We start from the raw sequence: 57,267 nt of genomic DNA on the forward strand, positions 1-57,267 counted from the left end.
CGGAAAATACGGCCGGTTGGGCGAATCCGGCCAGGTCTGCGGCTCCAGGCAAAAGCCCGAAAACTGCTGATAACCCAGGCCATCAAGCCCTTCCACGTCGGGCTTCAGGTGCTGTCCGATATAGAATTGCAGGCCGGGTTCGGTCGACCAGACTTCCATTTCGACGCCGGATGTTGCGCCCTGGACCCATGCCGCCTGCCTGAGCGGACCGCGCGCCGCCGCGAGGCAGAAATTGTGATCGTACTCCAGTTGCTCGCCCTCGCTTTCCATGCGGATCGCTCGCGCCATCCGGAAATCGAACGGCGTCGCATCCACAGGCCGGACCACCCCGGTCGGGATCAAGGAATCGTCGACCGGAAGATAGGCCGAGGCATTCACCGACATCCTATGGTCGAGAATGTCGCCGCTACCGCCGTCGTCGAGATTGAAGTAGGAGTGATGCGCGAGATTGCACAAGGTGGGCGCGTCCGACGTCGCGGTGAGTTCGATCGACAGCACGCCGGGATTCCGGAGCCTGTAGGTGCAGCGGACATCGACCGCGCCGGGAAATCCCATCGCACCGTCGGGATCGTGCAGGGAAAGTGTGACGAAGTCCGCGCCCGCTTCCGCGAACTCCCATACGCGCCTGAAATAGCCGTTCGAACCACCGTGCAACCCGTGCCTTTCGGGATGCTCGGCATCGATCTGGCAGCGCTTGCCGGCAATGGTGAAACGCCCGTCGCGGATGCGGTTGGCATGGCGGCCCACCATCGCCCCGAAATATGGCGAAAGCGCCGGGTAGTCTTCGAACCGCTCGAAGCCGAGCACCAGCGGCGCATCGTGGCCGGCGAGCCGCAGATCCTGCACCACCGCGCCCCAGCCCAGAATCTTGGCCGACAAGCCGCCGCCGGCGATCGAAATCCGCCGCACGGCTTCGCCCTCACCCGTCGTCCCGAAGACTTCGCCGTCCGCCATTGCGCCCACCCGTCGGATTGCGTTGAAGTCCAGCCTCAGAGGCCCAGGCCGCCGATGCACACATATTTGGTGTCGAGATAATCCTCGATGCCTTGGTGCCCGCCTTCCTTGCCGAGGCCGGACTCCTTGACGCCACCGAACGGCGCCTCGACCGTGGTGATGAGGCCCTCGTTGATGCCGACCATGCCATATCTCAGGCCTTCCATGACGCGGAAAGCCCGGCCGAGATCGCCGGTGTAGAAATAGCAGGCGAGGCCGAATTCGGTGTCGTTGGCGAGCCGGACGGCCTCTTCCTCGGTCTCGAACTTGAAGACAGGCGCGACCGGTCCGAAAATTTCTTCCTTCATGAAGCGCATCTTCGGCGTCGCATCGGAGATCACCGTCGGCTCAAAGAACGAGCCGCCCAGCGCATGCCGCTTGCCGCCGGCGACGACCTTGCCGCCATGCGACTTGGCGTCGTCGATGAATTCCTCGACCTTGACGACAGCCCTGTCGTCGATCAGCGGGCCTTGGGTTGTGCCTTCTTCGAGGCCGGGGCCGACTTTCAGCTTGGCCGTCGCTGCGGCGAGCTTCTGCACGAACGCGTCATAAATGCCGGCCTGCACGAAGAAGCGGTTGGTGCAGACGCAGGTCTGGCCCGAATTGCGGTACTTGGCGATGATGGAGCCTTCCACTGCGCGGTCGATATCGGCGTCGTCGAAGACGATGAACGGCGCATTGCCGCCAAGCTCCATCGACACTTTCTTGACGGTCGAGGCCGCCTTCTGAATGAGCACCTTGCCGACCTCTGTCGAGCCGGTGAAGGTGATCTTCTGCACCAGCGGATTGGCGCAGATCTCGTCGCCGATCTCGGCGGCAGAGCCGGTGACGATGTTGACGACGCCCTTGGGAAAGCCGACCTCTTCGGCAAGCGCACCCCAGGCGAGGCCTGAATACGGCGTCTGCGAGGCAGGCTTGACGACAGCGGTGCAGCCGGCGGCCAGCGCCGGGCCGATCTTCCGGGCCAGCATGGATGACGGGAAATTCCACGGCGTGATCGCAGCTATGACGCCGACGGGCTGCTTGATGGTGATGATGCGGCGGTCGGCCCATGGCGACGGAACGACATCGCCATAGGTGCGGCGGCCCTCTTCGGCGAACCAGAGGATGTAAGCGGCCGAGATCGCGACTTCCCCCTTGGCCTCGAACAGGGCTTTGCCCTGCTCCATGGTCAGCAGTTCGGCCAGCAGATCCTGGTTGTCCATGATCGCGTCGTGAAGTTTGCGCAGCAATTTCGAGCGTTCCAGCGCCGAGGTCTTGCTCCAGCCCTGGAAGGCGGCGTCGGCCGCCTCGATGGCGCGGCGGGTTTCGGCGGCGCCGGATTTTGGCACGGTCCCAATCTTCTGGTTGTTGGCCGGATTGATCACATCGATCGTCGCGCCGGAATCGGCCTGAACCCATTGGCCGCCGATGAGGTTGGCCTGGCGCATGTAATGGCTGGTTTTCTGTAGCATTTGTCGCCTCTCGTCAGCGCTGTGGCGCTGTTCTGGAATTCCTGGACGAATGGCGATCTTATCGACCGACCGCCGCTTCGGGGACGACCTTACGCCGCCCGGGCTACCGGGCAATCTCTTACTCCAGCGTGCGCTTCTGGATCAATCGCAATGATCGGCCGCCTTGTGGTCCAGAGCGGAGGGTAACTATCCGAAAACAGCCTGCGCGACGGTCAGCCAGAAAGCCGTGGTTACGACGGCGCAGGCTGTCGCGATCGTCAACTGGTTGGAGGCCAGCCCCTGCCCCGTGCCGAACTGCATCGCGATGAGGTAGGAATTGACGCCGGACGGCAGCGCCGCGGCGGCGACCGCCACCTTGGCCGACAGCGGCGGCAGGCCGAGCAGCAATGCCATCCCCAGCGCAACGGCGGGCATCAGCAAAAGCTTGAGCGCGGTGAGCGCAAGCGCCGGCCTGATATTGCCGGAGAGCCCGAATTTGCGCAGCCCGAAGCCCATGGCGAAAAGCGCGACGGGCCCGGCGATGTCGGCGAGTGCATCGACCAGCCGGGCAGCGAGCCCGGGCAGCGCCAGGCCAGTCATGCGCCACAACAGACCTGCGAGAATTCCGATTACAAGCGGATTGCCGACGATCTTGTGCAGGAACTCCTTGGCGATGTGGACGGGATGGACGCCGCCGCCGCGGCCGAAGGTTTCGAACAGAATGATCGACGCCATCATCATCGCCGGCAGATGGACCGACAGGATGAGCGAAAGGATTTCGAACCCCTGTTGCCCGAAGACGCCGAGCATGAAGGGCGCGCCGAGAAGCAGAAGATTGGAGAACGACGACGCGACGCCCCCGACGACACCGGCCTGCGCTTCGCGCCCGAAAAAGCGGGTGGTTACGAGATGGCCGCAGGTCCAGACCACCGCCACCGATATGAAATAGGTCGCCCACAGCGACCAGGGCGCAGCGCCGTGGAAATCGGCGCCGACCATCGTCCGGAATATGAGCAGCGGCAGCGCGACGCCGACTGCGAACTGTGACAGCGCATCCCCGGCTTCAGCCTTGAGATAGCCGGTCAGCCCGGCGAGATAGCCGAGCGCGACGAGCGCGAAGACGAAGAGCACGGTTTCTGTGAGCGGAGACATGCCGCCTGATATGCGAGCCGGTGGAACTGCGCAACCGCGACGACGGCGACGGCTGCCAGACTTGTCTTTCATTCAGCTTTCGCGTCCCTATATCGGAGCTACCGCAAAGGATTCTGCATGCGTCGAGCCTTCTTCGCCCTTCTATCGCTGCTGGTCTTTGTCCCGGCAGAGGCCACGGAGGCAGGCTGGGCGCTGCTGCGCGAGGGCGAGCAGGTGGTGCTGCTGCGCCATGCAATGGCGCCGGGAGCTGCCGAACCGGCACGCTTCAAGATCGAGGATTGCGGTACGCAAAGAAGGCTGTCGGATCGCGGCCAGCAGCAGGCACGCAAGATCGGCGCGCTGTTCCTGGCGCGTGCGGCGCCGACCGAGCGCGTGCTTTCGAGCCGCTACTGCCGTGCGCTCGAAACCGCCCGTCTGGCATTCAGTGATAACGATCCGGAGCCCATGGAAGCGCTCGACCTTCTGAGCACCGACGAAAAGACGGCCGCAGCGCAGAACAAGGCCGTGATCGACGAGATTCGCGCCTATTCCGGCTCAGGCAATCTCATCCTCATTACCCATCAGGAGAACATCAAGGCGCTGACCGGCGCCTCAGCCCGGGAGGGCGAGGCGATAGTCGTAAGGCCCACCGAGCAGGGCCTGGACGTTATCGGCCGCATCATTTTCAACTGAGACCTGCGGGGCACACGGAGGATAGGGTCTTTTCCTGCCGGAAAAAACCGACTAGAGAGCCGAACCAATATGCGCGGAAGTCTCCCGCCCGCAAATCGAAGGATAAACCGTGTCAACGACATTCGACAAAGTCGCAAACATCATCGCCGAAACGAGCGAGATTGACCGCGACACGATCACGCCCGACAGCCACACCATCGACGACCTCGGCATAGACAGTCTCGACTTCCTCGACATCGTCTTTGCGATCGACAAGGAATTCGGCATCAAGGTGCCGCTCGAGAAGTGGACGCAGGACGTCAATGACGGGAAGGCCTCGACGGACGAGTACTTCCTGATGAAGAACCTTTGCGCCAAGATCGACGGTCTCGTTGCGGCGAAAGCCGCTGCCTGATCTCCGGCGGGACCGAGCGCATCTGCCAGAACGGCCGCACATGAACGCCCACGACGTCGTCATCACCGGCATCGGCCTCGTTTCGTCGCTGGGCGAAGGCTCCGACGCGCATTGGAGCAAATTGACGGCTGAGCGGCCCGAACCCGTTGTCGACGACGGACGCTATTCGCCCTACGTCGTCCACCCCCTCCCCGAGATCGACTGGGGTCTTCAGATCGCCAAACGCGGCGATCAGCGCCAGATGGAAACCTGGCAGCGCCTCGGAACCTACACTGCCGGGCTGGCTCTCGATGACGCAGGCATCAAGGGCGACGACGCGCTCTGCGCGACCATGGACATGGTTGTGGCCGCCGGCGGCGGCGAGCGCGACGAGGCGGTGGATGCCGGCATTCTGGCTGCCTCCGAAAGCCGCTCCGACCGCGACGTGCTGCTCAACGAGAAACTGACGACCGAGCTTCGCCCGACGCTTTTCCTCGCGCAACTTTCCAACCTGCTCGCCGGCAATATCTCGATCGTGCACAAGGTCACCGGCTCCTCGCGCACCTTCATGGGCGAGGAAGGCGCCGGCGTTTCGGCCGTGGAAACCGCCGCAGCCCGCATCCGTTCGGGCCAGGCGACACATATACTCGTTGGCGGGGCTTTCCAGACCGAACACCCGGATATGCTTCTGGGCTATGAACTTGGCGCCTACCTGCACCGCGGGCCGTGGAAGCCGGTCTGGCAGAGACAGGGCGCGGAAGGCGGCGGCGTGATAACCGGCTCCGGCGCGGCCTTCCTGGTGCTGGAGTCACGCGAGCATGCGGTCGCGCGAGGCCGGCATATCTACGCGCAACTGGAAGCGGTCGTCTCGGGCCGCTCGCGGCGCGGAAACGGGGATTTCGAGAACTCGGTGGCCAGATTGATCGACAAGGCCGCTGCTCGCGCCGACCGCCCGCTGCTCGCAATGTCCGGCGCATCAGGCGCGCATGCCGCCACGAAGGCCGAGAAGACGGCGCTCGACAACGACAACTCGATCGCCGCGCGCGGCTTCAGCGCGTTGACCGGCCACATGAAGGAAGCGCAGTTTCCCTTCGCCGTGGCGCTCGCCGCGCTGGCGGTGGACCGTAAGGCCGGCTATCCGCCCTTCGACGCGGCTTCCGAAAAGCCGTTCGAGGGACTTCCGCAATCCGTACTGGCGACCGCGGTAGGCTATCACTATTTCGAAGGCATCGCGCTCGTCGCCGCCGACTAAAATTGCCGGAGAACCAGAATGGCTAAATACACGGACCATCTCGGCAGGCCGGTCGTGGCCGTAACCGGCATCGGCGTGGTGACGTCGCTCGGCGTCGGCAAGGCCGACAATTGGGCCGCGCTGACGGCTGGCCAATCGGGTATTCATCCGATCGTGCGCTTTCCCGTCGACCATCTGAACACCCGAATTGCCGGCACCGTGGATTATTTGGCGTCGAGTAAAAAAGGTTCCAGCGCGCTGACCTACGAACTCGCGGAAACGGCCGCACAGGAGGCGGTTGGCGAGGCGGGCGTCGACACCAGCGATTTCGACGGCCCGCTGTTTCTTGCCTCGCCGCCGGTCGAACTCGACTGGAGCGAGCGGTTCTCGCTCTACAATGCCGGCAGGGAAGGCAGCGCCGCCGACAAGCTTCTGACCGTCGCTCGCGGCCTCAATTCGCTCGACATTTTTGAGACTTCGCAATTCGGCTCGATCGCCGACCGCCTGGCCGACCGCTTCGGTACGCGCGGCCTGCCGATCACGCTCTCGACCGCCTGCGCCTCGGGCGCTACCGCAATCCAGCTCGGCGTCGAGGCGATCCGGCGCGGCGAATGCGAACGAGCCTTGTCGATCGGCGCCGACGGTTCGGCGACCGCCGAGGCGCTGATTCGCTTTTCGCTGCTTTCCGCCCTTTCGACACACAACGACATCCCCGAAAGGGCGTCGAAGCCTTTCTCCAAGGATCGCGACGGCTTCGTGCTCGCCGAAGGCTCGGCAGCGTTGGTGCTGGAATCGCTGGAAAGCGCGCTAGCACGCGGCGCGAAGGTGCTCGGCATATTGCGCGGCTGTGGCGAAAAGGCCGACGATTTCCACCGCACGCGTTCCAAGCCGGACGGGTCACCAGCCATCGCGGCGGTGAAAGCCGCGCTCGACGATGCCGGTCTGGGCGTCGACGGCATCGCCTATGTCAACGCCCACGGCACCTCGACGCCCGAAAACGACAAGATGGAGCACATGTCGCTCTCGACGGTATTCGGCGAGCGCATTCGCTCGATGCCGGTATCGTCGAACAAGTCGATGATCGGCCACACGCTCTCGGCGGCCGGCGCGATCGAAGCCGCCTTCTCGCTGATGACAATGTCCGAAAGCGTCATTCCGCCGACGATCAACTACGATAACCCCGATCCGGCGATCGATCTCGACGTGGTGCCAAACACCAAGCGCAGTGCCGAGGTGGCGACGGTGCTTTCCAATTCCTTCGGCTTCGGCGGACAGAACACCTGCCTTGTCATGGCCCGGGAACCCGTCTAGTAGCGGCCATCTAATCACAGGCACCTATGCGCGCACTGCAACTCATCGAAGACCGCAAGCTCGAAACAGTCGAGATCGCGCCGCCGCCGCCGCCAGCGCTCGGCGAAGTAACGCTGCGCATCAAGGCCGTCGCGCTCAACCACATCGACGTCTGGGGCTGGCGCGGCATGGCATTCGCCAAGCGCAAGCTGCCGCTGGTCGTCGGCGCAGAGGCCTCCGGCGAGGTCGAGGCTGTAGGGCCGGGCGTCGCCGGCCTCCTGCCGGGACAACTCGTTTCGATCTACGGCGCACGCACCTGCGGGCTCTGCCGCGCCTGCCGCGAAGGCCGCGACAACCTTTGCGACCATGTTTCGGGCGTGCACGGCTTCCATCTCGACGGCTTCGCGCAAGAGAAGATCAACCTGCCGGCGCGGCTTCTGGTCCCCGCCCCTCCCGGCGTGACCGACATCGGCGCGGCGGTTGCGCCCGTGACGTTCGGCACCGTCGAGCACATGCTGTTCGACAATGCCAGGCTTGAGCCCGGCGAGACGATCCTCGTCCAGGCCGGAGGTTCCGGCATCGGCTCGGCCGCGATCCAACTCGCCAAGAAGATAGGCTGCACCGTCATCACGACGGTCGGCTCCAACGACAAGATCGACAAGGCCAAGGCGCTCGGGGCCGACCACGTCATCAACTACCGCGAGGACCGCTTCGAAGGCGTCGTGCGCAAGCTGACCAGGAAGAAGGGTGTCGACGTGGTCTTCGAGCATGTCGGCGCCGACACCTGGGCCGGCTCGATGCTGTCGATGAAGCGCGGCGGGCGTCTGGTCACCTGCGGTTCGACCTCCGGGTCTCGACCCAGATGAACCTGATGCAACTGTTCCAGCAGCAGCTGAAAATCCTCGGTTCCTTCGGCTGCCGGATGGAGAACATGGCCAACGCCATGCAGAAGATGGCTGCCGGCATCGTCGCGCCGGTGATCGATACCGAGGTCGATTTCAGCTCGATAGACGCCGCGCTGAAGCGCATGGAAAGCCGCGATGTGTTCGGCAAGATCATCCTTCGCGTGAATTAGGTCGCCTCGTTGAACACCGTCATTTACCGTCTGGCCCGATGGCTGAAGCAGGCCAATTACTGGCTGACTGCGCAGGTCGCGCTCTTGGCCTTGCGCCTGCTGCGGCAATTGCCGGCCGACCGTGCGCTCGATTTCGCAGACCGTGCAGCGAGGCGCATCGGGCCATGGTTCGGACGCCATCACGTCGCGCTCGACAATTTGCGCAAGGCCTATCCGGAAAAAACCGAGGATGAAATTCAGACCATCGCCTCAGACATGTGGGGCAATATGGCTCGCCTCGGGGCCGAGTACATCTTTCTCGACACGCTGTTCGACTACGACGACCAGAAACCCGATGCGCCCAGCCGCATCGAGGTTGCCGGCCTCCATCACTTCAAGCGCATTGCACAGGAGGGTCGGCCGAATATCCTGTTTACCGCCCATCTTGGCAACTTCGAGCTTTTGCCGATCGCGGGTGCCGCCTACGGTATGAAGGTGACGGCGCTGTTCCGCCCTCCCAACAACCCCTACATCGCCGACTACATTCTTTCGACGCGCCGCTCCGCCATGGGCGACCTGCTTCCTTCGCGGAAGGGCTCGGCCTTCGCCCTGGCGCGGATATTGGAGGCGAACGGCACGATTGGAATTCTTGTCGACCAGAAGTTCCGCTATGGGATCAGAACGCAGTTTTTCGGCCGCGAGTGCGAAACCAGCCCGCTCCTGCCGAAGCTGGCGCGGCAATATGACTGCGACGTCTATCCGGCGCGTTGCGTGCGGCTGCCCGGCAACCGGTTCCGCCTCGAAATCGAGGAGAAGATCGAATTACCCCGCGACGGCGACGGCAAAGTAGAAGTCGTCGCGACGGCGCAACTCCTCAACGACGTGGTCGAGCGCTGGGTCCGCGAGGATCCGGGCCAGTGGATGTGGTTCCACAAGCGATGGGGGCTGATGAAGAGGGAGCGCCGGCGGCGCAGAAAAACCGCATCCTCCAGCCGGAAATAACTTCCGCCTGCTCGCGAAGATTTTATCGCCATGCCGTAACAAAAACAGATTTCACCCGTTTACTATTCGTGATCACACATATCACGAACCCACGGGGCGAGTGCATGACCGGAAATATCGAAACCAACAACAACAACAACAACAACAACAACAACAACAAACCGAGAGGCGCCAGCGCGCCCCTCTGGACCCCATGGGGCATCCAGCGTCGTTCCGAACGCGACGCACAGAAGATTGCGATCCACAGGCTGGTCAGGCAGGTCGAAGAAATCCACTTCCAGCGGCCGACGGAAGATACCGGCGCCAAGGTCGACCTCCCGAAGCGCTGAACGCGCGGGTCAACCGCCGTAATAATTCATCACCGAGTGACGAGCCTCGGCGAAAAACAGCCAGCGCTCGACCAGCACTCCAGCCGTGTGGCAGCAGGCGGCCAGCAGAGCGACCAATGCGGTGGAGCCGCTGGCTTCGGCTCCCGCCAGGAGTAGGGTCAGAAGAAGAAGCACCGGCACGCCGCCGCCAAGCACGAAGGCGATTGCTGAAAGCTTTACCGCATGCTTGCGGGCGATCTTGAAGCCCATTTCGCGGGTAAGGTAATTTTCATTTACATGCGGCCTTTCGAACAGCCTGACCCGGCCGATCGGGCCAAGCCCGGTGGCGGTTTCGGGCGTTGAAAGCGGCCGCAACGTGCGCATGCGGTGGCGCCAGAAGAGTTTTGCGATCCACGCCACGATTGTGACCGGCACCGCGAGTGCCGGCAGGAGCGCCGTCGATCCCGCACCGGCGAAGGCGAAGAAACTCGCCAGCGCGAGGCCGCCTGCCGCTGAGAACAGCAGATAGCAGAGCGGGGTCAGCGGCGTGTTCCACGCCTGCACCGATCGGAGCGAAGCGTAGATCATCGCCGTGCAATAGACTGTGACGGCGCAGAATGCCGCCCCGACCAAGCCGGGCGCTGCCAAATAGCGGCTTTCGAACAGCGACTCCCATGCCGACCAGGCGAGCGGCACGAAGGCGATCAGCGCCATCACGCCTTCACGCGACAACCAGCTCGAACGCCACTGCGACAACGCCCGCCAGGCGCGCTGCGGGTTGCCGAGATGAAGCGTGGACGACATCAATCCCGTCGCGATGAGCGCCAGCGCCAGCACATGGGCGCCCTTCGTCGCGGCCGCCGCCGGATCGAGCAGGCCGAGCCCGAGCACCGCCGCCAGGCCGTAGCCGAGGCCGGAAAGGGTTGTGAAGATGACGATAGAGAAAGCCGGGTGCATGTATCAGATGCGATCCAGCACGCCGTCGAGCCAGGCGAAGAAGCCTTTTGCTCCGTCGGTATTTTCCGCGAGCGGCAGCCTGTGCGCGCTGTCGGCGAGCGGCTTGCGCGGACGCGGCGGCAGGTATTTGTTGACCGGCCGCGTCCCCTGCTCCGGCATCAGGTCCATGCCACCGCGCTCTGTCACCATGATCGACACCGCCGACGCCGGGTCCGCCAAGTCGCCATAGTGCCGGGCATTGGCGGGACAGGTGCGCACGCAGGAAGGAATACGATCAACCTCCTCCATGGTCTCGTTGTAGATGCGGTCGATGCAGAGCGTGCATTTCTTCATCACCCCGGCCGCCAGGTCCATCTCGCGCGCGCCATACGGGCAGGCCCAGGCACAGAGCCCGCAACCGATGCACATGTCCTCGTCGACCAGGACTATCCCGTCCTCGGCGCGCTTGTAGGATGCGCCGGTCGGGCAAACGGTGACGCAGGGCGCGTCCTCGCAGTGCAGGCAAGATTTCGGGAAATGGACGATCCGCGCTTCGCCGGCCTCGCCGACGATCTCGCCGCCTTCGGGAATCACTTCGAATGTATGGACCCGGTTCAGCCAGGCGCCGGAAACGTCCGCGCCGTAAGGATCCTGATCCGACAGGGCTGAGCCATAGCCTCCGGTGTTCCATTCCTTACATGAGACCACACAGGCGTGGCAGCCGACGCAGACGTCGAGATCGATGACGAGACCGAGCTTCTTCGGCGTCGGCTGAGCGGGAAGAAGCGTCACTTCGCCCACTCCTGCCCGTAGCGTAGTTCGGCCAATATCTCAGGCGACCGCCCGGGCTCCGATACCGGCGCGAAGCGCGGCTCGCTCATTTCGGCCGGTTCAGCCTTTTCGATGCGCACGCGCAAATCGTACCAGGCCGCCTGGCCGGTGATCGGATCGGAGTTCGACCATCGCATGCCGTCGCCCTTCGGCGGTAGAAGTTCGTTGATCAAGTGGTTCATCAGGAAGCCATTTCTGGCTTCCGGCACGTCACGATCAAGTCCCCAGGCTCCTTCCCGCTTGCCGAGCGCGTTCCAGGTCCAGATCGTCGAGGAGTTTACCGCCTCCATCCGCGCGATCTCGACCCTGATGCGGCCGTGATGGGAGATCAGGAAAACCCAGTCGCCATCGACGAGATCAAGTTCGTCGCAGATGGGTCCCGGCACGTAGAGCGGGTTCTTCGTGTGGATCTGGCGCAGCCAGGCGTTCATCGAACCCCAGGAATGGTACATCGCGGCCGGCCGCTGCGTGATCGCGTGATACGGATAGGTTTGGCGGTCGACGATTTCCTCCTCGAATGGCCGGTACCAGAACGGCAACGGATCGAAGGTGTCGAGGATGCGACGGCGATGCGTTTCCGGCGCGAAAGGCTCGCGCAGCCCTTCCGCCGACAGCCGGAATTTCTGCAGTGATTCTTGGTAGAGCTGGAAGGTGACCGGCTGCGGCGTGTCGAAGAAGCCCATGCGGACGGCGAAATCCTGGTACGCCTTGTTGGCATGCTTGAAAAACTGAGCTTCGAGCGGGATATGCGCCGAGAAGAATGAGCCGTTCTCGATATAACGCTTGAGCTGATCGGGATTGCCGGCGCCGCGGCCGACTCGGTCGCCGTTCGGCCCGCGAAAACCAGCCAGCGGTCCGATGCCTGGCCTGCGCTCATGGCGCACGATATAGTCGGCGTAATCGCTGTAGAGCGCGCGGCCACGATGGTCGACGAAGCCCGGCAGCTTCAGACGCGCGCCGAGATCGAGAAGCACGGTCTGGAAGCCGCGCACGTCACGGTCAGGCTCCACCACCGGCCAGCGGATCGCATCCTGTACGGCGTCCGGCTCCGAGATCGGCCGGTCGAGCATGGAGATGCAGTCGTGACGCTCGAGATAGGTCGTGTCCGGCAAGATCAGATCGGCATAGGCCACCATTTCCGATGCATATGCGTCTGAATAGATGATTTTCGGGATGCGGTATTCGCCGGTCGCGAGATCCTTGTCCTCCAGCATCTTTATGACGCCGGCCGTGTTCATGGACGAATTCCACGCCATGTTGGCCATGTAGAGGAACAGAACATCGATCGGATAGGGGTCGCCGGCATGCGCATTGGAGATGACCATGTGCATCAGGCCGTGCACCGAGACCGGCGCATCCCACGAAAAAGCCTTGTCGAGGCGCGTCGGCTTGCCGTCGGCGTCGATGAGCAGGTCTTCAGGCCCGCGCGGAAAACCGAGATGCGGGCCAGACAGCGGCTTGTTGGAACCGAAATGCTCGGCCTTTCCATGCGGCGTCGGGTGCGCTTCGACCGGCTTCGGATAGGGCGGCTCGAAGCGGAATGCGCCTGGGCAATCGACGGCGCCTATCAACACCTGCAGCATGTGCAGCGCACGCGCCGTCTGGAAACCGTTCGAATGGGCCGACAGGCCACGCATTGCGTGGAAGGACACCGGCCGGCCGACGAAGCTGTCGTGGCGCTCGCCATTCATGTCGGTCCAGGGCTGGTCGATGGTAATGGCTTCGTCGAAGGCGACACGGGCGATCTCGGCGGCCAGTCCGCGAATGACTTCGGCAGCGACGCCGGTCTCGCCGGCGACAGCCTCAGGTGCGTATTTCGGATCGAGATATTTTTCCGCGAGAAGCTGGAAGGATGGCACCGCGAAGCGTCCGTTCTCGAGCGTATAGCGCCCCGACAGCGCCGGCCGCGCGCCAGCGGTACCCGGCGCAACGACGCGCTCGGTGACCGTTTCGAACACCAGCGCCTTACCCTCCGCGTCGCGTGCGAAAAGCCCGTGCTCGGCGGTTCCCGGTGCGTCGATGACCAGCCACGGCGCGTTGGAATAACGCATCAGGTAATCGACGTCGATCTTTCGCGCCTTCAGCAATTCATGAACGACGGCCAGGATCAGCAGCCCGTCTGTACCGGGGCGAATGCCGATCCAGTTGTCGGCGACCGCCGAATAGCCGGTCCGCACGGGATTGACCGAGACGAAGCGCGCGCCGTTCTGCTTGACCTTGGCGATGCCCATCTTGAGCGGATTGGAATCATGGTCTTCGGCGACGCCGAACATGACGAACAGCTTCGTCCGGTCCCAGTCCGGTGCTCCGAACTCCCAGAACGCTCCGCCGATGGTCATGATGCCGGCTGCGGCCATGTTGACCGAACAGAAGCCGCCATGGGCGGCGTAGTTGGGCGTGCCGAACTGCTGCGCCCAGAAGCCGGTGAGCGACTGCGACTGGTCGCGACCGGTGAAGAAGGCGAGTTTTTCGGATCGGACTGGCGCACGCCATCGAGCCAGCCCGTTGCGATGCCCAGAGCCTCTTCCCACGAGATTTCAAGGAACTCGCCTGAACCGCGCGGTCCGGTGCGCTTGAGCGGCGCCCTGAGCCGCGCCGGCGCGTAATGCTGCATGATGCCGGCCGAGCCCTTGGCGCAGAGCACGCCGCGATTGACTGGATGGTCGCGGTTGCCTTCGATGTAGCGGATTTTGCCGTCCTTGATGTGCACGTTGATGCCGCAGCGGCATGCGCACATGTAGCAGGTCGTCTTGCGCACTTCGTCGCCGACCGGCTCGGACAGCGCGACACGCGGAGTGGAATTCATCGGCGGAGCTCCTCCGCCAATGTCTACAGACGCCCTACCCCAAATGAAATGCCCGAAAACGCCATTTCAGAGGAAAATTTGTATAGACATAAGCGCCGGGTCGGGAAATTCTGTCCGGCCTACCGGATCGCGCGCCGTTCAGTTGCTGACGACGATGCGGGTGTTGCCCGGTCCGATCTGCTTCACCAGCGCGTAGAATTTGGCGGCGTTGGCGGTCGCCAGCCTGACGCAGCCATGCGACGCCGGTCGGCCGAGTCTCTTGATGTAGCTGGTGCCGTGGATGGCGTAGCCGCCGTGGTAAAATACGGAATAGGGCATGGGCGACATGTCGTATTTGCGCGAATGCCACATTCTGTGCATGCGCTTGGGCCGCCAGGTTCCACGCGGCGTGATGTAGCCCTTGCGCGCGGTCGAAACCTTCCAGGTGTGGATGACGCGGCCGTGCCTCACCACGGTCATCGTCTGCGTGGAAATGTTGACGTTGGCGACGAGGCTTGCCGCCCAACTCTGCGCGGGAACGCCCAACAGCATCGCCGAGAACGCAATGGCGAGAAAAATTCGGTTTCTCATGTAATCGACCCCTCAAAAACTCGAAAAGCCTAGCGTCCCCCTTGGCAATCGGTCTGTGAAGAACGTTACACTCAGTTCCTAAGAATTTCCCAAACTGCGCAGCCTTCGGGCCGAACAACTTCCCGTGAAGGTTGCTACTGGCTGGGCCCCTCGGGCTCGCATTGCGGCTTGCCAAATCGGGTCCAACCCTGCTCAATTCCGCGCATGTACGAAAAGCTTTTCGCGACGATAGACGAGCGCGTCGACGACCTGGCCGCGCTGACGTCGGACCTGATACGCTTTCCGACGGTGAACCCGCCCGGCGACGGCTACCGGGCCTGCGCGGAATACATCGGCGCTCGGCTGAAGAAGCGCGGTTTCGGCGTCGAGATTATCCGCGCAGAGGGCACTCCGGGCGATACCGACCGCTATCCGCGGATCAATGTGGTGGCGCGCTTCGATGGCCGCACGCAGGGCCAGACCGTCCATTTCAATTCGCATATCGACGTGGTGGAGGCAGGCGAAGGCTGGACGGTCGATCCCTTCGGCGGCGTGATCCGTGACGGCCGGGTCTATGGCCGCGGCGCGTGCGACATGAAGGGCGGCCTGGCCGCGTCGATCATCGCGGCCGAAGCGTTCATGGACGTCTATCCGGACTTCCCAGGCGCCATCGAGATTTCGGGCACCGCCGACGAAGAATCCGGCGGCTTTGGAGGCGTCGCCTATCTGGCGCGCAAGGGATATTTCTCCAAACCCAAGGTCGACCACGTCATCATTCCCGAACCGCTGAACAAGGACCGCATCTGCCTCGGCCATCGCGGCGTGTGGTGGGCCGAGATCGAGACGAAGGGGGAAATCGCGCACGGCTCGATGCCATTCCTCGGCGACTGCGCGGTGCGCCACATGGGCGCCGTGCTCGAGGCATTCGAGAAAGAGCTGTTTCCCGCGCTCGACCGCAAGCAGACCCGTATGCCGGTGGTGCCCAAGGGCGCGCGGCGCTCGACCATGAACATCAACTCGATCCATGGCGGCCAGACCGACGACTTCCGTCCCGGCCTCCCCTCGCCCAACGTGCCGGACTGGTGCCGAGTGACCATAGACCGGCGCTTTCTGCTGGAAGAGAACATCGGCGAGGTCAAGAGCGAAGTGACGGCGATCCTCGACCGGCTGAAGCGCGAACGGCCGAAATTCGACTACGACATACGCGACATCATGGAAGTGCAGCCACTGATGACCGAGCGCGACGCGCCCGTTGTCTCGGCGGTGGCGCAAGGCATCCGCGAGGTCTTCGACCGCGAACCCGACTACGTCATCTCGCCCGGCACCTACGACCAGAAACATGTGTCGCGCATCGGCCATCTCCACGACTGCATCGCCTATGGACCCGGCATCCTCGACCTTGCGCACCGCCCGGACGAATGGGTCGGCATCGCCGACATGGTCGAATCGGCCAAGGTCATGGCGGTCGGCCTCAATCTTCTGCTGCGCGGCCCTTCGGCGCGGTGAGCGGCGGGCAGGAAAAGAATCCACCGGCGAGCGCCGATAGCAAGAAACGCGATTTACTCGCGGTGGAAATCACGCTTCTATCCAGCCGGAATTCCGGAACAGGAGTAGGTTCAATGAAGACTTGGAAATCGATCCTCGCGGCTGGGCTGCTGGCGCTGGCGTCGAGCAGCGCGGCGCTGGCTGCGAGAACCGACCTGGTGCTGGGCATTCCGCTCGAGCCGCCGCACCTTGACCCGACAGCGGGCGCTGCCGCGGCGATCGACGAGGTTCTTTACGCCAATGTCTTCGAGGGCCTGACGCAGATCGGGCCGAACGGCGAAGTGCTGCCGGCGCTGGCCGAGAGCTGGACCATTTCCGACGACAGCAAGGTCTACACCTTCAAGCTCCGCGCCGGGGTGAAATATCATGACGGCAGCGACTTCAACGCCGACGACGTGAAGTTCTCGCTCGACCGCGCCCGCGCCGAAGACTCCACCAATGCCCAGAAGGCGCTGTTTGCCGCGATAGACACGGTCGAGACGGTCGATCCGGGCACCGTGAAGGTGACGCTGAAGAACCCGCAAGGCTCCTTTCTCTACAATATGGGATGGGGCGATGCAGTGATCGTCGCGCCCGAATCGGCCGGGACCAACAAGGAAAAGCCGATCGGCACCGGCCCGTTCAAGTTCGACAACTGGGCCAAGGGCTCGGCCATCAGGCTCGTCAAGAACGACGGCTACTGGGGCGACCCTATCGCGCTCGACAAGGCCGAGTTCCGCATCATTCCGGACGCCGCCGCGGCGGTTCCGGCGCTTCTGTCGGGCGACGTCCAGGCGCTGCCCAATTTCCAGCTCGGCGACGCGCTGCCGCAGGTCCAGGCCGATCCGCGCTTCAAGGTGGTCATCGGCTCGACCGAAGGCGAAACGGTCCTGTCGATCAACAACAAGAAGCCGCCCTTCGACGATCTGAAAGTCCGCCAGGCAATTGCCCACGCACTCGATCGCAAGGCGATCATCGACGGCGCCTCGGGCGGCTTCGGCGTGCCGATCGGCTCGCACTTCGCTCCGCACAACCCGGCCTATGTCGACCTGACCGGCACCTATCCGCACGACGTCGAAAAGGCCAAGGCGCTCTTGAAGGAGGCCGGCTTCGGGGATGGCATCAAGGCGACGCTGAAGCTTCCGCCGGTCGGCTATGCCCGGGACGGCGGCCAGATCGTCGCATCGCAACTGCGCGAGATCGGCATCGAACTGGAGATCATTCCGGTCGAGTGGGCCGACTGGCTGAAGCAGGTGTTCACCGAAAAGGATTACGACCTTTCGATCGTGTCGCACACCGAGCCCAACGACATCGATATCTATTCGCGCAAGGACTACTATTTCCAGTACGACAATCCGGACTTCGACAAGGTGATCGCGGAACTGAACGTCACCTCCGACGAGGCCAAGCGCAAGGAACTCTACGGCCAGGCGCAGAAGATCCTCGCCCAGGACGCGGTTGTCGGCTTCCTGTTCGAGTTGCCGAAGATCGGCATCTGGGACGTCAAGGTCGAGGGCCTGTGGGCGAATTCTCCCATACAGGCGAACGACCTGACCAAGGTAAAATGGGTGGAATAGCGATGCGGCCTCCCTTCCCCTCCTCGGGGGAGGGAGACGCTGAGTTCCCATGACGGCTTACCTCCTGAAACGCTTCCTGATCGGCGCGCTGACACTCGTCTTCGCATCGCTGGTGGTGTTTTCGGTGCTGGAGATCCTGCCTGGCGACCCGGCCCGTCTGATGCTCGGCATGAACGCATCGGAAGAGACGGTTCAGGTACTGCGCGAGCAGATGGGCCTCAACCAGCCGCTACTCCTGCGCTATCTCGACTGGGCCGGCGGGCTTCTGATGCTCGATTTCGGAAAATCCTACACCTATTCGGTCCCGGTCATCGACCTGATCGCCGAGCGCATCGTAGTCTCGCTGCCGCTCGCGATCATGGCGCTCTTTCTCTCGACCGTTATCGCCATCCCCGTCGGCGTGTTCGCCGCCCAAAGGCGCGGACGGACGGCCGACACACTGTCGATGGGCGCAGCGCAGATCGGCGTTGCGATACCGAATTTCTGGTTCGCGCTGATCCTCATCTACATTTTCGCGGTTTGGCTGCGGCTTGTCCCGGCAGGCGGTTTCCCCGGCTGGAACGCGGGTGTCTGGCCGGCCTTCAAGACATTGATCCTGCCTGCCGTGGCCCTCGCTCTGCCACAGGCCGCGATCCTCGCCCGCGTTACCCGGTCCGCACTGCTCGAAGTGCTGGGCGAAGATTATATCCGCACCGCGCGGGCCAAGGGCATGCCGCGCAGCCACGTGCTCTGGCGTCATGCGCTGCGCAACGCTATGATCCCGGTGCTGACCATTCTCGGCCTGCAATTCGCTTTCCTGCTCGCCGGCACGATCATCATCGAGAACGTCTTCTATCTTCCCGGCCTCGGCCGGCTGATCTTCCAGGCGATCACCCAGCGTGATCTCATCGTCGTCGAAAGCGTCGTCATGCTGCTGGTGGCGACGGTGATCGTCGTCAACCTGCTGGTCGATCTGTCCTACGCCATCGTCGATCCGCGGCTGAGGATCCGGCGATGACGCTGCCCGTTACAGAATTCGAGCGCGAGACCTTCGGCAGCTTCGTCGCGAAAGCTTTCGCCAACCGCTCCTTCGTCATCGGTTTTATGATCACCGCGCTGATCGCCGGCATGGCGTTGCTGTCTTTCTTCTGGACGCCCTACGATGTGACCAAGCTCATCGTCGCCGACCGCATGCAGCCGCCTTCGACAACCCATCTCTTCGGCACCGACCAGTTCGGCCGCGATGTCCTCTCGATGATCATGGTCGGTTCGCGTAATTCGATCGCGGTGGCTTTCGTCGCAGTCGGCATCGGCATGGGGCTCGGTGTGCCGCTCGGCTGCTGGGCGGCCGCCCGCGGCGGTTTTGTCGACGAAGCGGTGATGCGCTTCAACGATCTGGTCTTCGCCTTTCCCGCTCTGCTCTCGGCGGTGATGATCACCGCGATCTTCGGCCCTGGCGCGATAAACGCCATCATCGCCATCGGCATTTTCAACATACCGGTTTTTGCCCGTGTAGCGCGCGCCGGCGCGCTGGCGATCTGGCCGCGCGAATTCATCCTCGCCGCGCGCGCCGCGGGCAAGGGCAAGGCGCTGATCACCGTCGAGCACATCCTGCCCAACATCGCCAACCTGCTGCTGGTGCAGGGCACGATCCAGTTCGCGCTCGGCATCCTGGCCGAAGCTGGCCTCTCCTATCTCGGGCTCGGCGCGCAGCCGCCCATGCCGAGTTGGGGCCGCATGCTGTTCGACGCACAGACGCTGATGATGGTTGCGCCTTACCTGGCGCTGTTTCCGGGCTTTGCCATCGTTATCACCGTGCTCGGGCTCAACCTGCTGGGCGACGGCGTCAGCGACGTGCTCGACCCGAAATTGCGGCGGCAACGATGAGCCTGCTCGAAATTGAGAACCTGTCGCTCACGATTGGCGAGACTCCGATCCTAAAGGACATAGACCTGACTATTGATGCAGGCGAAGTGATGGGGCTGGTCGGCGAGTCCGGCTCCGGCAAGTCGATGACAGCGCTGACGGTGATGCAGCTGCTGCCTAACGCCGCCAGTGCCGAGGGTCGCGTCAGCTTCGACGGCATCGACATTCTCGCCGCCACTGAGGACCGGATGTGCCAACTGCGCGGCGACGACATCGGCATGGTATTCCAGGAGCCGATGACGGCGCTGAACCCGGTCAAGACGATCGGCGAGCAGGTAGCGGAAGGCATTCGCTGGCACACCAGGGTCTCGCGAGCCGAGGCCGAAGCGCGGGCCAGGCAGATACTGGACCGGGTCGGCCTGCCTGAGCAGAAATTTCCGCTCTCGCGCTATCCGCACCAACTGTCGGGTGGCCAGCGCCAGCGCGTGGTGATCGCCATCGCCTGCGCGCTGAAGCCGAAGCTGCTGATTGCCGACGAGCCGACCACGGCGCTGGACGTCGTGCTGCAGGCGCAAATCCTGGAGTTGCTGCGCGATCTGGTGGATGAAAACCGCATGGGCCTGCTGCTGATCTCGCACGACCTCGCGGTGGTGACGCAGATGGCCGACCGCATCACCATCCTGCGCCACGGCGAGGTGATGGAGGCGGGCGAAACCGCCCAAACGCTGTCGAAGCAGGCGCACCCCTACACGCGACAACTCGCGCTCGCTTCGACCCATGTGCCGGAAAGGCGCGCGCTCTCCCCTTGAGGGGGAGATGTCGCCGAAGGCGACAGAGGGGGTGCGATCAGAAGGCACCGCCACCAGGCCGAGCACTGCCGAAGCGACCCCCTCTGGCCGCTCCGCGGCTGTCTCCCCCTCCAGGGGAGAGAAAACGCCGCTCCTCGACGTCCAAAACATCTCCCGTGCCTATCCAGGCCAGCGTCTGTCGATATTCCGCAACGCAGAACCATTTCGCGCCGTGGACGATGTCTCATTCTCTATTTCGCCCGGCCAGTCGACCGCCCTTGTCGGGCGTTCGGGTTGCGGGAAATCGACGCTCGCGCGCATGATCCTGGCGCTGGACAGGCCGACCGGCGGCGCTATCCGTTTCATGGGCGAGACGCTGACCGGCAAGGACGAGGCCGCACTGAAGCCGGCGCGGCGCAACATGCAGGTGGTGTTCCAGGATCCCTATGGCTCGTTCAATCCGCGCCACAAGGTCGAGCGGCTGGTTTCCGAACCCCTGCATCTCTTGGAAAAGCAGCCCAGCGCGGCAGAGCGGGGCGAGATGGTGGCCGCCGCCTTGCGCGAGGTAGGCCTGCGCCCGGAGGACATGGACAAGTATCCGCACGAATTTTCAGGCGGCCAGCGCCAGCGCCTGTCGATCGCGCGCGCCATCATCACGCGGCCGAAGCTGGTCGTCGCCGACGAGCCGGTTTCGGCGCTGGACGTTTCGATACGCGCGCAGATCCTCGACCTCTTTGCCGACCTGAACCAGCGGCTGGGCGTCGCTTATCTGTTCATCACCCACGATCTGACGGTCGCTCGAGCCATCACCGACGACGTGATGATCATGCACGAGGGAAAGATCGTCGAGCGCGGCCCGACCGGCGAGGTGCTCGACCATCCGCAATCGGAGGCGGCCAAGGCGCTGGTCGCAGCGGCTCCCGACCTGCACCGGGCGATCGCACGGCGGATGCAGGAGCAGGGCTAACTCGAAGGCTTCACCACATCGACCGGGCTGATGCCCAGGATATCGAGCGTGCGGCGCAGCAGACGAACTTCGTTTTCGGCGAGTTGCAGATCCGCTTTCGCGATCTCGGCCATGTGGCGCGCCAGCAGTTTGCGCCGCTCGATATCCAGTTCGCCAAACAGCGCCAGCGCCTGCGCGCCGCTGGTTTCGTAACCGAAGTCGTTGAGGTATTCGACCACGCCGTCGAGGCTCTCGTCGCTGATCCCAAACGCTTCGCGGCAGATGCGGCGGAACACGGCCATCTCACTGTCGCTGACCGTCCCGTCGGCGAGGATCATGCGGAACAAAAGCAGGAGTTCGGCCGACAGGACCGGATCGTCCGCCACCTTGCGAACGCCGGGGTCGCCGTCAAACAGCGTCCGTATGCGGGCCAGCACTCCTGTCGCCATCGAATTTTCCTTCTCGCGCGCCATGCAGGTTACGTAGCGCGAAATGCGGCTTGCGCAAACTGGCCGCGTGTGGTCGAACGCAGCATATTTTTCCTGGGCCTTTCGGCCAAACGTCCCCTGCGCAACATGTTCGATCTGGCCACAGAGACCATTGCCTTGCTGGCCGTTGCGGCCTTCTTCGCCGGCTTCATCGATTCGATCGCCGGGGGCGGCGGCCTGATAGCCGTCCCGGCGCTCCTGCTCGCCGGTCTTTCGCCGGTCGAGGCGCTCGGCACCAATAAGCTGCAAGGACTGTTCGGCTCAGGCTCCGCGACGATCGCCTATGCCTCCAAGGGCCATGTCAACCTGCGCAGGCAACTGCCTTCGGCGCTTCTGTCCCTCTGCGGAGGCGTTGCAGGCGCGCTTTTGGCAACGATCCTGCCCGGCGAGTTGCTGCGTATCGCCTTGCCTTTCGTGCTGGTCGCCATTGCGCTCTACTTCGCCCTGAAACCCAACATGGACGACATCGATCGTGCCCAGCGCCTGTCGCCGTTCCTGTTCGGGCTGCTGGTCGTGCCGGTGATCGGTTTCTACGACGGCGTTTTCGGCCCAGGTACCGGCTCGTTCTTCATGCTCGCTTTCGTGGCGCTCGCCGGATATGGCGTGCTGAAGGCGACCGCCCATACCAAGCTGCTCAACTTCGCCTCCAATATCGGCGGTTTCGCCGCCTTCGCCTTCGTCGGCGCGGTATCGTGGAAGATCGGGCTGATGATGGGCGTGGTGCAGTTTCTCGGCGCCCGCGTCGGCGCCGGGCTGGCGATCAGGAATGGCGCCAAGCTGATCAAGCCGCTACTGGTGATCACCTGCATTGCGCTCGCCGTGCGGCTGATGATGGATCCCGCGCATCCGCTGCGCACGATGCTGGGGTTTTGACGGACGTTTCGGGCCTTGCTAGGCTCCACGACAGTGGAGGCCGCATATGATCGCCGAGCCTGATGCCCTGCCGACACCCGCTCCGCCACCGGCCGGCCAATACGAGATGGTGCAGCGCGCGCCATGCCCCAGGTTGGGCGGCATAGTCTCCCGGTTGACCGGCTATCGCGAGGTGGCCGCCGGCCATTTCCGCCAGGTCGAAGCTGCATCGCTGGTGGTGCCGCTGGTCATCAATTTCAGCGGCTCGTTTGCGATCGGCCTCGGCCGTTCTCCTGGCCGCAACGACCGTTTCGGCAGCTTTGCGGCCGGCCTCTATGCCGGACCAGTGGTGATCGATTCGTTCGGGACCGCAAGCTGCGTCCAGATCGACTTCACCCCGCTCGGAGCGCGCCGGTTTTTCCGGATGCCCATGACCGAACTCACCGAACGCATGGTGGCGCTCGATGACGTGCTTGGCACGGACGGACTGGCGTTGCGCGAAAGGCTGGTGGACGAACCCGACTGGCATCAGCGCCTCGACATTGCCGAGCGTTTCGTCGAAGCCCGTATCGCCACCACCTCGCCGGCCACACCGGAAGTCGCCTGGGCATGCGGCAATGTCCTTTCCAGCGGCGGCCGTATGCCCGTGGCCGCCATCGCCCGGAATATCGGCTGGAGCCGCAAGCACCTTGCCGGACGGTTTGCCGCAGAGACCGGCATCGGCCCGAAGACATTTGCCCGTATAGTCCGCTTCAACCGCGCGCTGACGCTCAGCCGGACTGGAACCGACGGCTGGGCCGGCATCGCCGCCGAATGCGGCTATTCCGACCAGGCCCATCTGGCGCGCGAGTTTCGCGAGATGGCGGGCGCAACGCCGGGCTCGTGGCAGGCGCAAATCGCCTGAAGGTAACATTTCTTCAAGACCGCCGGACCCGCCGGCTGGCAGATTGGGTTTATCCCGACCGAACCCAATGAAGGAGTCTCCCATGTCCCCCTCAGAAAATATCGAAGCGCCACGCATTTACGCGACTTTCCGTTACAAGGACGCAGCCAGGATGATCGACTGGCTGACTGAAGCCTTCGGCTTTACCCTTCATGCCAGATACGCCGACGCCAACGGCCTAATCCAGCATGCGCAACTTGCCTTTGGCTCCTCCATGATCATGCTCGGCACCGTGCGCGACGACGAATACGGCAGGATGGTCGGCGGGCCGGGCGAAAACGGCGGAAAGTCCGTCTACATTGCCGTGGGCGATACCGACGCCACCTACGAGCGCGCCAAGGCCGCGGGCGCAAAAATCCTCGAGGAACCGACCGACCGCGACTATGGCAGCCGCGACTTCATCTGCGCCGATCCGGAGGGCAATGTTTGGTCGTTCGGCACCTACTGGCCGAAGGCGAACGAACCGGCGATGACCTGAGAGGCGTGGGATGCGCGACGACCAGCACAAGGCGCGACTGCCCGTAGTGCTATCTCCGGGCGAAGGCCGCATCTACCGGATGTCGACGATGCGCGCCGTCTTCAAGGCCGACGGCGAGGAGACCGCGAACCGCTACTGCGTCTCGGAATGGTGGCTGCAGCCGGGCAGCAATGGTCCAGGCGCGCACTCTCACGAAGCGAACGATGAGATTTTCTGGGTTATCGAGGGAACGCCGTCGCTGTTGATCGGCGACGAGTGGATCGACGCTCCGACCGGAAGCTGCATCGTGATCCCAGCCGGCGTCACGCACGATTTCGCAAACAGGACGCAAGCCCTCGCCGCCTTGTTCAACGTGTTCATCCCCGGCGACTTCGAGCCGAAAATGCCTGCAATCGTAAAATGGTTCGAGGAGAACAGTTGAGCGCCGATCAGCGCGCCGCCGCGAAGATCGCGTCGCAGTCGAGATGGGTTTCAAGCTGGGCGGCGATCTCGTCCAGCGCCCGCTCGACTTCGGCGCGGTAGTCGACGCCGCCTCCCTTGACGCCCAGGCTTTCCAGGAAGCGGGCGCGAAACCGGTCGGCCCCGAACAGCCCGTGCATGTAGGTGCCGAACACCTTGCCGTCCGCCGATGTCGCGCCGTCCTCGATGCCGTCGATGACGGCTGCCGGGCGCAGGCAATCCGGACCCGTAGTCCTGCCGAGATGGATCTCGTAACCTTCCAACGGCACGCCGAAATGCGTCGAATGCGCGGTCACGTTGCGCACCGTCTTTTCCGGCTCCATAACCGTCTCGATGTCGAGAAGGCCGAGCCCTTCCGCCTCTTTCACGCTGCCCTCGATGCCGTCGGGGTCGCGGACCGTCCTGCCCAGCATCTGGTAGCCGCCGCAAAGGCCGACAACATGGCCGCCGCGCCGCCTGTGTTCGAGGAGATCGCGATCCCAGCCGTTTTCGCGAAATTTGAGCAAATCGCCGATCGTCGATTTCGAGCCGGGGATGACGACCAGCCCGGCGTCCTGCGGCAGCCTTTCACCTGGCTTCACGAACACCACCTCCACCTGCGGCTCGGCGCGCAAGGGGTCGAGATCGTCGAAATTCGAAATTCGCCCGAGCACCGGCACCGCCACCTTGAGCGCGCGGCGCTCGCCAGCCGCCAGCCGCTCCAGAACTACCAGATCTTCGGAGGGCAGCATCGCCGCCGCCTTCAGCCACGGCACCACGCCGAAGCAGCGCCAGCCGGTGAATTGTTCGATCGCGGCGATACCGTCATCGAACAGCGTCACGTCGCCGCGAAACTTGTTGATGAGGTAGCCGACGATCATGCGCCGGTCTTCTTCGGGCAGAATCAGGTGCGTGCCAGCGACCGACGCGATGACACCGCCGCGATCGATGTCGCCGACGAGCACGACCGGCACATCCGTCCGCGTCGCGAAGCCCATATTGGCGATGTCACGCGGCCTAAGGTTGATTTCGGCCGGAGACCCCGCCCCTTCGACGATGACTATGTCGGCGCCCGCGCCGACCTTTTTCCAGGAATCGAGCACGGCGTCGAACAGCCGGCTCTTCAGCGCCTGGTAGTCCCGCGCCCGCGCTTCGCCGAACACCCTGCCCTGCACGATGACCTGCGCGCCGACATCGCTTTGCGGCTTGAGCAGCACCGGGTTCATGTGGATCGACGGCGCCACGCCACAGGCGATCGCCTGCAGCCATTGCGCGCGGCCGATCTCACCGCCACCCGGCTCGCCCGGAATATCGGCCACGGCGGCGTTGTTCGACATGTTCTGCGGCTTGAACGGCCGCACCTTCAGTCCGCGATTTCGCGCGGCGCGGCACAGGCCCGCGACCAGCACCGTCTTGCCGACATCCGAACCCGTGCCCTGCAGCATGATCGCCTTGGCCATGGTCAGTGCTCGCTCTCTGAGATCGTGCCAGTCACCGTTGAGCGCTCGGCCAGCGGCCCGCCGCGCCAGAGATAAAGCGCCAGCAACGGCTCGTTTCCAGTCCTCATCGCATGATTGACGCCGGTCGCGTGATGGATGACTTCGCCGGCTTCGCGCAGCCTAAACGGCTGGTCGGCCATGCGCCACTCCGCGCCGCCGGTCAGCGGAATGTAGATCTCCTCGGCGACGTGATGATGGTCGGGATAGAGAATATTCGGACCGAGGATCAGGAAGCCGCCGGCGATCGCGTCATTGGCGAAATGCCCGCGCGTGCCGAACAGCTCCAGCCAGCAGTAATTGTCGATGAAGCGCTGGCCGAAATCGGAAGTCGTATAAGTCTGGCCCCAATGAAGCGCGTGCCGATGCTCGGCCAGCAGGCCGGCAAGCGGCCGTGCTTGCGGAGGCGCGAGTTCGGCCGCCCGATCGAGATGATCAAGGCACGCCAGCTGGTTAGGCTGAAGCGGCCGGGCCGACATCGACCAGTCGATGCCGCCGGTAAAGCCGCGAAGCGTCTCGTCGTCGAGCGCGGCCAGATAGTCGCGGAAGCTCCAGAGCAGTTCATCGAAAATTGTCGTCAAGCACAGGCTCCGGAAGTGTTTTCATGCACATCGGCTCCGCATGGGAGCGGGTTGCGCGGGCGCATCATTGGTCTAGATTGAGCCTCACGCATAGCCAAAAACGTCAGGGAGGACGCCATGGACGCCGCTGTGGGCCCGACCGCCGACCAGTTCGACTTGAACGAGGATCAGCGCGCCATTCAGGAAATGGCCGAGGCATTCGCCGCCGATCGCGTCGCTCCCAATGCGCTCGAATGGGACCGGAACCATCATTTTCCGAGCGACGTGATCCGCGAGACCGGTCCGCTCGGGCTCGGCGGCATCTATATAGCGGAGGATGTCGGCGGCTCCGGGCTCGGCCGCCTCGACGCGGTGCTGATTTTCGAGGCGCTGTCGCGCGCCTGCCCCGGCTTCGCCTCGTTCATCTCGATCCACAACATGGCGTCGTGGATGATCGACAAGTTCGGCAGCGACGAGCAGCGCCAGCGGCTGCTGCCGAAACTGACTTCGATGGAATGGCTGGGCAGCTATTGCCTGACCGAGCCCGGCTCGGGTTCGGATGCGGCGGCATTGAAGACCAGGGCGGTGCGCAGCCCCGGCAACGGCGGCGACTATGTCGTGAACGGCGCGAAACAGTTCATTTCAGGCGCCGGCGACAGCGACGTCTACGTGACCATGGTCCGCACCGGCGAGGAGGGTCCGAAGGGCATCTCGACGCTGGTCATCCCGAAGGACGCGCCGGGCCTGTCGTTCGGCGCGCTCGAAAACAAGATGGGCTGGCACATGCAGTCGACCCGGCAGGTGATCTTCGAGGACTGCAAGGTTCCGGCCGAAAACCTGCTGTCGGGCGAAGGCGCGGGCTTCGGCATCGCCATGGCGGGGCTCGATGGTGGACGACTAAACATCGCCGCATGCTCGCTGGGCGGCGCGCAATCGGCCCTCGACAAAGCGATCACCTATACCGCCGAGCGCAAGGCTTTCGGCAAGGCGATCAACCAGTTCCAGGCGCTGCAGTTCAAGCTCGCCGACATGGAAACGGAATTGCAGGCGGCGCGGATTTTTCTCTACACGGCCGCCTCGAAGCTCGACCGCAAGGCGCCGGACGCCGGCAAATGGTCGGCAATGGCCAAGCGCTTCGTCACCGACACCGGCTTCAACGTCGCCAACGACGCGCTGCAACTGCATGGCGGCTACGGGTACCTGCACGACTACGGCATCGAGAAACTAGTGCGCGATCTGCGCGTCCACCAGATCCTCGAAGGCACCAACGAGATCATGCGCGTCATCATCGCACGCTCGCTGGTCGGGCGCTGAAACAGGAAATACCGGGAGAGACTGATGACGACGATCGGCTTCATAGGCCTCGGCAATATGGGCAACCCGATGGCCGCAAATCTGGTCAAGGCCGGGCACACGGTTCACGGTTTCGATCTTGTCCCGGAGAACCTCAAAACGGCGCGCGACAATGGCGTCGTGGTCATGGCCAACGGCGTCGCGGCGGCCAAGGACGCTGAAATCGTCATCACCATGCTTCCTGCCGGCAAGCATGTCCTGTCGGTCTATGAGGACATCGCGCCGAAGGCCGCGAAGGGAACGCTGTTCATCGACAGCTCGACCATCGATGTCGATTCGGCGCGCAAGGCCCATGCGGTCGCCGCCAAGCACGGTCTGCTGTCGATCGATGCGCCGGTTTCGGGCGGCACCGGCGGGGCTGCCGCAGGCACCCTCACCTTCATGGCCGGCGGCTCGAAGGAGGCTTTCGCCAAGGCCGAGCCTGTGCTGCAACCAATGGCCGGGCGCATCGTCAACTGCGGCGATGCGGGGGCAGGCCAGGCAGCAAAAATCTGCAACAACATGATCCTCGGCGTCTCGATGATCGGGGTTGCCGAGGCGTTCGTGCTGGCCGAGAAGCTCGGCCTGTCGCATCAGGCGCTGTTCGACGTGGCGTCGACTTCGTCCGGCCAGTGCTGGTCCCTGACGACCTACTGCCCGGTGCCCGGGCCGGTGCCCAACTCTCCCTCCAATCGCGACTACCAGCCGGGCTTTGCGGCGGCGCTGATGCTGAAGGATCTCAAGCTGGCGCAGGAGGCCGCGCAGCAATCAGGGGCGGTGACGCCGCTCGGCGCCGAAGCAGCCCAGCTTTATGCGTTGTTCAACGCGCAGGGGAACAGCGCAGTGGATTTTTCCGGCATCATAAAATTCCTGCGCGGCGAAGCGGCGTGATCTTTGCCGGCTGCGACTTTCTTCAACGAACCGACCAAAATCGTTGCAAATTTAGGTTTGCTTAAGCTCTCGATAACCGCGCAGTAACAATGTCCGGATAGAACGGATCAAGGGCGGTCATTCGCAGTCGCCCCACCGCTCCGGATCAGGTCTCGCGTACCGGAGCCGTTACTTTCGCAGCGTTTGTGTCGCGAAAGGCCATGCGTTTTGTTGGCAAAGCCGTGTTCCTCCGTAGCCGGACGAGCGCGGTCTTTGCCGTGAACCATGTCCGTCGGTCTGAAATCTACGTCCCACTTCCGGCATCATATCCTGACGGAGGCGTCGGGAATCGGGACATTGTCCTTGTTGACCAGAACGATCGGCGCGTCGGAACCGTCGATCCGGACCACCAGCAGGCGCATGTCCCATTGTCCTCCGTTGCGGACTGCGTGCGAGATTGCAGAGCCGCTTCCCTTGTCCCCGTGGATCGGAATATCGAGCTTCGCATCCCCGGTGCCGTCCCAATTGACGGTGACATTGCCGTTGATCCAAAAGCTGTCGTCCAGATCGGCTCCGATCGCTGCCTTCACACGATCGTCGGCACGAATTGAATCCATTGTCATCTGGTAAGCTTCGCTGCTCTTCATAAAGTAGGGAATTCCGACGATCAGCCCGGCAGCGCTACCAATCATCACGATCCAGATGAGCAGCCCGGCGATCGCCCAGTTGCGCTGGGTCCTGCGGAAATGCTCCGCGTCATGCCAGTAACGGTTGCGCCAGGCCCAACGGCTGCCCCGCGCGCCAAGCACGAATATCATCACGATATTGACCACCGGTATCAGCGCCAGCAGCGCAACGTATGTGCTGTTCCCGATCCCCCATATCCAGTTCAAGAAAAACGCACCCCAATTCCAGCGATCGAGTTCCGCCGGGATTTCGGCCGGTTGATTGAGCGGTTGACCGGCCATGATGCAGTTCCCCCCGTCATTGCCCGCGAATGCGCGGGCGCGGTTCCTGACCTATCCGCGCGGCTCGAACTGCACGTCGATGGGCGGGCGAAGCGCGTTCGCCAGCCGGTTTGTCTGGTTGGCCATGCCGACCACGGCAAGAAGTTCCATCATCTGCGCTTCGCTCATGCCCAGCTTGCGCGCCGACGCCGTATGCGAATAGGTGCAGTATTCGCAGCCATTCGTCGCCGATACAGCGATATAGATCATTTCCTTGACCAATGGATCCAGCGCACCCGGCGCCATCACTTCCTTGATCGTTTCCCAGGTTCGCTTGAGCACGGCCGGGTCGTGCGCGAGCACCTTCCAGAAATTATTGACCCAGTCGACCTGGCGCGTCGCCATTATGTCGTCATAGACGGCGCGCACGGCCTCGTCGGCCATCTCGTATTCGATAAGAGGTACGAGCGGTTTTCCGGTCATCGACAAACTCTCTTCTGGTGCGGGCAGGAACCGCCGCCCCTGCCCAGTGGCGCCGCTTGCCCTAGTCTGCCCCGCGAAGATCGGCTTCGGCAAGGTCGAGCGCCTTCAAAATGCGGTCACCGGCCATATCGATCGTCGCGCGGGTCCAGATCAGCGGCGGCGACAGGATCATCGTGTCGCCGGTCGCCCGCATCATCATGCCCTGCGCGATCGCGTGGTCACGCACCGCAACTGCCGCGCTGCCGGCCGGCTGGAAACGCTCGCGCGTCTCCTTGTCCTTGACGATCTCGATCGCACCCATCAGGCCGACGCTGCGAACCTGGCCGACCAGCCCGTGACTGGAAATCCGCTCCTTCAGCATCATTGCGAAATAGGGCCCGGTGTCGGTCCGCACCCGCTCGACCAGCCCTTCCCGCTCGATGATCTCGAGATTCTTGAGCGCCACCGCGCAGGCCACCGGATGCCCGGAATAGGTATAGCCGTGGTAGAACTCGCCGCCCTTCTCGACCAGGGTCGAGGCGATCCTGTCGCCGACCAACAGCGCCGACAGCGGCTGGTAGCCCGAAGTCAGCGCCTTGGCGGTGGTGATCGTGTCGGGCTCGATGCCGAACGTCTGGGCGGCGAACCATTCGCCCGTCCGGCCATAGCCGGTGATGACCTCGTCGAGCATCAGGAGCACGTCGTATTTGCGGCAGATTCGCTGGATTTCCGGCCAGTAGCTCGCTGGCGGGATTTTCACGCCTCCCGCCCCCATGATCGGTTCGCCGATGAAGGCCGCGACATTGTCCGCGCCCGCTTCCAGGATGGCATCCTCGACGGCCTTGGCTGCGCGCAAGCCGAAATCGTGATCGCTTTCCCCCGGCAGCGCGAGCTCATAAGCATAGGGCATCATCACGTGGACGATATTGGGCACGGCGCCGCCAAGCTGGCTGTGCATGCCGTCCATGCCGCCGAGCGAAGTGCCCGCCACGGTCGAGCCGTGATAGGCCATGGTGCGCGAGATGATGCGATTCTTCTGCGGCTTGCCTTCGAGCACCCAATAATGGCGGACCAGCCGCAGCGCCGTGTCGTTGGCCTCCGATCCGGACGAGCCGTAAAACACCTGGTTGATGTTCTTCGGCGCGATCTCGGCGAGCTTCTTCGCAAGCAGCACCGGCGTCGGCGTCGAGCATTTGAAGAAGGAATTATAGTAGGGCAGCTCCTTCATCTGAGCATAAGCGGCTTCCGCGAGCTCATTTCGGCCGTAGCCGATATTGACGCACCACAGCCCTGCCATGCCGTCGAGCAGTTCATTGCCCTCGGAATCGTAGATGAAAGGCCCGTCGGCGCGGGTGATCATGCGCGAGCCCGCGCCGCGCAATTCCTTGTGGTCGGTGAATGGATGGATGTGATGCGCGGCGTCGATCGCTTGCAGCTGCGACAGCGAGTAGTTCTGGTAAGTCATGGAGTTGTTCCTTCCAGTTAAATCGATCCGGCAACAGCCGGGTGCGAATTCAGCGGAAGGCTGGCGGCGAATAGCCGATGCGGGCGCAAAGCCGCAGGAGCTCGGCATGCAGCGTGCGCCGCGAGGGAACCGAAGCGAATTGCGAACGCACTGGGAGAAGGCGTGCAGGGCTCATGACGCGACTGTAGCGGAAGGAGTACGAACCGTTCAAGCGCGGGCTGCGGCCGAGAGGCGAACTCAGCCCTTGCCCAGAAACGCCAGCAGCTTTTCCGCGTCGGCGGGCGCTGCGCTCTTCACGTCATTGTCGAAGAAGCACCATACGTCGCGACCCTCCTTGCGCCACTTCCGGATGCTTTTCGCGCACTTCTTGAGCGCGGCGGCGGAATAGCTGCCATGGTAGCGGCCGCTCGTTCCGTGGTTGCGGACATAGACCCAGTCCGCAGTCACCTCCAAAGGCGCGGGAGCAGACGCATGGTCGGACAGGCAGAGCGATATATTGTGGTCGCGCAGCAGGTAGAAAACAGACGCTTCGTACCAACTCGCATGGCGAAACTCGAAGCAGTAACGGCGCGAGCGCTTCAACCTCTTCAGAAATGCCGCCAAACGTTCCCGGTCGGCGCGCATCTGCGGCGGAAGCTGAAAGAGAACGGGTCCGGCCTTGTGCCGAAGCAGGTCGACGCGATCGTAGAGCAGCTTCAGCGATTCGTCTTCGACGAGAAGCTTCTTGAAATGGGTGAGGAAGCGCGAAGCTTTCCAGGTGAAGCGGAAATCGTCCGGCACAGCATTGAACCATCCCTGCACCGCCTTCGGCGTCGGCGTCCGGTAGAACGGCGCATTCAGTTCGGTGGCGCCGAAGCGCGAGGCATAGTAGCTGAGCGCATCTTTCTTCCTGACCTCCTTCGGATAGAACGGGCCCCACCAGTCGGCGTAGTGCCAGCCCGATGTGCCGATGCGCAGCTCGCCGGCACGGGTGTCCTTCCCCTTCTTCCTGACCTTGTTCATCGACGGTCAACGCGGCAGCCGACGATTGGTGGCAGGCGGCCCTAGGCAACTGCGCCGCGAAGCCGCCCGATCGCGAACCGGCTGATATCGTGCCGCGTTTCGCCCTTAATCGCCAGATCGGCCAGCACCTCGCCGATAACGCTCGCAAACTTGTAGCCGTGGCCTGAGCAGGGCGACGCAATGACGATGCGCGGGTCCTCCGGCGAAAGGTCGATGACGAAATCCTCGTCCGGCGTCTTGGTGTAGATGCAGGTGCGCATATTCTTCAGCGGACCGGCGGCCGCCGGCAGATAGGCCTCAAGAAAGTCGCGCATCCGCTTTTCGTCGGCCGGTCCGGCATCCTGCCTCGCCTCGTCCGCTCGCGTCCAGATCCCGCTGCCATGGTGCGAGGCGCATTTGAAGCCGCTGCCCGAGAAATCCGGAAAGCCGTAGGCGATGTCGTCTTCCCCGTCGATGATGAATACCGGCAATTTGCCGAGACGCACGGCGTCGGGTTCGCGCGGTGCAAACCAGCACAGCACCTGCCGACTGAGCACAAGGTGCGGCTTCAATTCGGGGACCAAGCCAGCGATCCAGGGACCGGCGGCAATCACCACGTTCGCGGCTTCGATCACGCACCCCTCCAGCACGACCCGCACGCCGCCCGAGGTCGGTTCGACACCGAGAACAGGCGTGTTCACGAGCATTTCCGCGCCCGCCGCCCGGGCCAGCTTCAAATGCAGCGCATTGGCGAGTTCCGGCTGCAGGAAACCGCCATCGGGCTGCCACACTGCCGAATAATCTCGGGGCAGCGTGAACTGCGAATATCGTTTCGCAATTTCGCCTGTGTCGAGCACCTCGTGCTCCAGCCCGTGCAGACGGCTCGCCGCCAGCGAGCCCTCGACGATGACGCTGCCCGGCTTGCCTATTTCGAGCACGCCGGTGACGGTCAGCACCTTTTCCCCGGCAAGCCGCTCGAGTTCGCGCCAATTCTCGTAGGCGCGCCGGGCCAGCGGCACATAGCTCGGATGCTCGAAATAGCCGAGCCGTATGGCGCGCGACTCGCCATGCGACGAGCCGCGATCGTGGCCGGGTTCGAACTGCTCAATGCCGACGACGCGCCTGCCCCGCCGGGCGAGGTGGAACAGCGCCGCACTACCCATCGCGCCGAGGCCGATCACCGCCACGTCATAGGCGGTCAATTCGCTTCCCTTCCGGCATGTCGCTTCCCTCGCGCTAGTAGTCGCCGCCTCCGCAATGATGGCAGGACCGCCGGTCCATTATGCCGGCCAAATTCCGTATTGCCACGAGGAAGTCCATGACCGCTGCCCTTAATCCCGCCGAACCAGTATTGGCAGGCGATCGTGCGCGCCGCGGCGGCCGCGCGGGCAAGCGCGCCGGCGGCGCCTCGGCGTTCGAGCAGCCGCCCTTCCGCCAGCTGAAAATCCCCTTTGCACCGACGAGGCTCATCTCCGACGACCAGCTCGAATCGATCCACCTCGCCTCGCTGCGCGTTCTGAAGGAGATCGGCGTCGACGTGCTGCACGACGAGGCGCGCCGCATCATGAAGGCGCACGGCGCGGATGTACGCGAGGGCAGCGAGCGCGTGCGCTTCGACAGCGACCTGATTTTGGAGCTGATCGCGCATTGCCCATCCGAATTCACGCTGCACGCCCGCAATCCCGAGCACAATGTCCGCTTCGGCGGTAACAATCTGGTCCTGTCGCAGATGGCGTCAGCGCCGAACTGCTCCGACCTCGACCGTGGCCGCCGGCCGGGCAACCAGGAGGATTTCCGCAACTTCCTGAAGCTGGCGCAGATGCACAATATTCTGCAGACGACCGGCGGCTACCCCGTCGAGCCGGTGGATATCCATCCGTCGGTGCGTCACCTCGAATGCATCCGCGATCTGGCGACGCTGACCGACAAGGTGTTCCACATCTATTCGCTCGGCAAGGAGCGCAATGTCGACGGCATCGAGATCGCCCGCATCGCCCGTGGCATCTCCCGCGAGCAGTTGCAGGACGAGCCGTCAGTCTACACGATCATCAACACCAACTCGCCGCTGAAGCTCGACCTTCCGATGATGGAAGGCATTATCCAGATGTCAGGCAACGGCCAGGTCGTCATCGTCACGCCGTTCACCCTCTCCGGCGCGATGGCCCCGGTCACCATCGCAGGCGCCCTGGTGCAGCAGAATGCCGAGGCGCTGTCGGGCATCGCGTTTGCGCAAATGGTCAAAAAGGGCGCGCCGGTCGGCTATGGCGGCTTTACCTCCAATGTCGACATGAAGTCGGGCGCGCCGGCCTTCGGCACGCCGGAATACATGAAGGCGCAGATGATCGGCGGACAGCTCGCCCGGCGCTACAAAATCCCCTACCGCACTTCCAATGTCTGCGCCGCAAACGCCATGGACGCGCAGGCTGCCTATGAAAGCGTGTTTTCGCTGTGGGGCGCCATTCAGGGCGGAGCGAACTTCATCCTGCATTCCGCAGGCTGGCTGGAAGGTGGACTGCGCTGCTCCTACGAAAAGACCATCCTCGACATCGACCTTCTTCAGATGGTCGCTGAGTTCTTGACCCCGCTGGACCTTTCGGAAGAAGCGCTCGGCATAGACGCCATCCGCGACGTCGGGCCGGGCGGACATTTCTTCGGCACCCAGCACACGCAGGATCGCTACAAGACCGCGTTCTATTCGCCGATCATTTCCGACTGGCGCAATTTCGAGACCTGGGCGGAAGCCGGCAGCCCGACGGCCGTCGAAAAGGCGAACCGCGTCTGGAAAGAGCGGCTGGCGACCTACGAAAAGCCCTACATGGACCCGGCAATCGCCGAAGAACTGGACGCCTTCGTCGAAAAGCGCCGGCTCGAAGGCGGCGCGCCGACGGATTTTTGATGCAGACGCGCACGACAGACGTTGACGCCATGTCCCCCGCTCCTGCCTTGATCACCTCGCGCGCGGCGGTGGCGACCGTCTTCCTGTGTTTCGGTCTCGCGATCGGCTTGCTGGGCGGCTCCGTTCCCGAGATCGCCCGCCTTGCCGGCACATCGGCGGAAATAGTTGGCTCGGCTTTCTTCGGCGCCAGCATCGCTGGCATCTTGGGCCTGACCCTTGCCGGCCGCATCGGCGGCGGCGTCAGTCTGAAGAAGCGCCTGCTCATCCTGCTCCTGCTCGCTGCGGTGAGTCTGGCTGTGCTGTTCCACACGGCAAGCGCAGCCGCGCTGATCGCCAGCCTTTTCATATTCACTTTCTTTTTGGCCAGCATCGACCTCGTGATGAACAGCGAGGGCGTCGCGGTGGAACGTGACCTCGACCGGCCCGTTCTCTCCGGATTTCACGGTCTTGCTTCGCTCGGTGTCGGGCTGGGCGCCATCAGCGGCAGCTATCTTTCGGTGACGGCGGGCCTTTCGGCGACGGCGGTCGTGAGCCTGCTGGTGCATGCGCTCGCCATTCTCGCCGTCGTGCTCGGCACGCCCGACCGCGGCGCGACGCAGCCTGTCGACGCCGGATCGAGTTGGTTCTGGCCCCCAGCCGCGCTCGTTGCCCTGTCATTGGTGCTTGGCGTCTCGATGGCCGGCGAGATGGCCGCCACCATGTTCTCCGCCCAGACGCTCGTCGATCAGGCGCCGGCGCTCGCTGCCTATGCCGGCGCAGGAGCAACCGCCTTCGCGCTGTTCCAGGCCACTGTCCGCCTGGGTGGCGACCGCCTGCGCGCGCTGCTGGGCGACGAGCGGCTGATCCGCGTCTCGCTCGCGGCCGCCTTCCTGGGGTTTGCTGTGATCGCAACCTCCTCCAGCTTCGCGGTCAGCGCGTTCGGCTTTGCCGCCGTGGGTGTCGGCACCGCCTGCATCGTGCCCTGCGGCTTTGCCGCGGCGGCTCGGATGTCGGCGAAGCCGGCGGCAGCGGTGATCAGCATGCTGTCGCTGATCACCGGGCTCGTCCGAATCCCTGCTCCGCTCGCCTACGGCTGGCTTGCCGGGGAGATCGGCTTCGCTCCCGCCTACCTTCTTTACGCCCTGCTCGCCGCCGCGGCGCTTTTCCTGGCGTTTTTTGCAGTCGGCCGGGCCCGCCTTAGGAGTTCCGAATGAAGCATCGTATCGAAGCAAATGACGGGAGAACCTCATGAAACTCACCCCCATCAACGCGCCCGATGCGCCGCAGCCGCTCGGCGGCTATGTCCAGGCGATGGAAGTTACTGACGCCAAGCGCCTGCTTTTCATCAGCGGCCAGATTCCTCAAGCGACCGACGGCAGCGTGCCTGAACGGTTCGAGGATCAGGCTCGACTGGTGTGGCAGAACGTGATCGCTCAGCTACGGACGGCTGACATGACGCTCGACAATCTGGTCAAGGTCACGATCTTCCTCTCCGATAGGCAGTACATCCCCGACTACCGCAAAGTCCGGCAGGAAGTGCTTCAGGGCAGGCAGATCGGGTTGACGACGATCATCACCGGAATCTTCGACGAAAAATGGCTGCTGGAGATCGAAGCCATCGCCGCTGCCTGACGCACCTCATTTCTTGATTCGATTTACGCACAAACGGACGCAATTTCATGAAATCCCACGCAAAAGCGGTTGTCATCGGCGGCGGCGTCGTCGGCGCTTCGGTTCTCTTCCATCTGGCCAAGGCCGGCTGGAAGGACGTCATGCTGATCGAGCGCTCGGAGCTGACCTCCGGCTCGTCCTGGCACGCCGCCGGCGGCTTCCATACGCTGAACGGCGATCCAAACGTCGCCAAGCTCCAGGCCTATACGGTGCAGCTCTACAAAGAGTTGGAGGAGATCTCCGGCCAGTCCTGCGGCCTGCACCTGACCGGCGGCGTGATGATGGCCGATACGCCCGAGCGCATGGATTTCCTGCGGCTGACCCACGCCAAGGGCCGCTATCTCGGCATGGAGACCGAACTGATCACGCCGTCCGAGGCCAAGGCGATGTTTCCGCTGATGGACGAGACGAATTTCGTCGGCGCTATGTGGGACCCTGTCGAGGGCCATCTCGACCCATCGGGCACCACCCACGCCTACGCCAAGGCGGCGAAGAAGCTCGGCGCGGAAATCGTGCTGCGCAACCGCGTCGTAGAACTGACGCAGGAGGTCGACGGCACCTGGAACGTCGTGACCGAACAGGGCACGGTGAAGGCCGAGCATGTCGTCAATTGCGGCGGCCTGTGGGCGCGCGAGATCGGCCGCATGGTTGGGCTCGAACTGCCCGTGCTCGCCATGGAGCATATGTATCTTCTGACCGAGGACATGCCGGAGGTCGTCGAGTTCAACAAGTCAACCGGCCGCGAGATGATCGGCGTCATCGACTTCAAGGGCGAGATCTACACCCGCCAGGAGCGCAACGGCGTACTACTCGGCACCTATGAGAAGGCAGCAACGCCATGGTCGCCGGTGGAGACGCCGTGGAGTTTTGGCCACGAACTGCTGGCGCCGGACCTCGACCGCATCGCGCCGTCGCTGGAAGTTGGCTTCCGCCATTTCCCGGGCCTCGAGAAGGCCGGCATCAAACAGATCATCAACGGCCCCTTCACCTTCGCGCCTGACGGCAACCCTCTGGTCGGTCCTGTGCAGGGCCTGACCAATTACTGGACGGCTTGCGCCGTAATGGCTGGCTTCAGCCAGGGCGGCGGCGTCGGCCTGGCGCTGTCCAACTGGATGGTGCATGGCGATCCCGGCTTCGACGTCTGGGGCATGGATGTCGCCCGCTTCGGCGAATGGGCGACGCTGCGCTACACGAATGCCAAGGTTCGCGAAAACTATTCGCGCCGCTTCTCCATCCGCTTTCCCAACGAGGAATTGCCGGCGGCAAGGCCGGCGCAGACGACGCCGCTCTACGACACGATGGTGACCAACAACGCTGTCATGGGCGACAGTTGGGGCCTCGAAACGCCGCTCTGGTTCGCGCCGAAGGGCACGGAACCCAAGGACATCGTTTCCTTCCATCGCTCCAACGATTTCGAGCACATCGGCAATGAGGTCCGGGCCACCCGCGAGCGCGTCGGCGTCACCGAGATCGCGAATTTCGCGAAATATGAAGTCGCCGGGCCGGGTGCCGAGGATTTCCTCAACCGGCTCATGACTAACCGCATGCCGAAAACCGGTCGCCTCGTGCTGACGCCGATGCTCAATGAGTTCGGCAGGCTGATTGGCGACTTCACCATCGCCAAGGCCGCCGAAGAACGTTTCATGATCTGGGGCTCGTCGGCCGCCCAGAAATACCACATGCGCTGGTTCGAAAGGCACCTGCCCAAGGACGGATCGGTCCGGCTGCACCGCTTCGATCAGACGCTGGTCGGGCTGTCGATCGCCGGCCCGTGCTCGCGCGATCTGCTGGCCAAGCTAGTCGATATCGACGTTTCGACGAAAAACTTCCGCTTCATGGATTTCCGCGAGATCGCGGTCGGCGGTGCGCCCAGCATGGTCAACCGCGTCACCTATACAGGCGATCTCGGCTATGAGATCTGGATGGCGCCGGCCTATCAGCGCCTGGTCTATGCGGCGATCAAGCAGGCGGGCCAAGAATTCGGCATCGTCGATTTCGGCATGCGCGCGCTCTTGTCGATGCGGCTCGAGAAGAATTTTCCGACATGGTTCCGCGAGTTGCGGCCGATCTACGGTATCTTCGAAGGTTCGATGGATCGCTTCATCAAGCTGGACAAGAACGATTTTATCGGCCGCGAGCAAGCGGCGAAGGAGCAGGCGGAAGGGCCGAAGCTGCGCCGCGTTTCGTTTATGGTCGATGCGATCGACGCCGATGTGATGGGCGATGAGCCGATCTGGGCGAAGGCCGGCGCGACGGATTACCGAACGGTCGAAGCCCCGCACGGCTTCGGCGCGCCGAGGTATGATGTCACCGGCAAAAAGGTCTGTGGCTCGGCGGCGGCTAACGGCAACGATTCATCCGGCATTCGCGGCATCGTCGATGGCGATTGGCGGGTGGTCGGCTGGGTGACGTCGGGCGGCTATGCGCATTACGTCCAGAAATCGATGGCCCAGGGCTATGTGCCCGCCGCCCTCGCCCAGAACGAGAGCGAAGGCCTGTTCGAGATCGAGATCCTCGGGCGTCGCCGCCCCGCCCGCATCAACATTGCGCCGCCCTTCGACCCGAGCGGCGAAAAGATGCGGACGTAAAGCGCGTTACCCCTCACAAGGTCCGGGCGACATGGAAAATACTCCCCAAAGCACCTTCGGCCGCCACCGCAAGATCATGCCGTTCGATGCGGCAGCGCTCGATGTGTTGCAGACGCAATCCCGGCAAAAAGCCGCCTCCCTGAACCAGCATATTCTCGGCTATGGCGCGCTGGCCGAAACGGAATGGGCGGCGGCTGGCATACCAGCCCCCGATCTGCCGGCCATGCGAAAATACCGCCTGGAGCGTATCCGCGCCGAGTTACGACGGCGCGACTATGCAGGCGTCCTGCTCTATGATCCGATCAATATCCGCTACGTCACCGACGCGACAAACATGCAGGTCTGGGTGACGCACAACGCCACCCGTTATTGTTTCGTCGCCACGGATGGCCCGATCATCCTCTTCGACTATCATCATTGCGAGCATCTTTCCGATCACGCGGGCGTGGTGGACGAGGTTCGGCCCGCCGTCTCCTGGATCTATTTCTATGGTGGCGAGCTCGTGCCCAGACGCGTTGAACGCTGGGCATTGGGGATCGTCGACCTTTTGGCCGAGCACGGCGGCGGCAACCGGCGGCTTGCGGTCGACCACATCGACGCCGAACCGGTGGCGGAACTCGCGCAGCATGGCATATCCGTGCACAATGGCGAGCAGATCATGGAACGCGCCCGCATGATCAAATCGCCGGACGAGCTTTTGGGCATGCGCCGCTCGATCGCCGCCTGCGAGGCCGCAATGGCTGAAATGGAGTCCGCGCTGAAGCCGGGAATCTCCGAAAACGAGTTATGGGCGGAACTGCATCGCGGCAACATCGTGCGCGGCGGCGAGTGGATCGAAACTCGGCTTCTGTCGTCCGGCCCGCGCACCAACCCGTGGTTCCAGGAGTGCTCGTCGCGCATTATCGAGGAGGGAGATTTCGTGTCATTCGACACTGATCTTATCGGTCCCTACGGATTTTGCGCCGACATCTCGCGCACCTGGCTCTGTGGCGACGGTGCTCCGTCCGACGAGCAGCGGGACCTCTATGCCATCGCGGCGGAGCAGATCGCCTTCAACCGCGAACTGCTGAGGCCGGGCGTGACGTTGAAGGAACTGTCCGACACCGCGCGGCATCCGCCCGAGGACTGCATGCCAAACCGCTATGGCTCGCTCTATCATGGCGTCGGCTTGGCGGACGAGTATCCAGGTGTCCCACACCGCGTCGACTGGAAGGAGGACACGCCCGACGACGTTCTTCTGCCGGGCATGGTTCTGTGCGTCGAAAGCTATACCGGCCGGCTCGGCGGGCGCGAGGGCGTGAAGATCGAGGAGCAGGTGCTGATCACCGAAACCGGACCCGAGCAGCTTTCGAGCTATCCGCTCGATGCAAGGCTGCTCGGACGCTGACGGTTACCCCGCCTTCTGGGTGGCAACCTTGGCCTCGGCCTCTTCGTCGCTCATCCGCGAAAAATAACTCGCGACCAGCGCGCCCGAGACATTGTGCCAGACGCTGAAAACCGCGCTCGGCACCGCCGCCAGCGGCGAGAAATGCGCGTTGGCCAGTGCCGCGCCCAGGCCGCTGTTCTGCATGCCGACTTCGATGCTGATGGCCTTGCGCTTGGCCAGCGAGAGGCCGGCAAACCGAGCGGCGAAATAGCCGAGCAGCAGGCCAAACCCGTTGTGCAGGACCACGACGGCGAAAATCAGCAGGCCGGACTGGCTGATGGCGGCCTTGTTGACGGCGACAACGGCGGCGACAATCAGCACGATGCCGACCACGCTGACCAGCGGCAACGCGGGAATCGCTGCTTTCACGACGCCCGGCACGATCTTCTGCAGTATGAAGCCGAGCGCCAGCGGAACCAGTATGACCTTCACGATGCTCAGGAACATGCTCATTGCGTCCACGGGGAGATATTGGTTGGCAAAGAACCACACCAGGAACGGCGTGACGATAGGCGCAAGCAGCGTCGTCACGCTGGTGCATGCAACGCTCAGCGCCACGTCGCCCTTGCTGAGATAGGTCATGACGTTGCTGGCCGTACCGCCGGGGCAGCAGCCGACGAGGATCACGCCGGCGGCGACTTCCGGCGACATCGGGATTACCCGTGTCAGCAGCACCGCCGGAAGCGGCATGACGATGAATTGCGACAGAACGCCGACCGCCACATCGAAGGGCCGGCGCGCCACTTCAGCGAAATCCTTGGCCGAGATCGTCAGGCCCATGCCGAACATGATGATGCCGAGCAGCACAACGATCCAGGGCGCAAAGACGCTGAAGGTCACCGGCAGCACGAAGCCGAGCAGGGCGAACAAGATGACCCAGACGGCGAAGCTGCGGCCGACAAAGTTCGAGAACGCGGCAATGGTTTTCACAATCGGACTTCCTTGAGATTTTCGGGGGAACGTCTCGCGCGAGACAGAAAGTTGCGCGCTTTTCCCGCCAAACCGACGAATTGGCAACCCCAAAGCGGCTGATGAGACATTCTATGCCAAATGGAGACGAGCCGCTGGCGCAGCCGAAACGTCCCGCAGGCAGGCTTGGCAAGCAACGGTTTCTGGCGTGGCCCGAAGTATATCGGCGGCTCAGGCCCGAAGTGGGATGACCGGCGCGGTGCGCGAGGCAATATAGGGCAGGCCCTTACGTCGCTTTGTCCAGCCGACAACCTGAACGTCGCGTGCCGCCGGCTCGAAACGCTGAGCCAGCGCCCAGCTCCGGCAATCGATCGCGCAGATATCGGCGCGGCCTTCGGCAACGGCGACGACCGAGGCCCGATGGCCGCCGGTTTCGATGTGTTCGGAAAAGATTCCGAGATTTTGGCCCATCGCCTCCAGATCGCGCATCAAGGCTATGATGCCCGACATGGAGTCCGTGCTGTTGAAGGCGAAGCGCCTGTTGCGCAGGAGATCGAGTGGAATGAGAGAGCGCCCGCCGGCCGGAGACGGCATGTGCTTCTGCCCTTCATCGCGCCGCATCAAGATCGCGCTTGAATAAAACTCGCCCTGCCCGCCTTCGAACCCGTCATAGCTCGGCTGGCCGATCACCTGCACATGCCGTGACAGCCCCTGCTCCATCGGTCCCCAGCAGGTCTGGGCCAATAGCAGCTTCGGGTGCAGCCAGACGGCGGGGAAGTCGAGTTCATCGGGCGGCAGGCTTGCCGGATCCGGCGCGAGGATTTCGCCATCCGCCCCGCACAGGCCGCCTGGCACGGTGGGCATATCGGCGTTCCGCCGAACCAGCCTTTCCGGCGCGTCCAAGCCTGCGGCGCGAAAAGCCTCGCGCAGCCGCGCCCATTCGGCATCAGTTTCGGCCCGGCTTTCGGGCCAGTCATACATCGGGAGGGCCGCGATGAATTCGCTCATGCGCGCATATCGACTGCTGTATTGGGAAGACGCAAGTACTGGCTGCTCATTCCTTCGGCGGCTCGGCCGGCACGGGAACGGAGCCAAGGCCATGCACGGAGCGGCCACGAACGCGCGGCTTGAAGGCGCGACCGGCTTCCGGCGCGCGGCGCAGCACCGGATGGACCACCGGCTCCTTGGCGCGGAATGCGAACTCCTTCATCAGCGCCAGATAGTTCGGGAACACATAGCCCCTGTTCATCGCAATCCATTCGTCGCGGCGCTCGGCAAACAGCTGCGGCAGGCGATACCATGCCACCGTCGGGCTTTTGTGGTGGACGAGATGCAAATTGTTGTTGAGGAACAGAAAAGCGAGCGGCGATTTTTCGACGATGATCGTGCGCCCGTCCGGCCGTTCCGACCATTGATGCTCGGCGAAGGTGCGCATCGATATGAAGGACTGCCCGAGCCAGACCGGAACCAGTATGTAGAGCCAGAGCGGGATGGCGAAGACGAACACGATGATCGGCAGCACGATCGCCAGGCCTGCGGCGTGCAGCAGCCACGCCTTGCGCACTGCACGGTCGCCCTCCGCGATCAGCTTCGCTTCGGCGAGCAGGAAGCCGGCCGTGCCGAGCACGGGGCCGAGCACGAACCGCCCCATCATGGTGTTGTTGACGGCGAGCAGCGTCTTCAGCGCGGCGGGCAGATCGTCGTGCTGCCAGAAGGCGCGGTAATAGCTTTCCGGATCGTCGAATGGATCGGTCAGGCTCTCGTCCGCGTGGTGACGCAGATGCAGTGCCCGGAAACGCCGGAACGGATAGACCAGCCCGATCGGCAGGCCGACCAGCGCTTCGTTGATCCAGAGTTTTCGGGTCGGGTGGCCGTGCGCGGCTTCATGCATCAAGGACGACTGCATTGCCAGAAGCACACCAAGCACCAAAAGGGAGACGACTGGATAGGCCGGCCACAAGAAGAACGCCGCCCCCGCCCAGGAGGCATAGGTTGCAGCGATCAGCCCCACCGTCGGCCATTCAATGGCCGGCGCCCCGCTTCGCCGCTTGCCCGCAATTCTCGTCATGCCTCGGCCACCGCCCCAGTCGCCGGAGTGCAAATCACTCCTGACATGATGTTGTCAGCAGCGCCGGCTAACTTCAACGAGACAATGCGCACAGTGTGTTGATATTGCGCACCTTGAACAGCAGATGTTATGTTTAGTCACCAAAATGGTGGATTTTGATTTCGCGTGGCGCGCCATCCTGCCGCTGCGTAAGGAAAATTTAACCCGATCGGGAGGTGAAATTGGATAAGCGCGATTTGTCAGGAGTGTTTCGCGAGCGCCTCAAGATCCTTCTGCAGCGCGCGGGGGTCAATCAGTCCGCTTTCGCTGAATCGGTGGGCATAGACCGCTCGGCGCTGTCGCAACTGCTGTCCGGCGCCACCACCCGCCTGCCCCGCGCCGAGACGCTGCTGACGATCGCGGCCGAGCATCGCGTCTCGCTCGACTGGCTGATGGGTCTCAGCCAGGACGAAGCGCTCACCGGCGAAATCCGCGCCAGCCTCGAAATCGAGGAGGCCTATGGCGGCTTCGACCGGACCTTGCTGGCAAAATGGCATGGCGAGGCCGCGGGCACCAAGATCCGCTATGTGCCGGCCGGCATCCCCGACCTCCTGCGCACCGAGGCGTTGATCGACTACGAGTCGGACATTTCCAACAGGAGCCGCGAGGCGCAAGCCGGCGAGACGCAATACCGCATCGATTACAACCGCCGGCCAGAGACCGACATGGAGGTCTGCATGCCGCGCCACACACTGGAGATCTTCGCCCGGGGGCTCGGCGTGTGGGACGGATTTCCCGAGGCGGCGAGGCGCGAACAGCTGGAGCACATGGCGACGCTGCTCGACGATCTCTATCCGACCTTCCGGCTGTTTCTCTATGACGGCCGGATGCGCTATTCCGTGCCTTATACGATTTTCGGGCCCTACCGCGCCGCGATCTATGCCGGGGACATGTATCTGGTGCTGAACGCCACGCAGCCGATCCGGGCGCTGACCCGGCATTTCGACGACTTGATCCGCGCCGCCGAAATCAATGCGCATGAGGCGGCTGCATTCGCCAGAACTCTGGCGAAAACCGGCGCGGTGGCGAGATAGTGAATGCGCTTCGGCGGCGCCTTGTCCATTGACTAGACATAAAGACTTGTTTATATCGTTATCCTTCTGGAAGTTCCTAAAGGCGACAAACCATGACCAATCCGATCGACGCGCTGCTGGCCGAAAAGGGCGTCCTGCTCGCCGACGGCGCGACGGGCACCAATCTGTTCGCCATGGGCCTGGAAGCCGGCGAGGCGCCGGAACTCTGGAACGAGACCGCTCCAGAAAAGATCACGGCGCTGCACCAGAATTTCGTCGACGCGGGCGCCGACATCATCCTCACCAACTCGTTTGGCGGAACGCGCCACCGGCTGAAACTGCACCACGCGCAGGATCGTGTGCACGAGTTGAACAAGCGCGCGGCCGAGATCGCGCGCGCCGTGGCGGACAAGGCCGGGCGCAAGGTCATCGTCGCGGGCTCCGTCGGCCCGACCGGCGAACTGCTCCAGCCGCTCGGCGCGATGACTTATGACGAGGCGGTTCACGCCTTTTCCGAACAGATAAAGGGCCTGAAGGAAGGCGGCGCGGAAATTGCGTGGATCGAAACGATGTCCGCGCCCGACGAAGCCAAGGCCGCGGCGCAAGCCGCGATTGACGCCGGCATGCCCTACACCTACACGGTTTCCTTCGACACCGCCGGCCGCTCGATGATGGGCCTGGCGCCGAAGGATATCCACGGTCTTGCCGAAGGACTTCCCGAAAAACCAGTCGCGGTCGGCGCCAATTGCGGGGTCGGCGCTTCCGACATCCTGTCGTCGCTGCTCGACATGACTGCGGCGAAGCCCGAGGCGACCGTGATCGTCAAGGGCAATTGCGGCATTCCGGAATTCCGCGGCACCGAAATCCACTATTCCGGTACTCCCGAACTGATGGCCGACTATGTCAGGCTGGCGGTCGACGGCGGCGCGAAAATCATCGGCGGCTGCTGCGGCACGTCGTTCGAGCATCTTGCGGCGATGCGGCATGCGCTCGACGCGCACCGCAAATCGGCCCGCCCGACGGTGGAGGCGATCGTCGAGCGCATCGGTCCGATGCGCAACAAGCAGGCGAGCCAGAGCGGTGGCACCGGCGAGACCAGCGACGCCCGCCGCGAGCGCCGCCGCGCGCGGGCCTGACGGCGGGGTCTTCAAAGAACGGCAATGTCGCATCGAAACCATGCCGAAGCGTAGCTCGGTTTCGGCAGGCGTGGACAAAGCTGTGAGGCTTCAAAAAAACGGCGGGGACAACCGCCCTCGCCGTCTTACTCAGCGTTTTCAGCCCGGGCCGCCAAGTACCGCTTCGCTCAGCACGTGATGATAGTGTTCTTCCCGCTCCTCTAGCCATGCGTAAGCCTGCGGCCAGCTTGCAGGATCGGTGACTGGGAGCGGCAGGTTGGTGAGGTAGCAGCAGCCCTCATAGCCGCGCAGGCTGGCATCCAGCGCCAGGCCGAGATCCGGCTCATAGGCTTCTAGACGGTTCGCCGTGGTCGCAAAGCGTTCCCCGCGCTGTCCCCTGACGAACAGGCCAACGCTCCGGTTCGTAAGGTACAGCGAGAGGACGAGATCGTCCGACACCCGCCGCCAGCGCGAATAGAGGCTGCCATGCTCGATCCGGACATCCTTCCGGTGGACGATATAGCCGTTCCAGAAGGTCTTGATCTCGGCAGCGGATATCGAACGCAGCCCAGTGCACGCGATATCCCATTCGTCAAGCGCACGGTTCGCCATGGACTAGCCTCTTCGTTTGACCTGTACCGGCCATTCGTCTGCGGAACACGGGATGCGGGCGATGACTACAGGACCACGATAGAAATCCATCTGATCGTGACCAGTACCCAAGCTCGGAAGGCCCTTTTTTCGCCAGTTCATCCGTAATTTCTCCCGCATACCCAAGCCAGAGAATATCACAAGGCCCATATGGGTGGACGAAATCGCGGCTCCGCATGAAAGGCCGGCGGGGACAAACGTCCTCGCCGGCCTGCCTCACCCGCCCATCGGCCAGTTCCCGGTATCAGAAGGACGCCGTCTGAAGGGAACCGGCCGCATCGCCGCTACCGCTTGCCGCTGTCCAGCGCCGAGGCGAGGCGCACCAGCGAGAGGAACTCCGTCCTGTAGCCATAAGGATCGGCTCCACGGGCGGCGGCGGCGATTTCGATGATCTTGTCGTAGCCCAGCTTTTCCGTCTGGTCGGCATTGCGCAGCTTCTGGCCGAAGGCCGCGACCGCGACCGAGAAGCGCTGGTCGTCGCTGGCGGCGGCAAGCGTCGGCGCCTCGTTGGTGGCGGTGACCGGCGTGGTGATCAGCTTCGACACATCACCGTCCGGCAATTTGTAGCGGATCTTCACGAAGGCATATTCCCCGGCATTTTGGACGCCTGACGAACGGTTGGCCGTGGCCGAGCCGTAGCGCAGATTATCGATCATCACCGCCGGGCTGCCCGTCGGCGTGATCTCGTAGATCGCGGTCACCGAATGCCCGGAGCCTATCTCGCCGGCGTCGATGCGGTCATTGTTGAAATCCTCGCGCTTGAGCGCCCGGGTTTCGTAGCCGATCAGCCTGTATTCCGAGACTTTTTCCGTATTGAACTCAACCTGGATTTTCACGTCCTTGGCGATGGGAAACAGCGTAGAGGAGGCGTCCTGAACGAGCACTTTTTCCGCTTCGGCGAGCGTGTCGATATAGGCGGCGGTACCGTTGCCGTTCTGGGCGATGGTCTGCATCATCTGGTCGTTCAAATTGCCGCGGCCGAAGCCGAATACCGAAAGGAACACGCCGCTTTCGCGCTTTTCCTCGATCAGCCGCTTCAACTCGTCGTCGTCGCTCTGGCCGACATTGAAGTCGCCGTCGGTGGCGAGCATGACCCGGTTGACCCCGCCTTCGACGAAGGATTTTTCGGCGAGCCGATAGGCCTCCCGGATGCCCGCCTCGCCGGCCGTCGAGCCGCCGGGAGTAAGCGTGTCGATTGCCTGCAGGATCTTTTCGCGCTCAGACGCCCTGGTCGGTTCGAGCACCGTCCCGGCCGCACCCGCATAGGTGACGATCGAGACTGTGTCGTCAGGCTTGAGCTTGCCGACCAGGAGCCGGAAGGCCGAGCGCAGCAGCGGCAGCTTGTCCTGTTCGTCCATCGAGCCGGAAACGTCGATCAGGAAGACCAGGTTGGCCTTGGGCTGCTCGGCGGGCTTCACGTCAAAACCCTTGATCGCGACGTGCATCAGCCTTGTGTGGTCGTTCCACGGCGTCGGCATGACCGTCACCGTCGAATTGAACGGGGTTTCGGCGGTCTCCGGGCCTTTCCAGTCATAGGGGAAATAGTTGATCATCTCTTCGACGCGCACCGTGTCGGGCTGCGGCAACACCCCTTCCTTCAGCGAACGCCGAACGAAGGAGTAGGACGCGGTGTCGACGTCGACGGAAAAGGTCGAGACTGGGGTTTCCAGCGCGGAGCGGACCGGATTGGTCTCGAATTCCTGGACGCGGTCATTGGATTCCTCCATCGGAATGATTGCGTCGGACGGCGCGTACACCATCTGGTCGGGCATCGATCTGGAGCCGCCGGCAAAGCCGACCGCGCCGCCTATGGGGGCGACGCTCTCGGCCGCAGGCGCCATCGCTGCGGCGGGCGCGGATTGTGGGGCCGGTCGCGGCTCGGCCGACAAGGCCGCGACATCGCGGCGTGCGGCGTCGGCTTCGCTCTTCTTCGGCGAGACCTGGAGCCGCTGATGCGGCGCTTCGGCCACCTCGCGGTCGGTGCCGACCACGAAGGGCGATTGCGGACGGTCCATCAGATAGAATGTGGCGTAACCTGCGATCGGCAGGGCGACGAGCGTCGCCAGCGCCGGCGCCGCCGCGTAGAGCTTCTTCTGCATCATCCCACTCCAGAGCCTTGTTGCTCGTTCGGTGAGACGAAGACCCGGCCGCGATCCTTGGGCCGGGGCGGAAGAATCTTTTTGATCGTAGGCGCGGAGCGCTGCCTGAAGCGCGCGCGACTTCGCGTCCCGGCCCGGAGGCGGCGCGGAAATCGTCCGCAGCATGTCGAGTTCATCGTTCGCCATGGTCACACTTCCCCGACCGAGCGCGTGAGCAGCTTCAGCCGTTTCTTCGCTTCATGGATGTGCCAGGAAACCGTCGCCTCCGCGCAGGCCATCGCGTCGGCTGCCCCGGCGTGGCTCAGGCCTTCGCCATAGACCAGAAGCACCGCATCCCGCTGCTTGTCCGGCAGTTCGCGCACCGCCGCCCAGAGCCGCTCGGCCTGGCCGTCGGGCTCCGGGATCGCTTCGCCGCCGATCAGCATATGGACGCCGAAGGCCTGCACCTTCACCGTCTCGCGGGCACTTTTGCGCATCATGTCGCGGGCAGCGTTCAGCGTCAGGGCATAGAGCCACGTCGTGAACGTCGCCCCGCCGCGGTAGGAGCGGATCGTCCGGCCGAGACGCGCACAGACTTCCTGCGCGATGTCTTCGGCGTCGGCCCTGCGGCCGCACCAGCGATAGGCGACGCGATAGACGAAATCATAGTGCCGTTCGACCAATCGGCCGAAAGCCGCCCTGTCGCCGTCCCCAGCCCGCCCGATCAGTTCCTGGTCGGAGGCTTCTTCGCTTTGTTCCAGCATCATCGCCATCATCGCATGGTGGACGATTTGATTGCGGCGTTCCTTGGGGTGGCGGGAAGAATTATTTTTTGGAGGGGAGATCGGGGTGGGGTCGCTGCGGCTTCTTCCTTCTCCCCTTGTGGGAGAAGGTGGCCGACCTTGTGGGAGAAGGTGGCCGAGCGGAGCGAGGTCGGATGAGGGGTGTTGGACGGAGTGCCCAGTCCGATAATTGGCTGCTTCGACATTGCTCGTGCCCATTTTTCCGCCTCATTCCATCCAACACCCCTCATCCGTCCTGGCGCTTCGCGCCAATCCACCTTCTCCCACAAGGGCGCGCTTCATCATCGCCACGCCCGGTTTTCACCGTCTGGCCTCTGTCAAAGAACGCTCCCCATTCGCGAGGAGGTAGTCCGGGAAGCGGGGCGCTTGGCCGAGCCTTCCGAAACTAAATACGTGGCGCGACTTCCGCGCCCCGCCGGCGATTTCTGTCCCCGCCCGTTCCGCTGCGCCCTTAAAACCTTGCGGCTTTTCGGGCCTGTGTGCTCCTCCAGCACGCCGGGACCGTATTGTCCCGAGGGGAACCACTGGGCAGAGCCTCCCCGGCCCCATGGCTTCGTCGGCCATGGAACGGAGGCGCCGATCCTTCCCCGCTTTCGAACGACTCCGGAGCGTTCCCGGCAGGAAGGACGGCTGCGATTATGCGGGAGGGGCAAGGGGTGTGGACAAACACGGATGCGAAGATTCTACAAGAATCCTACATCCCATTGATCCGTAAAGCGGATTTCTTCAATCGGGCCGGAACGAGCGTGGATTTTGTCCACGCAGGTAGCCCGGCGTCAAAGGCCGGCGAACGCTGCCATATGAAAAGCCTGCTCGTCGGCGGGATAGCGGTATTCCGTTCCGTAGGGGCAGGCATTTCGGTCGAGGCAGCCACCGTCGCGGCACGGCGCTCCATCAGGGCCGCGGACATGCGACAGGCAGGCTTCGTGGGCAAAACCGGACTCGGAATGTGCGCCTACCGGACAGGCTTTCAGGCAAGGTTTTCCGATACATAGATCGCAGAGATGAATCGGTTTCTCAGGCGGCGGGATGGCGAGTTCGGTCTCGAACAGCAGCGCCCCGCGATAGGCGTGCCAGAGGCCGAACTCCGGGTGCATGAGTATGCCGAGCGGCGACGGCTTCAGGCCCTCGGCGCGGATCGCCCATTGCTGGAACGGCAGATACGGCTTGTCGGACGGCGAGATCGCTCGCGCGCCGAATTCTTGCGCGGCCTCGCCGATGATTTGGCGCGACCATGTGTCGAGCGGGTTTTCCAGGCCGGCCGGCTGGGTTTCGCGCCAGCGCAGGAAATGCGGCCAAGGCGCGGAGCCGGCCTGGCCGACGAGGAGGATGGATTTGGCGGGAGCGCCGGAGGGGCCAAGGGGCGCATCTTCCGCGCCGAAATTCAAGCCGCCTCGCAGGATGAGACCGTGCGGCGAAAAGGGCGGCGGAAATCTGTCCCGCAATATCTTGGGGCGTTTCCACTGCGACGATGAACGCTCTATGTTGCATCATGTCGAACCGCCACCCGCCTCGCGTCACTTGCACGAAAGCATCGTGAGGAAGGAACGCTGGGGCACGACATCACCCCTTCTTGTCCGGATCGCGGAATGCCGATCTCCAGACTTCCTTGTGGATGATTTCGGCGACTTTAGCCCCGCCTGCTTCGGGCTCCTTTCAAGTGAAGGCGTCGGGCATGGACTCCTTCTTCTTCGCGATGAAATCCTTCAGACCGTCGTCGATGCCCTGGTCGAGCGGCGGCGCCTCGTAGGTTTCCAGCCAGCGGCGGGCAAGCTCGTTGGCGCGCTGCGGCGCGGTCTTCTGGCCCTCGGCCAGCCACTGCTCGTAGGAATTGTTGTCGGCGATCGCCGAGCGGTAGAAGGCGGTCTGGAAATTGGCCTGCGTGTGGTCGCAGCCGAGATAATGGCTGCCCGGGCCGACCTGGCGGATGGCGTCCATTGCCTGGCCGTTTTCCGAAAGGTCGACGCCCTCGGCGAACTTTTGGGTCATGCCGAGCTGGTCGACGTCCATCATGAACTTTTCGTAGCAGGAGGCGAGGCCGCCTTCGAGCCAACCGGCCGAATGGAGGACAAAGTTGGTGCCGGCCAGGATCGTGGAGTTCAGCGTGTTGGCGCTTTCGTAAGCAGCCTGCGCATCCGGAACTTTCGATGCGCAGAGCGAGCCGCCGGTGCGGAACGGCAGGCCGACACGGCGGGCAAGCTGGGCCGCGCCATAGGACACCAGCGACGGCTCAGGCGTACCAAAAGTCGGCGCGCCTGACTGCATCGAGATCGAGGAAGCAAAAGTGCCGAACAGCACCGGCGCGCCGGGGCGGATAAGCTGGGTGAGCGAGGCCCCGGCCAGCACTTCTGCCAGAACCTGGGTCAGCGTGCCGGCGACTGTGACCGGGCTCATCGCGCCGGCCAGGATGAACGGCGTCACGATGCAGGCCTGGTTGTTGCGGGCATAGACCTTCAGCGCGCCGAGCATCGTCTCGTCGAACACCATCGGCGAATTGGCGTTGATCAAGCTGGTGAGCACGGTGTTGTCGCCAACGAACTGGTCGCCGAACAGGATTTTCGCCATCGCGACCGTGTCTTCGGCGCGCTCCGGCGCTGTGACCGAGCCCATGAACGGCTTGTCGGAATATTTGATGTGCGAATAAATCATGTCGAGGTGGCGCTTGTTGACCGGCACGTCGACCGGCTCGCACACCGTGCCGCCCGAATGGTGGATGGACGGCGCCATATAGGCGAGCTTCACGAAATTGCGGAAATCCTCGATCGTCGCGTAGCGGCGGTTACCGTCGAGGTCGCGCACGAAGGGCGGGCCGTAGACCGGCGCGAAAACGGTGCCCTTGCCGCCGATCTCGACCGAACGCTCGGGATTGCGGGCATGCTGGGTGTAGCTCGACGGTGCGGTCTTGAGCAGCGCGCGGCACAAGCCCTTGGGGAAGTGGACACGCTCGCCTCTGACGTCGGCGCCGGCTTCCTTGAACAGCGCAAGCGCCTCGGCATCGTCGCGGAACTCGATGCCGATCTCCTCGAGAACGGTGTCGGCATTGGCCTCGATGAGCGCCAGGCCTTCCTCATCAAGCACTTCGTAGACGTTGATCTTGCGCTTTATGTAGGTGAGCTGCGTGCCGGGTCCGCCGCCCGAACGGGCCGCCCGCCTGGCCGCGGCGCCACCGCTGGCGGCGCGCCCTCGCCGTGCATTGGAGGCTTCCTGCTCGGACAAGAGGTTCTCTTCCATCGAAATCATCCTTAGAAATCAAGCGATCCGCGCCTGACGGCGCCATTGCCCGGATCGTAGCCATGACCCTTTAGCGAAACGGCCCGCCAGCGCCAAGCACTGTCGCAATGAAGACAAGGGGATCAGGCGTTTCGCCGGTCGGCGCGAAGGCGAGCCGATCAGAATCTGAACCCCTCGGGAACGTTGTAGTTCCAGTATCCTTCCTCGACGAGTTCGCTGATGCGCCATCCCTCGGGCGTGCGCGAGAGCCTGTCGCGATACCAGAGCCCCTGGAAGAACACCTGCCGCTTGCCCTCGCCGATCGCGACGACCATGGGACAAGAGCAATGCACCCGCGCGCCGGCCTCGTCGCCCCGGACGTCGAGCAGGATCGTCGAAATGGCATGTTGCGACATCAGTATCTTCGAGAGCGCCCTTTCGAGGTAGACCACGTGCTCCTCCACGCCGCTCCGGATGCCGCCTGTCACCGTGTCGTCGAGAACGGCGTCGGCCGTGAAGATGTTGCGGTAGGTGTCCCAATCGCGATCGTCGACCGCGTAGCAATAGCGAACGAGCAGATCCTCGATCTCCAACCGGTCGGAAATCTCCTGCAGTGAAAGCGTCATGCGATCATCTCCTCTGTTGGCATCCCGGCTCGCGGGGTTGGCAATGGACGATGGAGCGGCGGTGTAGCCCGCGGTGAGGCCTGCCAAACCCGCGGCGGCATGCGCCGATGCCTGCATAAATCTACGCCTCGATCGGCTGAAATGCGGCCTGCTCTCGCTGATGCCCATAGCTTGCTCCTCCGGCAGGTGGCCAAGGTCGGGAGAGGCGGCAAGGCTTTCAAGGAAAGCGGGCCGCTCAGCCAAGGGCCCGCAACAGCGTCGGTCGCATTCATTTTGCACCGCGTCGCAAATCAGCTATGGATTTGCCGCGCTTGCACGATAGGTATTGGTGCGAATTTCTGGGCCGCCGGAATGATTGCCGGCGGACGCGAGGAGCCTGACATGTCCGACGACGAGATCATCCTTTCCGAACTTTCCGACGACGAGCTCGTGCAGCAGATGCATGACGATCTTTACGACGGCCTGAAGGAAGAGATCGAAGAAGGAACCAACATCCTTCTGGAACGCGGCTGGGCGCCCTACAAGGTGCTGACGGAGGCGCTGGTCGAGGGCATGCGCATCGTCGGCGAGGATTTTCGCGACGGCATCCTGTTCGTTCCCGAAGTGCTGCTCTCGGCCAATGCGATGAAGGCCGGCATGTTCATCCTGCGCCCGCTGCTCGTCGCCACCGGCGCGCCCAAGCAGGGCAAGATGGTGATCGGCACGGTCAAGGGCGACATCCACGACATCGGCAAGAACCTGGTCGGCATGATGATGGAGGGCGCGGGCTTCGACGTCATCGACCTCGGCATCAACAACCCGGTCGAGAAATATCTGGCGGCGATCGAGGAGCATCAGCCCGACATCATCGGAATGTCGGCGCTTCTGACCACGACCATGCCTTATATGAAGGTCGTGATCGACACGATGAAGGAAAAGGGCATCCGCGACGACTACGTCGTGCTGGTCGGCGGCGCCCCGCTCAACGAGGAGTTCGGCAAGGCCGTGGGCGCCGACGCCTATTGCCGCGACGCGGCCGTGGCGGTGGAGACCGCCAAGGAATACATGAAGCGCAAGCACAACGTCCGCGCTACGGCGTGAACGCGAATATTGTTACGACGGTCAGCCGGAATTAGTTGGCGACGTCTTCGACCGCCTGTTCCGTGGCGTTGGCGGTGTTGGAGACATCCCTCCCGACGCCGCGGATCGTGTTGGCGCATGCCGATACGATCAAGGCGCAAGCCAGGATGGCCGCAATTGGTGCAAAGTGCGGTTTCATGGACGGTGGCTCCCTCGTTGACTAGATAAGGTCTGTAGGAACTAGTTCGGGCAGTAGTTGTTCCATGACGGCCACGCGCAAAGGCAGACAAAACAAGGGCGAAAGACTGCTGGTGATCGCCTGCGGCATGATCGCGCGCGAGGTGCTGGCGGTGAAGGAGCGGCTGGCGCTCGATCATCTCGAACTGACCTGCCTGCCGGCCGAATTCCACTATTATCCGGACCGCATTCCGCCCGCCATGGACAAGGCGATTTCGGACGCCAAATCAGAGGGTTACAAGCATATCTTCGTCGGTTATGCCGATTGCGGTACCGGCGGGATGCTGGACAAGGTCTGTGAAAAGCACGGCGTCGAGCGCATGGTCGGCGCGCATTGCTTCGCCTTCTACCAGGGCAACGCCGCTTTCGAGGCGGCGGGCGATCGCGACATGCTCGCCTTCTACATGACCGATTTCCTCTGCCGGCAGTTCGAGGCGTTCTTCATCAAGCCGCTCGGCCTCGACCGTCACCCCGAGCTTGCCGCCGACTATTTCGGCAATTACGAGAAGCTGGTCTATCTTGCGCAGACAAACGACCCGGAACTCGACAAGGTCGCGGAGAACGCAGCCGAAATGCTGGGGCTGACCTATGAGCGTCGGTTCACCGGCTATGGCGACCTGACGCCGTCGCTGGCGAAGGCCTCGCTTGCCGAGGCCTGACCGCGAAAGTCCCGGAATCCTCGGGCGCACCTGGAGCATCTTCATGAAAATCCGCGCCTGGTTTCTCGCCGCCCTCCTCGCTCTGCCCGCCGGCAATGCCGGCGCCGATGGCGCAGTGCAGAAGCTGATTACGCCGGTAGACAAGGCGCGGCTCGAAAACCACGAGGCGACGCGCAAGGAAGCGCTGGCGCAGGCCAGGGACGGCGCGACGGCGGATGTGGCCGCACTGGATACTGTGCTCGCTGCTGAGCCGATTTCGTGGTCGGCTTTCGACATGGTCGGCGATTGGCAATGCCGCACCACCAAGGCCGGCGGGCTCGCCAAGCTGGTCGTCTATGGCTGGTTCAAATGCCGCGTTTCCGATGACGGCTCCGGCTGGATGCTGGAGAAGGTCAGTGGTTCGCAGCGGACAAAAGGCCGCTTTTTCGACGATGGCGAGAAGCGGCTGATCTATCTCGGCTCGTTCCATGTCGCGGGAGCAACGGCCAAGCCCTATGCGAACGGCCCTGAAAGCGATCAGGTCGGCTACGCCTTCCGCGCCGGCCCGCAGGGATGGCGCATCGAATTCCCGGCGCCATACTACGAATCCAAGCTCGATATCCTCGAATTTCGCCGCTAAAGTCCCATGCATCCTTTCCGAAAAGTGAATTCCAGATTCGAGAGCCATGCATTAGTAAGCGCCTGACTGTTGTATTTCGGGTATGCCGACCTCAAATTGGCCTTGCTTACGGAATTGTCATCAAGGTTTAACCCCAGCGCGACAAAGTGGGGTCGGGTACCGCATGGGGTTGCGGCTTTTCGGGTCGAGACGGGCGTATGAGAGCGGAAATGAAGGGATTTGAGGCGGGCCAGATCGAAGGCGCCCCCATGCGCCGCAGACCGCGCCGTCTGTCCCAGCTTTTCGCGCAGCTTTCGCGCGACGCCAATGGCCGCGTCACGCTGGGCTCCATCCGAGACGCGCTCGGTGACCGCAGCTTCGCCGCTCTCCTTGTGTTGTTCGCCGCCTTCAACCTTCTGCCGCTGCCGCCCGGCGCATCAGCCATTCTCGGCCTGCCGCTTCTGATCGTCTCGGCGCAGATGATGTATGGCAGCAAGCGCGCCTGGCTGCCGCGCTTCGTCGCCGAGAAATCGCTGCCGGCCGAGCAGTTCCGCTCGATCATGGAGCGGGTGGTGCCGCGTCTCGTCCGTCTCGAGAGATACATCACTCCGCGCTACTGGCCGTTCTGGCGTCGGCGCGGCGACCGCATCATCGGCACGATCGCATTTCTGCTGGCGGTCGTCGTGACCTTGCCCATTCCGCTCGGTAACTGGCTGCCGGCCTTCGCCACCACCCTTCTTGGCCTGGCGCTTTCTGAGCGCGACGGCATCCTGTTTGCTGTAGGCAGCGTCGTCGCCATGGCGTCTATCGCCGTCATCGTCTTCGTCATCGGCGCGGCCGGCGCCGCCACCCAGGCCGTCCTGGGATGGATGATTTAAGCGCGCGGTAAGGCTGCGGTGCGATAGTTCGGATCATTGCCCATCGAAGGGCTGACCAAGAACCATCGCTCGCCCGCCGTGATGAAACGAAATCCGAAATCCCAATCGATCGTCGTGGTGACCGAAGGCGGCCCGCATGTTT

The 57,267-nt window shown here is 63.4% G+C and carries 52 protein-coding genes and 3 pseudogenes (2 of these 55 running past the window's edge); 30 read left to right on the forward strand and 25 right to left on the reverse strand.

Annotated features, from left to right (window positions below):
* From ACG873_RS14080 to ACG873_RS14090, 3 genes are all read right to left on the reverse strand, one after another.
* Positions 1–954, reverse strand: partial view of an aldose epimerase family protein gene (locus tag ACG873_RS14080; RefSeq protein WP_394892489.1) — the 5' portion only. 66 nt of this gene lie to the left of the window's left edge; the window shows 954 of its 1,020 coding nt (coding positions 1–954); the start codon lies at positions 952–954; its stop codon lies beyond the left edge, outside the window.
* Between the two features lie 35 nt (positions 955–989).
* Positions 990–2,447: an NAD-dependent succinate-semialdehyde dehydrogenase gene (locus ACG873_RS14085; RefSeq protein ID WP_394892490.1), complete on the reverse strand. Its 1,458-nt coding sequence runs from the start codon at positions 2,445–2,447 to the stop codon at positions 990–992.
* A gap of 186 nt (positions 2,448–2,633) precedes the next feature.
* Positions 2,634–3,578 carry an AEC family transporter gene (locus ACG873_RS14090; RefSeq protein ID WP_394892491.1) on the reverse strand — a complete coding sequence of 315 codons (945 nt, stop codon included), beginning with the start codon at positions 3,576–3,578 and terminating at the stop codon, positions 2,634–2,636.
* Positions 3,579–3,695: 117 nt separating this feature from the next.
* On the opposite strand from ACG873_RS14090, the gene ACG873_RS14095 reads away from it, so the two are divergent.
* From ACG873_RS14095 to ACG873_RS14125, 7 genes and pseudogenes are all read left to right on the forward strand, one after another.
* Positions 3,696–4,250, forward strand: a complete 555-nt coding sequence (locus ACG873_RS14095) for a histidine phosphatase family protein (RefSeq protein ID WP_394892492.1) — start codon at positions 3,696–3,698, stop codon at positions 4,248–4,250.
* Positions 4,251–4,359: 109 nt separating this feature from the next.
* Positions 4,360–4,644 (forward strand): acyl carrier protein, encoded by a 285-nt coding sequence (locus ACG873_RS14100; RefSeq protein ID WP_008836853.1) that lies wholly within the window; start codon positions 4,360–4,362, stop codon positions 4,642–4,644.
* Positions 4,645–4,684: 40 nt separating this feature from the next.
* Positions 4,685–5,875, forward strand: a complete 1,191-nt coding sequence (locus ACG873_RS14105; protein ID WP_394892493.1) for a beta-ketoacyl-ACP synthase — start codon at positions 4,685–4,687, stop codon at positions 5,873–5,875.
* Between the two features lie 18 nt (positions 5,876–5,893).
* Positions 5,894–7,165: a beta-ketoacyl-ACP synthase gene (locus ACG873_RS14110; RefSeq protein ID WP_394892495.1), complete on the forward strand. Its 1,272-nt coding sequence runs from the start codon at positions 5,894–5,896 to the stop codon at positions 7,163–7,165.
* 26 nt (positions 7,166–7,191) lie between these two features.
* A pseudogene (locus ACG873_RS14115) lies at positions 7,192–8,219 on the forward strand (zinc-binding dehydrogenase).
* A gap of 9 nt (positions 8,220–8,228) precedes the next feature.
* Positions 8,229–9,200 (forward strand): lipid A biosynthesis lauroyl acyltransferase, encoded by a 972-nt coding sequence (locus tag ACG873_RS14120; protein ID WP_394892497.1) that lies wholly within the window; start codon positions 8,229–8,231, stop codon positions 9,198–9,200.
* A 104-nt stretch (positions 9,201–9,304) separates the two neighbouring features.
* Positions 9,305–9,529: a hypothetical protein gene (locus ACG873_RS14125; RefSeq protein WP_394892499.1), complete on the forward strand. Its 225-nt coding sequence runs from the start codon at positions 9,305–9,307 to the stop codon at positions 9,527–9,529.
* Positions 9,530–9,538: 9 nt separating this feature from the next.
* Here ACG873_RS14125 and ACG873_RS14130 read toward each other — a convergent pair whose 3' ends face one another.
* The 4 genes and pseudogenes from ACG873_RS14130 to ACG873_RS14145 form a co-directional block, all read right to left on the reverse strand.
* Positions 9,539–10,465 carry a dimethyl sulfoxide reductase anchor subunit family protein gene (locus ACG873_RS14130; protein ID WP_394892501.1) on the reverse strand — a complete coding sequence of 309 codons (927 nt, stop codon included), beginning with the start codon at positions 10,463–10,465 and terminating at the stop codon, positions 9,539–9,541.
* A 3-nt stretch (positions 10,466–10,468) separates the two neighbouring features.
* The gene (locus ACG873_RS14135; protein ID WP_394892502.1) at positions 10,469–11,236 is read right to left on the reverse strand and encodes a 4Fe-4S dicluster domain-containing protein; all 768 of its coding nucleotides are present in this window, start codon (positions 11,234–11,236) and stop codon (positions 10,469–10,471) included.
* Positions 11,233–14,081 (reverse strand): annotated as a pseudogene (locus tag ACG873_RS14140) (molybdopterin oxidoreductase family protein). Before ACG873_RS14140 ends, ACG873_RS14135 begins: the two are co-directional and overlap by 4 nt.
* 138 nt (positions 14,082–14,219) lie before the next feature.
* Positions 14,220–14,651 carry a L,D-transpeptidase gene (locus ACG873_RS14145; protein ID WP_394892504.1) on the reverse strand — a complete coding sequence of 144 codons (432 nt, stop codon included), beginning with the start codon at positions 14,649–14,651 and terminating at the stop codon, positions 14,220–14,222.
* A 204-nt stretch (positions 14,652–14,855) separates the two neighbouring features.
* On the opposite strand from ACG873_RS14145, the gene ACG873_RS14150 reads away from it, so the two are divergent.
* The 5 genes and pseudogenes from ACG873_RS14150 (at position 14,856) to ACG873_RS14170 (ending at position 21,331) form a co-directional block, all read left to right on the forward strand.
* Positions 14,856–16,136 carry an acetylornithine deacetylase/succinyl-diaminopimelate desuccinylase family protein gene (locus tag ACG873_RS14150; protein ID WP_394892505.1) on the forward strand — a complete coding sequence of 427 codons (1,281 nt, stop codon included), beginning with the start codon at positions 14,856–14,858 and terminating at the stop codon, positions 16,134–16,136.
* A gap of 113 nt (positions 16,137–16,249) precedes the next feature.
* On the forward strand, positions 16,250–17,731 hold the full coding sequence (locus ACG873_RS14155; RefSeq protein ID WP_394892507.1) for an ABC transporter substrate-binding protein: 1,482 nt from the start codon (positions 16,250–16,252) through the stop codon (positions 17,729–17,731).
* A 49-nt stretch (positions 17,732–17,780) separates the two neighbouring features.
* The gene (locus tag ACG873_RS14160; protein ID WP_394892509.1) at positions 17,781–18,728 is read left to right on the forward strand and encodes an ABC transporter permease; all 948 of its coding nucleotides are present in this window, start codon (positions 17,781–17,783) and stop codon (positions 18,726–18,728) included.
* On the forward strand, positions 18,725–19,597 hold the full coding sequence (locus tag ACG873_RS14165) for an ABC transporter permease (RefSeq protein WP_394892511.1): 873 nt from the start codon (positions 18,725–18,727) through the stop codon (positions 19,595–19,597). The genes ACG873_RS14160 and ACG873_RS14165 overlap by 4 nt, the downstream gene beginning before the upstream one ends.
* Positions 19,594–21,331 (forward strand): annotated as a pseudogene (locus tag ACG873_RS14170) (ABC transporter ATP-binding protein). The gene ACG873_RS14165 and the pseudogene ACG873_RS14170 overlap by 4 nt, the downstream one beginning before the upstream one ends.
* On the opposite strand, the gene ACG873_RS14175 reads toward ACG873_RS14170, so the two are convergent.
* A complete protein-coding gene (locus ACG873_RS14175) occupies positions 21,328–21,759 on the reverse strand; it encodes a TerB family tellurite resistance protein (protein ID WP_394892512.1) in 432 nt (143 codons plus the stop codon). The pseudogene ACG873_RS14170 and the gene ACG873_RS14175 sit on opposite strands and share 4 nt — an antisense overlap.
* 126 nt (positions 21,760–21,885) lie before the next feature.
* On the opposite strand from ACG873_RS14175, the gene ACG873_RS14180 reads away from it, so the two are divergent.
* The 4 genes from ACG873_RS14180 to ACG873_RS14195 all read left to right on the forward strand — a co-directional run bounded on the left by ACG873_RS14180 (position 21,886) and on the right by ACG873_RS14195 (position 24,492).
* On the forward strand, positions 21,886–22,671 hold the full coding sequence (locus ACG873_RS14180) for a TSUP family transporter (protein WP_394893505.1): 786 nt from the start codon (positions 21,886–21,888) through the stop codon (positions 22,669–22,671).
* A 46-nt stretch (positions 22,672–22,717) separates the two neighbouring features.
* A complete protein-coding gene (locus ACG873_RS14185; protein WP_394892513.1) occupies positions 22,718–23,554 on the forward strand; it encodes a helix-turn-helix domain-containing protein in 837 nt (278 codons plus the stop codon).
* Between the two features lie 82 nt (positions 23,555–23,636).
* Positions 23,637–24,071: a VOC family protein gene (locus tag ACG873_RS14190; protein ID WP_394892514.1), complete on the forward strand. Its 435-nt coding sequence runs from the start codon at positions 23,637–23,639 to the stop codon at positions 24,069–24,071.
* Between the two features lie 10 nt (positions 24,072–24,081).
* Complete coding sequence (locus ACG873_RS14195; protein ID WP_394892515.1) at positions 24,082–24,492, forward strand: cupin domain-containing protein; 411 nt, start codon at positions 24,082–24,084, stop codon at positions 24,490–24,492.
* Between the two features lie 7 nt (positions 24,493–24,499).
* Here the strand turns inward: ACG873_RS14195 and ACG873_RS14200 are convergent, their stop codons facing one another.
* Positions 24,500–25,969 carry a cobyric acid synthase gene (locus tag ACG873_RS14200; protein WP_394892516.1) on the reverse strand — a complete coding sequence of 490 codons (1,470 nt, stop codon included), beginning with the start codon at positions 25,967–25,969 and terminating at the stop codon, positions 24,500–24,502.
* 2 nt (positions 25,970–25,971) lie between these two features.
* Positions 25,972–26,586 carry a dimethylsulfonioproprionate lyase family protein gene (locus ACG873_RS14205; protein WP_394892517.1) on the reverse strand — a complete coding sequence of 205 codons (615 nt, stop codon included), beginning with the start codon at positions 26,584–26,586 and terminating at the stop codon, positions 25,972–25,974.
* Between the two features lie 117 nt (positions 26,587–26,703).
* Here ACG873_RS14205 and ACG873_RS14210 point away from each other — a divergent pair, with 117 nt between their 5' ends.
* Together ACG873_RS14210 and mmsB are read left to right on the forward strand one after the other, a co-directional pair.
* Complete coding sequence (locus tag ACG873_RS14210) at positions 26,704–27,879, forward strand: isobutyryl-CoA dehydrogenase (protein WP_394892518.1); 1,176 nt, start codon at positions 26,704–26,706, stop codon at positions 27,877–27,879.
* Positions 27,880–27,903: 24 nt separating this feature from the next.
* Positions 27,904–28,788 (forward strand): 3-hydroxyisobutyrate dehydrogenase, encoded by an 885-nt coding sequence (gene mmsB, locus ACG873_RS14215; RefSeq protein WP_394892519.1) that lies wholly within the window; start codon positions 27,904–27,906, stop codon positions 28,786–28,788.
* 302 nt (positions 28,789–29,090) lie between these two features.
* Here the strand turns inward: mmsB and ACG873_RS14220 are convergent, their stop codons facing one another.
* The 5 genes from ACG873_RS14220 to solA form a co-directional block, all read right to left on the reverse strand.
* Positions 29,091–29,735 carry a cytochrome c oxidase assembly factor Coa1 family protein gene (locus ACG873_RS14220; protein ID WP_394892521.1) on the reverse strand — a complete coding sequence of 215 codons (645 nt, stop codon included), beginning with the start codon at positions 29,733–29,735 and terminating at the stop codon, positions 29,091–29,093.
* Between the two features lie 51 nt (positions 29,736–29,786).
* The gene (locus ACG873_RS14225; protein WP_394892522.1) at positions 29,787–30,197 is read right to left on the reverse strand and encodes a carboxymuconolactone decarboxylase family protein; all 411 of its coding nucleotides are present in this window, start codon (positions 30,195–30,197) and stop codon (positions 29,787–29,789) included.
* Positions 30,198–30,258: 61 nt separating this feature from the next.
* Complete coding sequence (locus tag ACG873_RS14230; protein WP_394892524.1) at positions 30,259–31,641, reverse strand: aspartate aminotransferase family protein; 1,383 nt, start codon at positions 31,639–31,641, stop codon at positions 30,259–30,261.
* Between the two features lie 237 nt (positions 31,642–31,878).
* Positions 31,879–32,643: a DUF72 domain-containing protein gene (locus ACG873_RS14235; RefSeq protein WP_394892526.1), complete on the reverse strand. Its 765-nt coding sequence runs from the start codon at positions 32,641–32,643 to the stop codon at positions 31,879–31,881.
* 41 nt (positions 32,644–32,684) lie between these two features.
* Positions 32,685–33,824: an N-methyl-L-tryptophan oxidase gene (gene solA / locus ACG873_RS14240; protein ID WP_394892528.1), complete on the reverse strand. Its 1,140-nt coding sequence runs from the start codon at positions 33,822–33,824 to the stop codon at positions 32,685–32,687.
* Positions 33,825–33,940: 116 nt separating this feature from the next.
* On the opposite strand from solA, the gene ACG873_RS14245 reads away from it, so the two are divergent.
* From ACG873_RS14245 to ACG873_RS14265, 5 genes are read left to right on the forward strand one after another with little or no spacing between them, the layout of a single operon-like run.
* Entirely contained in the window at positions 33,941–35,518 is a 1,578-nt protein-coding gene (locus ACG873_RS14245; RefSeq protein ID WP_394892530.1) for a trimethylamine methyltransferase family protein, read from the forward strand.
* Positions 35,518–36,711, forward strand: coding sequence for a hypothetical protein (locus ACG873_RS14250; RefSeq protein WP_394892532.1), 1,194 nt, complete (start codon positions 35,518–35,520; stop codon positions 36,709–36,711). The genes ACG873_RS14245 and ACG873_RS14250 overlap by 1 nt, the downstream gene beginning before the upstream one ends.
* Before the next feature lie 34 nt (positions 36,712–36,745).
* Entirely contained in the window at positions 36,746–37,129 is a 384-nt protein-coding gene (locus ACG873_RS14255) for a RidA family protein (RefSeq protein ID WP_394892534.1), read from the forward strand.
* A 47-nt stretch (positions 37,130–37,176) separates the two neighbouring features.
* On the forward strand, positions 37,177–39,756 hold the full coding sequence (locus ACG873_RS14260; protein WP_394892536.1) for a GcvT family protein: 2,580 nt from the start codon (positions 37,177–37,179) through the stop codon (positions 39,754–39,756).
* A gap of 31 nt (positions 39,757–39,787) precedes the next feature.
* The gene (locus ACG873_RS14265; RefSeq protein ID WP_394892538.1) at positions 39,788–41,143 is read left to right on the forward strand and encodes a M24 family metallopeptidase; all 1,356 of its coding nucleotides are present in this window, start codon (positions 39,788–39,790) and stop codon (positions 41,141–41,143) included.
* A gap of 3 nt (positions 41,144–41,146) precedes the next feature.
* On the opposite strand, the gene ACG873_RS14270 is transcribed toward ACG873_RS14265, so the two are convergent.
* From ACG873_RS14270 to ACG873_RS14280, 3 genes are all read right to left on the reverse strand, one after another.
* Entirely contained in the window at positions 41,147–42,112 is a 966-nt protein-coding gene (locus tag ACG873_RS14270) for a bile acid:sodium symporter family protein (protein ID WP_394892540.1), read from the reverse strand.
* 210 nt (positions 42,113–42,322) lie between these two features.
* Positions 42,323–43,099, reverse strand: coding sequence for a phosphate/phosphite/phosphonate ABC transporter substrate-binding protein (locus tag ACG873_RS14275; protein ID WP_394892541.1), 777 nt, complete (start codon positions 43,097–43,099; stop codon positions 42,323–42,325).
* 46 nt (positions 43,100–43,145) lie between these two features.
* Complete coding sequence (locus ACG873_RS14280; protein ID WP_394892543.1) at positions 43,146–44,159, reverse strand: fatty acid desaturase; 1,014 nt, start codon at positions 44,157–44,159, stop codon at positions 43,146–43,148.
* A gap of 221 nt (positions 44,160–44,380) precedes the next feature.
* Here ACG873_RS14280 and ACG873_RS14285 point away from each other — a divergent pair, with 221 nt between their 5' ends.
* Together ACG873_RS14285 and bmt are read left to right on the forward strand one after the other, a co-directional pair.
* On the forward strand, positions 44,381–45,232 hold the full coding sequence (locus ACG873_RS14285; protein ID WP_394892544.1) for a helix-turn-helix domain-containing protein: 852 nt from the start codon (positions 44,381–44,383) through the stop codon (positions 45,230–45,232).
* 92 nt (positions 45,233–45,324) lie between these two features.
* Positions 45,325–46,347 (forward strand): betaine--homocysteine S-methyltransferase, encoded by a 1,023-nt coding sequence (gene bmt, locus ACG873_RS14290; RefSeq protein WP_394892545.1) that lies wholly within the window; start codon positions 45,325–45,327, stop codon positions 46,345–46,347.
* A 138-nt stretch (positions 46,348–46,485) separates the two neighbouring features.
* Here the strand turns inward: bmt and ACG873_RS14295 are convergent, their stop codons facing one another.
* The 6 genes from ACG873_RS14295 to ACG873_RS14320 all read right to left on the reverse strand — a co-directional run bounded on the left by ACG873_RS14295 (position 46,486) and on the right by ACG873_RS14320 (position 53,694).
* Complete coding sequence (locus ACG873_RS14295) at positions 46,486–46,938, reverse strand: hypothetical protein (protein ID WP_394892547.1); 453 nt, start codon at positions 46,936–46,938, stop codon at positions 46,486–46,488.
* A 323-nt stretch (positions 46,939–47,261) separates the two neighbouring features.
* Positions 47,262–49,262 carry a vWA domain-containing protein gene (locus tag ACG873_RS14300; RefSeq protein ID WP_394892548.1) on the reverse strand — a complete coding sequence of 667 codons (2,001 nt, stop codon included), beginning with the start codon at positions 49,260–49,262 and terminating at the stop codon, positions 47,262–47,264.
* Positions 49,263–49,264: 2 nt separating this feature from the next.
* Positions 49,265–49,828 (reverse strand): RNA polymerase sigma factor, encoded by a 564-nt coding sequence (locus ACG873_RS14305; protein ID WP_394893507.1) that lies wholly within the window; start codon positions 49,826–49,828, stop codon positions 49,265–49,267.
* Positions 49,829–50,634: 806 nt separating this feature from the next.
* Complete coding sequence (locus ACG873_RS14310) at positions 50,635–51,303, reverse strand: hypothetical protein (RefSeq protein WP_394892549.1); 669 nt, start codon at positions 51,301–51,303, stop codon at positions 50,635–50,637.
* Between the two features lie 211 nt (positions 51,304–51,514).
* Positions 51,515–53,089 (reverse strand): trimethylamine methyltransferase family protein, encoded by a 1,575-nt coding sequence (locus ACG873_RS14315; RefSeq protein ID WP_394892551.1) that lies wholly within the window; start codon positions 53,087–53,089, stop codon positions 51,515–51,517.
* A 158-nt stretch (positions 53,090–53,247) separates the two neighbouring features.
* Positions 53,248–53,694: a nuclear transport factor 2 family protein gene (locus ACG873_RS14320; protein WP_394892552.1), complete on the reverse strand. Its 447-nt coding sequence runs from the start codon at positions 53,692–53,694 to the stop codon at positions 53,248–53,250.
* 381 nt (positions 53,695–54,075) lie between these two features.
* Here ACG873_RS14320 and ACG873_RS14325 point away from each other — a divergent pair, with 381 nt between their 5' ends.
* A complete protein-coding gene (locus tag ACG873_RS14325) occupies positions 54,076–54,774 on the forward strand; it encodes a corrinoid protein (RefSeq protein ID WP_394892553.1) in 699 nt (232 codons plus the stop codon).
* Between the two features lie 31 nt (positions 54,775–54,805).
* Here the strand turns inward: ACG873_RS14325 and ACG873_RS14330 are convergent, their stop codons facing one another.
* Positions 54,806–54,952, reverse strand: a complete 147-nt coding sequence (locus tag ACG873_RS14330) for an EncA/B family entericidin (protein ID WP_394892554.1) — start codon at positions 54,950–54,952, stop codon at positions 54,806–54,808.
* Positions 54,953–55,016: 64 nt separating this feature from the next.
* Between ACG873_RS14330 and ACG873_RS14335 the strand changes: the two genes are divergently transcribed.
* The 4 genes from ACG873_RS14335 to ACG873_RS14350 all read left to right on the forward strand — a co-directional run.
* Entirely contained in the window at positions 55,017–55,649 is a 633-nt protein-coding gene (locus ACG873_RS14335) for a DUF1638 domain-containing protein (protein WP_394892555.1), read from the forward strand.
* Positions 55,650–55,692: 43 nt separating this feature from the next.
* Positions 55,693–56,268 (forward strand): DUF4893 domain-containing protein, encoded by a 576-nt coding sequence (locus tag ACG873_RS14340; RefSeq protein WP_394892556.1) that lies wholly within the window; start codon positions 55,693–55,695, stop codon positions 56,266–56,268.
* A gap of 209 nt (positions 56,269–56,477) precedes the next feature.
* Positions 56,478–57,125 (forward strand): exopolysaccharide biosynthesis protein, encoded by a 648-nt coding sequence (locus tag ACG873_RS14345; protein ID WP_394892557.1) that lies wholly within the window; start codon positions 56,478–56,480, stop codon positions 57,123–57,125.
* Between the two features lie 81 nt (positions 57,126–57,206).
* On the forward strand, positions 57,207–57,267 hold the start of the coding sequence (locus tag ACG873_RS14350; protein ID WP_394893509.1) for a formyl transferase. The gene runs 719 nt beyond the window's last position; only the first 61 of its 780 coding nucleotides appear in the window; the start codon lies at positions 57,207–57,209; its stop codon lies off the right edge, out of view.

The sequence above is a fragment of the Allomesorhizobium aridi genome (assembly GCF_043769475.1).
Taxonomy (GTDB): domain Bacteria; phylum Pseudomonadota; class Alphaproteobacteria; order Rhizobiales; family Rhizobiaceae; genus Allomesorhizobium.

Coding starts and splice junctions, on each gene's coding strand:
- ACG873_RS14195 (WP_394892515.1), top strand. CDS start 24,082: ATGCGCGACGACCAGCACAAGGCGCGACTGCCCGTAGTGCTATCTCCG.
- ACG873_RS14305 (WP_394893507.1), bottom strand. CDS start 49,828: ATGGCGATGATGCTGGAACAAAGCGAAGAAGCCTCCGACCAGGAACTG.
- ACG873_RS14180 (WP_394893505.1), top strand. CDS start 21,886: ATGTTCGATCTGGCCACAGAGACCATTGCCTTGCTGGCCGTTGCGGCC.
- ACG873_RS14165 (WP_394892511.1), top strand. CDS start 18,725: ATGACGCTGCCCGTTACAGAATTCGAGCGCGAGACCTTCGGCAGCTTC.
- ACG873_RS14335 (WP_394892555.1), top strand. CDS start 55,017: ATGACGGCCACGCGCAAAGGCAGACAAAACAAGGGCGAAAGACTGCTG.
- ACG873_RS14210 (WP_394892518.1), top strand. CDS start 26,704: ATGGACGCCGCTGTGGGCCCGACCGCCGACCAGTTCGACTTGAACGAG.
- ACG873_RS14230 (WP_394892524.1), bottom strand. CDS start 31,641: ATGACTTACCAGAACTACTCGCTGTCGCAGCTGCAAGCGATCGACGCC.
- ACG873_RS14160 (WP_394892509.1), top strand. CDS start 17,781: ATGACGGCTTACCTCCTGAAACGCTTCCTGATCGGCGCGCTGACACTC.
- ACG873_RS14110 (WP_394892495.1), top strand. CDS start 5,894: ATGGCTAAATACACGGACCATCTCGGCAGGCCGGTCGTGGCCGTAACC.
- ACG873_RS14330 (WP_394892554.1), bottom strand. CDS start 54,952: ATGAAACCGCACTTTGCACCAATTGCGGCCATCCTGGCTTGCGCCTTG.
- ACG873_RS14105 (WP_394892493.1), top strand. CDS start 4,685: ATGAACGCCCACGACGTCGTCATCACCGGCATCGGCCTCGTTTCGTCG.
- ACG873_RS14245 (WP_394892530.1), top strand. CDS start 33,941: ATGACCGCTGCCCTTAATCCCGCCGAACCAGTATTGGCAGGCGATCGT.
- ACG873_RS14255 (WP_394892534.1), top strand. CDS start 36,746: ATGAAACTCACCCCCATCAACGCGCCCGATGCGCCGCAGCCGCTCGGC.
- ACG873_RS14345 (WP_394892557.1), top strand. CDS start 56,478: ATGAAGGGATTTGAGGCGGGCCAGATCGAAGGCGCCCCCATGCGCCGC.
- ACG873_RS14200 (WP_394892516.1), bottom strand. CDS start 25,969: ATGGCCAAGGCGATCATGCTGCAGGGCACGGGTTCGGATGTCGGCAAG.
- mmsB (WP_394892519.1), top strand. CDS start 27,904: ATGACGACGATCGGCTTCATAGGCCTCGGCAATATGGGCAACCCGATG.
- ACG873_RS14125 (WP_394892499.1), top strand. CDS start 9,305: ATGACCGGAAATATCGAAACCAACAACAACAACAACAACAACAACAAC.
- ACG873_RS14300 (WP_394892548.1), bottom strand. CDS start 49,262: ATGGCGAACGATGAACTCGACATGCTGCGGACGATTTCCGCGCCGCCT.
- ACG873_RS14145 (WP_394892504.1), bottom strand. CDS start 14,651: ATGAGAAACCGAATTTTTCTCGCCATTGCGTTCTCGGCGATGCTGTTG.
- ACG873_RS14220 (WP_394892521.1), bottom strand. CDS start 29,735: ATGGCCGGTCAACCGCTCAATCAACCGGCCGAAATCCCGGCGGAACTC.
- ACG873_RS14265 (WP_394892538.1), top strand. CDS start 39,788: ATGGAAAATACTCCCCAAAGCACCTTCGGCCGCCACCGCAAGATCATG.
- ACG873_RS14325 (WP_394892553.1), top strand. CDS start 54,076: ATGTCCGACGACGAGATCATCCTTTCCGAACTTTCCGACGACGAGCTC.
- ACG873_RS14235 (WP_394892526.1), bottom strand. CDS start 32,643: ATGAACAAGGTCAGGAAGAAGGGGAAGGACACCCGTGCCGGCGAGCTG.
- ACG873_RS14175 (WP_394892512.1), bottom strand. CDS start 21,759: ATGGCGACAGGAGTGCTGGCCCGCATACGGACGCTGTTTGACGGCGAC.
- ACG873_RS14185 (WP_394892513.1), top strand. CDS start 22,718: ATGATCGCCGAGCCTGATGCCCTGCCGACACCCGCTCCGCCACCGGCC.
- ACG873_RS14155 (WP_394892507.1), top strand. CDS start 16,250: ATGAAGACTTGGAAATCGATCCTCGCGGCTGGGCTGCTGGCGCTGGCG.
- bmt (WP_394892545.1), top strand. CDS start 45,325: ATGACCAATCCGATCGACGCGCTGCTGGCCGAAAAGGGCGTCCTGCTC.
- ACG873_RS14130 (WP_394892501.1), bottom strand. CDS start 10,465: ATGCACCCGGCTTTCTCTATCGTCATCTTCACAACCCTTTCCGGCCTC.
- ACG873_RS14320 (WP_394892552.1), bottom strand. CDS start 53,694: ATGACGCTTTCACTGCAGGAGATTTCCGACCGGTTGGAGATCGAGGAT.
- ACG873_RS14225 (WP_394892522.1), bottom strand. CDS start 30,197: ATGACCGGAAAACCGCTCGTACCTCTTATCGAATACGAGATGGCCGAC.
- ACG873_RS14150 (WP_394892505.1), top strand. CDS start 14,856: ATGTACGAAAAGCTTTTCGCGACGATAGACGAGCGCGTCGACGACCTG.
- ACG873_RS14260 (WP_394892536.1), top strand. CDS start 37,177: ATGAAATCCCACGCAAAAGCGGTTGTCATCGGCGGCGGCGTCGTCGGC.
- ACG873_RS14275 (WP_394892541.1), bottom strand. CDS start 43,099: ATGAGCGAATTCATCGCGGCCCTCCCGATGTATGACTGGCCCGAAAGC.
- ACG873_RS14340 (WP_394892556.1), top strand. CDS start 55,693: ATGAAAATCCGCGCCTGGTTTCTCGCCGCCCTCCTCGCTCTGCCCGCC.
- ACG873_RS14085 (WP_394892490.1), bottom strand. CDS start 2,447: ATGCTACAGAAAACCAGCCATTACATGCGCCAGGCCAACCTCATCGGC.
- ACG873_RS14090 (WP_394892491.1), bottom strand. CDS start 3,578: ATGTCTCCGCTCACAGAAACCGTGCTCTTCGTCTTCGCGCTCGTCGCG.
- ACG873_RS14095 (WP_394892492.1), top strand. CDS start 3,696: ATGCGTCGAGCCTTCTTCGCCCTTCTATCGCTGCTGGTCTTTGTCCCG.
- ACG873_RS14250 (WP_394892532.1), top strand. CDS start 35,518: ATGCAGACGCGCACGACAGACGTTGACGCCATGTCCCCCGCTCCTGCC.
- ACG873_RS14190 (WP_394892514.1), top strand. CDS start 23,637: ATGTCCCCCTCAGAAAATATCGAAGCGCCACGCATTTACGCGACTTTC.
- ACG873_RS14315 (WP_394892551.1), bottom strand. CDS start 53,089: ATGGAAGAGAACCTCTTGTCCGAGCAGGAAGCCTCCAATGCACGGCGA.
- ACG873_RS14295 (WP_394892547.1), bottom strand. CDS start 46,938: ATGGCGAACCGTGCGCTTGACGAATGGGATATCGCGTGCACTGGGCTG.
- ACG873_RS14280 (WP_394892543.1), bottom strand. CDS start 44,159: ATGACGAGAATTGCGGGCAAGCGGCGAAGCGGGGCGCCGGCCATTGAA.